Origin of the sequence: Brucella anthropi ATCC 49188, assembly GCF_000017405.1 — a bacterium.
Lineage (GTDB): Bacteria > Pseudomonadota > Alphaproteobacteria > Rhizobiales > Rhizobiaceae > Brucella > Brucella anthropi.
Map to the genome: position 1 here is coordinate 403,701 of NC_009668.1, position 51,300 is coordinate 455,000.

Sequence of the window (51,300 nt, forward strand, 5' to 3'; positions counted from 1 at the left end):
ACTGGCTGAATAATTGCATTTCGTGCCACGCGGGCTCGCGCGGCACCTTTCGAAAATGCTCAACCATAAAAGGGGATAATAATGCAAAAACAAAAGACAACCATCTTGCGCCGTACCACAGCACTCGCACTTGTCGCCGGTATGAGTGCTGCGACGTTCCCTGCTGAGGCCGCGTCGCCACCGAACGCGCTTGTCATGGCGTGGAACATCGACGCTATCAGCACTTTTGACCCAGCACAGATCGGTGAGGCGGCTACCAACGAGATCATCCAGAATATCTGCGACCCCATGGTTGATTTCGATCCGACTGACGAGACCAAGATCGTGCCGCAACTCGCCAAAAGCTGGGACGTCTCGCAGGACGGTCTGCAGATCACGTTCCACATGCGCGATGACCTGAAGTTTGACAATGGCGACAAGGCGACGGCGGGCGATATGGCCTGGTCGCTCCAGCGCGCAGTCAAGCTGGGTTTTGGCAATGCCGCGACGTTGACAGAATATGGTTTCACCAAGGACAATGTGGACCATACCATCTTGGCACCTGACGACGACACGGTCGTTTTCAAGCTGGACAAGCCTTATCCGGTCAACCTCATTCTGGCAGCGATCGCTGCCAACCGGGTTGCCAGCCTTCTTAATCAGAAGGTGTTGATGGAGAACCAGGTCGATAATGACATGGGCAACAAATATCTGGCCACTCGGTCAGAATGCGTCGGCCCCTACAAGTTGATGCGGTGGAACCCCGCCGAAGTGGTTATCCTTCAGGCGACCGACAATTACTGGGGAGAAGCGCCGAAGCTCAAACAGGTACTGATCCGCCATGTTTCAGAAGCGGGAACTCAACGGCTTCTGCTTGAAAAAGGTGACATAGACATTGCTCGCGATCTGACGTCGGAGGACCTGCGCGATCTCGAAGCCCAGGATAAGGTGACCGCTTCACGCTCGCTAAAGCCTTCGCTGTTCTATTGGAATTTCAACAATGCCGATCCGATCTTCGCCAATGAAAAGGTGCGCCTCGCAATGCGCTATCTCATTGATTACGAGGGCCTCGGCAAGACGGTCATCAACAATGTCGGCGTGCCGCGTGCGAGCTTCGTGCAGTTAGGTGCTTTCGGTGCACTGGATGAGAAGGAAGGGCAGCCCTTCAAACTCGATGTGGAAAAGGCTCGTGAACTGCTGAAGGAAGCCGGTTACGAGAAGGGCTTCGAGACGACGATGTTTATCAGTACTGCGCCTTATGCGGCTCCGATTGCCCAGAGCATTCAGGATGCCGCCGCCAAGGTCGGCGTGAAGATCAAGATCGAACGCATGGCCAACGCGCAATTGTTCAGCCGCATTCGCGGTCGTGAGTTCCAGACGTCGCTGATGGGCTGGCAGACCACCGTTCCGGACGCGCATGGCAATGCTTCGCGTCAGATTTTCAATCCTGATAACCGGGCTGAGGCCAAGCAGACCATGTATCCGAGCTGGCGCGCGAGCTATTTCAATGAAGCGGTCAACAAGGAGGTCGACACGGCTTTGTTCGAGAAGGACGAGGCCAAACGCAAACAGATGTATATCGATCTGCAGAAGGAGATGATGGAGAAGGGGCCGCACGCCTTCATTTTCCAGATCTATAATGTCGCTGGCGTTAACAAGGCTATGAAGAACTGGAGCTGGAACGGCTTCCGCGTCTACTACGATCTGGCCGCGAAATAGCGAGAATAGCGTTCCCGGTGGCTTCCTCACAGTCGCCGGGCGTTCTTCGCTTCGATGGATGACCGTGTGACCGCTTGTGGCTCGCAGTGCGATCCTGGCCCGGCATCCCGTTTTTCTCTTTCGGGAATTTGCAGATGACGACGCACGAAATCATGGACGACGTGGAGGAGGTGGACCGCGACAGGGAAGCCGGTCCGGTGCTTCAGTTTCTCGCCGCCACAGTGCGCCTGATCATTTCAGTGGCGATTACGCTTCTGGGATTGGTCACACTGACCTTTTTCATCAGCCGCCTTTTGCCGCTCGATCCGGTTATTGCCATGCTGGGGGACAATGTTTCCCAAGAAGCCTATGACACGATGTATCGTAAGTTGGGTCTCGACCAGCCGTTGATCGTGCAATACGGCCTATACCTCAAGAATGCGCTTATGTTCGATTTTGGCAACGCGCTGACTTCCGGTCGTCCGGTACTGGAAGATATTGCACGCGTCTTCCCAGCCACCATCGAACTGGCGACCGTGGCTATCGTCATCGGCACCACGCTTGGTATTCCGCTTGGTGTTTTCTCTGCCATGTATCGCAATTCGCCGCTGGACCATGTCGTGCGTATGGTCAGTTTGCTTGGCTATTCTACGCCGAACTTCTGGCTCGGTCTGATGGCACTGCTGATCTTCTATGCCACGTTGGGTTGGATCGGTGGGCCGGGGCGGATCGACTTCATCTACGAATATTCCGTCGAACCGACGACCGGCTTCTTGCTTCTCGACAGCGCAATGCAGGGGCAGTGGGATGCATTTTGGAACGCTATAAGCCATATCATCATGCCGGCCCTGATCCTCGCGTTTGGCTCAATGGCTTACATCAGCCGCATGACGCGTGGCTTCATGATCGAGCAGCTCAATCAGGAATATATTATCACTGCGCGCGTCAAGGGGTTGTCCTGGGCGCGTACCGTTTGGGGTCATGCATTCCGCAATGTTGCGGTTCAGGTCGTGACGGTGGTGGCGTTGTCCTATGCGTTCCTGCTGGAAGGTGCGGTGCTGACCGAAACGGTGTTCGCATGGCCGGGCTTTGGGCGCTATCTCACCAATGCGCTTCTGGCGGGTGACATGAACGCGGTGGTCGGCTGCACGCTGATTGTCGGCATCCTGTTTGTTGGTATCAACCTGATCAGCGATCTTCTGTATCGCGTTTTTGATCCTCGCACACGATAGGACACTGCCGATGAACACCCACACCAGCACATCGTCGGCCCAAACTTCCAATTCTCTGCGGGGTTGGCTGACTGCCCCCGTGCCTACTTCTGCCTTTCAGGCCAATATCCAGCAGTTACGCCGTTCCTGGTTCAAGCTGATGGCCAATACGTCCGCCGTGTTCGGTCTGGCCGTAATCGTGCTTTTGGTACTGGTAGCTATTTTTGCGCCTCTCATCGCGACGCACGACATTGGTGCCAACAATCTCGCTAACCGGCTTCAACCACCGTCATGGGGGCATTTCTTTGGTACGGACGAACTGGGGCGCGATATTTTCAGCCGCCTTGTCTATGGCTCGCGCATCACGCTTTACATCGTGACGCTGACTGCTGTCATCGCTGCGCCTATTGGTCTCGTCGTTGGCACCACCGCAGGCTATATGGGCGGCTGGGTTGATACGGCACTGATGCGTATTGTCGATATCTTTCTTGCTTTTCCTAGTCTCGTGCTCGCGCTGTCCTTTGCTGCAGCGCTTGGGCCAGGCATCGAAAATGCCGTTATCGCCATTTCGCTCGCCGCATGGCCACCGATAGCCCGTCTTGCACGTGCCGAAACACTGACCATCCGCTCGTCTGACTATGTGGCCGCCATTCGTCTGCAGGGGGCTTCCACGATGCGGGTAATTACGAAACATGTCGTGCCGATGTGCATTCCGTCGGTGGTGATCCGCATTACGCTCAACATGTCTTCGATCATTCTGACGGCCGCCGGCCTTGGCTTTCTCGGTCTTGGCGCACAGCCGCCAAGCCCGGAATGGGGCGCGATGCTTTCCAGTGGTCGCGAATTCATGATGACCTCGTGGTGGCTTGCTGCTGTACCCGGCACTGCAATCTTGATCGCGAGCCTCGCCTTCAACTTGTTCGGCGACGGTTTGCGCGACGTTCTCGACCCCAGAAACGGATAAGATCGATGACAAAACCATTGCTTGAAGTTGACGATCTGTGGGTGTCGTTTCCCGGCGTTGACCGCAATATCGATGTCGTTCGTGGTATCAGTTTTTCCATTGGTCGTGAAAAGGTTGGCATTGTAGGCGAATCCGGCTCCGGCAAATCGATGACTGGGCGCTCGATCCTCAAGCTGACACCAAAGGCGGCACAAATCCGCGCCAAGAGCCTGCGTTTCGGTGAGATAGACCTGCTGTCGGCCAGCGAACGTCAGATGCGCGGTGTACGTGGCAACCGCATTTCGATGATCCTTCAGGACCCGAAATATTCGCTCAACCCGCTGATCCGTATCGGTGATCAAATCATGGAGGCCTATCGGCTACACCATCGGGTGAAATCGGCGGCGGCACGACAGAAGACAATTGCCATGCTGGAGGCCGTGCATATACGCGATCCCGAGCGTGTCATGCGTCTGTTCCCGCATGAGATTTCCGGTGGCATGGGCCAGCGTGTGATGATCGCCATGATGCTGATCCCTGAACCGGACATGATTATTGCTGACGAACCGACCTCCGCGCTCGACGTGACTGTGCGGCGTCAGGTTTTGACTGTGCTCGATGAATTGGTCAGCCGTTCAGGCACTGGGTTGATGTTCATCAGCCATGACCTCAACCTGGTGGCGGACTTCTGCGACCGGGTACTGGTTATGTATGCGGGGCGCATCATGGAAGATCTGCCGGCCAAGGACCTGCACAAGGCGCGTCATCCCTACACTCAGGCGCTTCTGGCAAGTCTTCCTCGGCTGGATCAGCCGGTCGATATGCTGAAGGTGCCCGAACGCGACAAAAGCTGGCTCACCGAGCCGACGCTGGTGGGAGAAAACTCATGACACATGCCGCCAACTCTCCATTTGTGGATGTCTCGGACCTTTCCATCAGCTTCGGCAAAGGGCGCAAGCGCGCCACTGTCGTCAGGAAGGTAAAGTTTCATATCGAGCGCGGCGCGGCCTATGGCCTGATCGGTGAATCCGGTTGTGGCAAATCCACGATCCTGCGCGCTCTCGCAGGCCTCATCCCGCACCATCAAGGCAACTTCGTTTTTGATGAACAGAAGATGGGCGGCGAGCGCGACAAAGCGTTTTTCCGTCGTGTGCAGATGGTGTTTCAGGACCCCTATGCTTCGCTGCACCCGCGCAAGCAGGTGCACAAGGTGTTGGCGGAATCGCTTGCCATTCACGACATGGATCGCAAAGACGAGCGTATTCGTGACGTATTGCAAGCGGTCGGTCTCGGCCCAAGTTTCCTTTATCGCTATCCGCATGAATTGTCCGGTGGTCAGCGTCAGCGCGTCGCAATAGCGCGTGCGCTTATCATCGAGCCGGATGTGCTGCTTCTCGATGAACCGACATCCGCGCTTGATGTTTCCGTGCAGGCGGAAATTCTCAATCTGCTCAAGGTACTGCGCCGCGAGCGCAATCTCACCTATCTCATGGTTTCGCACGACCTCGCCGTAGTGGCGCATATCTGCGAGCGTGTCGGGGTCATGCACAAGGGCATCATTCTGGAAGAACTGACGGCAGACGATCTTCGTCATTTGCGTGCCAAGGCTGAATATACGCAGGAATTCCTGCAGGCCAGCGTGGAAGCCGTCGCACATAATCAGGCTGGGGAAATACGGGTATGAACTATCATTCGGCGGCTAATCCGGGACAGGAATGGGAACGTTTGAAGAGTCCTGCCGCGGCGGGTTGGTCGGAAGCTGGACTTCGTGCTGTTGATACTTGCGCGTACCAACAGGAAACCGATGCGTTGATAATCGTCCAAGGTAACAAGATCGTTCACACATATGGTGACATCACACACAAATATCTCTGCCATTCCATTCGCAAGAGCATCCTTGCCGCACTGATGGGGCAGGATGTGGTCGATGGCACCATTGATCTTAGCCTGACGCTGGAACAGCTAGGTATTGATGACAATGAAGGCTTGAGTGAAGTCGAGAAGCAGGCGACGGTTTATGATCTCCTGACCGCGCGTTCCGGCGTCTATCATCCCGCGGGCTACGAGACGCCATGGATGCGGATGATCAAGGAAAAGCGCCACTCCCATGCGCCGGGTACCTTCTGGTGTTACAACAACTGGGATTTCAATGTGCTCGGCACTATTTTCGAGCAGTTGACCAGCAAGACCGTACCCCAAGCTTTCGATGAGCGTATCGCAAAACCGCTCGGGCTTGAAGATTTCAGACTGGATGGTGACAAGCCGGATGGCTGGCATGATCGCTTTACGGAAAGCCGGCACGCCGCCTACCCGTTCCGTCTGTCCACACGTGATCTGGCCCGCTTCGGCCAGCTTTATCTGCGCAATGGCCGCTGGAATGGTGCATCCGTTCTACCTGATGGGTGGGCGCAGGAATGTGTGATGCCTTACTCTCATGCTGGTGCACGTGGCGCTTATGGCTATATGTGGTGGCTGGAGCGAGACGGTGTGTTCTTCCCCGGTGTGGTGACACCGAAAGGCAGCTATGCAGGCTTCGGTGCAGGTGGCCATTTCTGCGTTGTCTTGCCTGCCCTTGACATGGTGATCGTGCATCGCGTGGATACTGACATTGCTGGGCGCCAGCTCAATCGACACAAGTTCGGGCGTCTTTTGAAGCTCATTCTCGACGCATTTCAGGGGTGAAATCATGCCGCGGGAGGAAATGACGGTCGCACTCGCGATAGCTTCAGCATGCGCAAAGCCAGTGTTGAGCACCAATGCGCGGGAACTGGCGCGTGACGCCATTTTAGATACCTTGGCCTGTATGGTGGCAGGCCGCGACGACGTCAGCACGCAAAGCGTTGTGAAAGCCTTTGCAGAATTCAGCGCTGGTGGAACTGCTTTGTCGGTTGCGGGAGGAACAGGCAGCCCGATGTTCGCTGCGCTGGTCAATGGTACAGCAGCACATGCGCTCGATTTCGACGATAATTTTCTGCCCGGCATGAGCCATGCTTCGGCGGTGATCGTGCCTGCTATCCTGGCGTTGGCCGATCTAGATGAAACCGCAGGGGGGCGTCTGATCGACGCCTATCTGGCAGGACTGCAGGCGCAGGCGCTGGTAGGCAACGGCCTGGGACAGGCACATTACACAGCTGGCTGGCATGGCACCTCAACGGTGGGGAGTATTGGCACTGCTGTCGCCACGGCTCAAATGCTTGGTCTCGACATCCAGGCGACCGCACAGGCGATTACTATCGCTGCCAGTTTCGCATCCGGCACGAAAGGTCAGTTCGGCACGCTGATCAAGCCGTTTCATGCGGGCATGGCCGCGCGCAATGCTGTTGAGGCTGCATTGCTCGCAAAAGCTGGAATGGAGGCACGGCCCGATATTCTGGAAGGGGAGCAAGGTATTCGTGAGCTATTCGCTGGTGACCCACGTCTCAGCTGGAATATCGAAGATATCCTCATCGACAAGGCGCATGTGATTGAAACGGCCGGTGTCATGCCGAAACGGCACCCTTGCTGTGGGTCCACCCATATGATCGTCGACTCATTGCTTGATCTTAAGGAAGAGCACGGGTTTGATGCCGAGGATGTTGTGGCTGTAGACTCTTTGGTCGGGATCGCGAATTATCGCAATCTCGCATATACGCAGCCGACCGACCAGATGCAGGCACGCTTCTCAATGCAATATTGCGTCGCACGCGCCTTGCGGCAGGGCTATCTTGCACTTGCAGATTTCACCCCAGAGGCTGTGGTTGCTTTCCGGGACGATCCACTGCTCGATGTTATCGCCATGCGAAGTTATTCGATAGAGGAAGAACGGGTATCAGCGGAAAAGCTGCCGCATGTCGCAACCGTTACACTGAAAAACGGACGTGTTTTGCAGGCGTCGCGCAGCTTCGCTGTTGGTACTCTGCAGCAACCTTTCAATGCCGATGATCGGACGCGGAAATTTCTGGATTGTTGTGCGGCGATTCCGGTCGCAGATAAGATCTATTTGGATTTGCGCGGTCTTGACGATGCAGAGAACCTGAAAGCTGTTGCGGCACTTTTCACGCGGCCTTGATGTTTTAACTCGGCGCAAGACTTCCGGCGTTGTGGCCACTTTTCTGGGAAACCAGTTGTGAGGCGCGGCGCCAGAAGAGTTCCGCCTGTTTGTTCCTGAATTGGGGTGTTCGGTAAACACGGATTTCGATCAACAGATCGGTGTTTGTTTCACCGGCGCGGACCAGCACGCCGCGCTTCAATTCATCGTCGACAAGGCTTTCCGGTATCCATGCAACACCGTGTCCGGAGACCGCCATTGCCTTGAGCGCAACAGACATTCCGTTTTCGTAAACCGTGTTCAATTCGAAACCATGTTTCTCAAACAGCCAGGGCAGAGCGAGAGAAAAGAACGAGTTGCCACGATAGCTGAGGAAGTCGATCGGTAGCGACTTTTCCTTCAGGCTATGCAGGGCCTGTCCATTCGGCGCAGGAGCGGATACAGGGATGACCCTCTCGGTGCCCAGTGCCAAAAACGGATAACCGCCAAGATCGTCCATCTGCGGAACAGCCGGATGCGCATAAGTCAGGAAGAAGTCGCAATGCCCGCTGACGAGTGTGGAGATATTACCGACGAACGATGAATGCGGATCGGCAAAACGGGCGCGGAATGAAGCCCCAGAAGCTTCAATCTGTGCCATCCAATGCGGGAAGAATGTGAGCGACAGCGTGTTGAGTGTTGCGAAAGAAATGATTTCCCACGTTGCGCTGTAGCCGTCGCTGACACTCTTGCGAGCACTGAGCAGCATTTCGAGAGCATCTTGTGCCCGCGGAAGAAAGCATTCTCCTGCCTTTGTCAGGCATATCGGGTTGGATGAGCGATCGATTAGTGGCAGACCAACCCAGTCTTCCAGTTGCTTGATGCGCTTACTGAGAGCGGACTGCGTGATATTGCGGTCACCTGCAGCACGGGAGTAGCTCCTGTGTTCCGCGAGGCTGACGAAATCTTCCAGCCATTTTAGTTCCATAGTCTGTACCAATGCATCGGATAAGCGAAAATGATCCCGCCCTGATTTATAACGCGATCCGGCTCCATTGAGTTAGAACCCATCCGATGTTTTCGATCAAACGATAATCTGACTGATAGTGATAAACAGATAGAACTACCCACCTGATTGCCTTTACATCGAGTCGCGTACGCGCTCCCATGCCTTGGTCAAATGGCGTCCCAATACTTCAGACAGTCGGGTTGCGTCGCGGGCTTCCAGCGCCTCGATCATTTCTTGGTGCTCAGATACAGCCGCCGCCCATTTCTCGGCGCCTTCGTGGCCGACGAAACGGATCCGCTTCAATCTCGTCTGCAGCATCTGGTGAATGTCAGCCAGCGTGGGGTTCTTGGCAAGATGAACGATGGCAAGATGAATCTGCTGGTTCAGTTTGTAATATTGCAGTCGGTCAGCATGCTTGTAGCGTTCGATCATTTCATCGTGCAGCGAACGAACCTCGGCGATTTCCTTGTCGGTCGCAAGCTCGCAGGCGAGTTTCCCAGCAAGTTCTTCCAGAGTACGCAGGACGGTGAGCATGTCCCTGACATCAGCTGCACTGAACCGTTTCACAATAGCGCCGCGGCTTGGAACAAGCTCGACGAGTCCCTCGCTGGCCAGATACTTGATCGCCTCACGCAACGGTGTCCGGGACACACCGAGTTGTTCTCCGAGCTGGCCTTCATGCAGGCGCGTGCCGGGTTCCAGCTGCCCTTCGATAATCATGTCGCGCAGATGGTTGACGAGCATATCGTGCAAGGCCGTGCGGCGGAACGCTTGTGAGCCGTTGTCGGCTTGCCCGGTTTTCTGAATTTCGTCCATCGGCCTTTTTCTCAAAGAGTGGTTTCGAATCCTCATCGCACCAATTGAGGCGAAGATGGCTGGCCCGCTTTCAACCGTCAACATAAAATGCTGCATACAGAATACAAAATGCTTGCGCCGTACGGAAGACCATCTTATGAATGCTGCATACAGAATGCAGACGAGGAGGATGCTAATGTCCGTTACTGGCGCTGAACCGAGCGTGATCGCGCTTGCAATGGGGGATCCAGCTGGTGTCAGTCCAGAGCTGACAGCCCGTCTGCTCGCTTTGCCGGATGTCAGAAAAGAAGCGCATATCATCGTCTTCGGTGATCGCCGCATTCTGGACGAAGGTGCGTATATCGCAGGTGTTAAGCTTGATTTGCCGGATGCCAACCTCGAAAATGCGCCTAACATGCCGGTCGGCAAACACGTCTTCGTTGACTTGAAGAATCTCGATCCGAAGGATGTTGTGCGTAGCGAAGCCACGCTGGTTGGCGGAACTTTCGCAACCCAGAACTTTCGTACCGCACTGAAATTTGCCGATGCTGGACATGCGCAGGCTGTTTGTTTTACGCCGTTCAACAAGCAGGCGATGCGGTTTGCCTATCCGGGTTACGACGACGAAATCCGCTTTGTTGCCGATGTGCTGAGCTTCACAGGCAAGGTGCGTGAGTTCAACGTTCTGGAGAAAGTCTGGAACGCGCGCGTGACGTCGCATATTCCGCTCAAGGATGTAGCCTCGACCCTGACTGTTGAAGGAATTCTCGCCGAGCTGGAACTGGCTTGGGTGTGCCTGAAGAAAGCGGGATACGACAATCCGAAGATTGCAGTGGCCGGGCTCAACCCACATGCCGGTGATGGTGGCAGCTTTGGCATGGAAGAAATCGACATTATCGAGCCTGCAGTAAGGGCAGCGAAGGCCAAGGGTTTCGACGTCGATGGCCCGTTCCCGGCTGACACAGTGTTCCTGCGTGCGCTGAAAGATGATTTTCAGGCGGTGCTGACCATGTATCACGATCAGGGTCAGATCGCGATGAAGCTGATGGGCTTCGACAAAGGTGTGACAATGATGGGCGGATTGCCATTCCCGCTTTGCACGCCGGCCCATGGAACAGCCTACGATATTGCTGGAAAGGGCATCGCCGACGTGGGAGCCACGCGCGAAGCGATCCTGCTCGCGGCACGAATGGCGAAAAGAGCAGCAGCACTTTCAGACGCTGCCTGATTTTCGTCATTTTGACACTATCGGCATGGGGGGAGGCCCATGCCGCTTAACTGGGAGGATAGACCATGAAGAAGTCTTTGCACATTGCCTGCCTGGCAGCAGGAGTGGCAATAATCGCATCATCCGCTCTGGCATTCGAGCCGACACGGCCGGTGGAGTTTGTCGTGACTGCAGGACCGGGCGGCGGCACGGATATTTTCGCGCGTACGATCCAGTCGATCATCGGCAAGTATGACCTGATGAGTGCGCCAATCGTCGTCACAAACAAGGGCAGCGCGGGCGGAGCAGAAGGTTTTGTCTACACTGCCGGCTATAAGGGCGATCCATACAAGCTCGCTTTCGGCACGAACAACGCCTATCTTTTGCCGGTGCGCGCAAAGGTTCCTTATAAATCGGCAGATCTGGTCCCAGTTTCGGCACTGGCTTCGGATGAATTCATTCTTTGGGTCAACGGAAAGTCTGAATTCAAGACAGCCGCAGAGTTCATCGCCAAGGCGAAAGATGATGCGGGCCTGAAGGTTGGCGGCAGCCAGTCCAAGGACGTTGACCAGATTTTGACATCCATGATCAACGATGCCACGGGCTCGAAACTCGGCTACATCCCGTTCAAAAGCGGTGGCGAAGCTGCCGTCCAGCTCGCGGGCGAGCACATTGCTGCCAACGTCAACAATCCCAGCGAGAATCTTGGCCAATGGCAGGCAGGCATGGTGAAGCCGCTTTGCGTCTTCAAGGGCGAAAAGCTCAAAGGTGACGGCAAGATTGCTGGCGATATGGGGTGGAGCGACATCCCAACCTGCAAGGAAGCGGGGATTACAATCGAAAATTACGCCATGCCGCGTACTGTATGGCTTCCTGCGGGCGTTGATCAGGACGTCGTTGATTACTATGCAGGCGTACTCAAGAAGGTTGCCGAAACACCTGAATGGGCGAAGTATCTTGCCGATAGTTCGCAATCTGCCGCCTATATGAGCGGTAATGAACTCTCATCCTTTATCAAGAACGATGAAACAGCGGTAACGGCCGTGCTGAAGCGTGAAGGCTGGCTTGCCAACTGACGTTTCGTGCATTTGTGCAGACGCCGCCGGCGTCTGCACCATTCATTGAAGGAGCTTATCCAATGAGTGACAAAGGCGAGGCCGGAATTTCCCGCTTCATCGTCGAGGCGAGCGTAGCTCTTTTGACGGGTGGGTTGGGAGCGGTGGTCTGTTATGGCTCACTACAGGCTGGTATAGGCTGGACGGAAATGGGGCCGGATGCAGGTTATTTTCCGTTCTACATCGGGCTACTGATCATGTTCGGAAGCGCGGTCAATCTCGTTCTGGCATTTGTAAAACATCGTGGTAGTGGAGAAGTATTCGTTGAACTCTGTCGGTTGAAACCTGTTCTCGGTTTCGCCTTGCCGCTGGTTGCCTTCGCTGCCATATCGACGGTTCTCGGACTATATGTCGGTACCGCGCTCTATATCGCTGCAGCGATGATGTTTCAGGGGCGCTACAAGTGGAGGGCTTCATTGCCAGCGGGTATTGCCGTTTCCCTCTTCTTTTTCGTCATTTTTGAAATCGGCTTCAAGGTTCCGCTCCTTAAAGGTCCGGTGGAGGCTTTCTTCGGCATTTATTGATACCGGAAAGTCCGATGTCTTGGGAGGAAAGACATGGAAAACTTCAGTCTCCTGATGGATGGCTTTGCCCACATACTCAGTTTCAATCATGTTTTGCTGATGATGCTGGGTGTGACGCTTGGAATTCTGGTTGGTGTCCTGCCTGGATTGGGTGCGCCCAATGGTGTTTCCCTGCTTTTGCCACTGACTTTTACAATGGACCCCATCTCCGCGATCATTCTGTTGTCCTGTATGTATTGGGGGGCATTGTTCGGTGGATCAACCACGTCCATTCTTTTCAATATTCCGGGCGAGCCTTCGTCCGTTGCCACCACTTTCGATGGATATCCGATGGCGAAGGCCGGACATGCGAGCCGCGCCCTGACTCTGGCATTCGTTTCGGCTGGCATCGGCGCGCTGGCTGGTGTGGTGATGATTACACTGCTCTCTAGTTGGGTTGCCAATTTCGCCCTGCGATTTTCATCGCCAGAGTATTTCGCTGTTTATTTTCTGGCTTTTGCCAGCTTCATATCCATGGGCGCTCAATCGCCCTTCAAGACGCTCGTTTCCATGATGATCGGTTTTGCCTTTGCTTCGGTAGGCATGGACACGATCTCCGGCAATTTGCGCCTGACATTCGAAATACCGGAACTCATCAAGGGTATCTCCTTCCTGATTGCAGTGATGGGCCTGTTCGGGATCGGCGAACTGTTGCTGACGACGGAGGAGGGGCTGCGCTTTGATGGCATCAAGGCACGGGTGCGCCTCGGTGAGATCGGGCGCACGCTTCTTGAAATGCCACGCTACTGGTTCACGCTTGCACGCTCAACGCTGATCGGTATCTGGATGGGCATAACGCCCGCCGGGCCAACGGCTGCATCCTTTATGAGCTATGGCGTGGCTCGTCGTTCCGCCCGCGATAAATCGAAGTTCGGCAAGGGAGACCCGCGCGGTATCGTGGCTCCGGAAACCGCTGACCATTCTGCCGGTACATCTGCGCTTCTCCCCATGCTGGCACTTGGTGTTCCGGGTTCGGCTACCGCTGCCGTGATGATGGGTGGCCTGATGATCTGGGGTCTCACTCCTGGCCCGACATTGTTCACGGATCGCCCGGATTTTGTTTGGGGCCTGATTGCATCCATGTATCTCGGTAATATCGTCGCCGTTATTCTGGTCATTGCGACCGTGCCGCTCTACGCATCTATTCTGCGCGTGCCGTTCTCGATCATCGGACCGATCATTGTTGCGGTCATTTTCTCCGGCGCTTATCAGGTCGCCAACTCGATAACCGACGTCTGGCTGGTGATCGCATTTGGCGTGCTGGGCTATATCTTCAAGAAACTCGACTATCCGCTGGCACCGTTGGTTCTCGCCATGGTTCTCGGAGACAAGGCAGAAGATGCATTCCGCCAGTCGATGATGATGTCCAGCGGTCAGCTTTCGATATTCTGGTCGAATGGCCTGGTTGCATCGTTGATGACGCTCGGCGTCTTCCTGCTTGTTTCACCCGCCATCTTCTGGGGCATTGGCAAACTGCGGAACCGGAAACCCGAAATTCCCTCCGGTAACGGCAACGTGGCCTGATGTCGATGGATCACGCAAAAGAACAGGAATGTAAGTTGCAACAGACGACTTCCAAATGGACACGCGAAACCTGGCCAATTGCAGCAGCGATGATCCAGTATCCCAACATGCTGCCGGATGGCAGTTCGGTGCAGGATCAGTCGGCAGAAGATTGGGTTCGCACTTTGTCCGATGTTGCGGATGCAGGGTTTACCGAACTCGATCCAACTGACAGCTGGCTGCGACTGGCTGACTTGTCATCCGTCCGTCTCAGTGAATTTATGGCGGTCGTCAAATCGCTCGGCTTTACTATTCCTGCAATTTCGACGTCGCGACGCAGCGTGATCGACGCACAACACGGCGACGAATATCTGGCTTATGGTCACAGGGTTATCGACACCGCTAAGGAAATTGGCGCGAGCTGCGTTTCCTTCGGGCTTTTCGAACCGCTGACGGACGTTCAAAAACAGGCATTGTGGTTCTGGACGGTCGATGGTGCTAAGAACCCGGACGATCCGGTTGTGTGGAACAAGGCTGTTGAGCGAATTCGTGAACTCGGCCGCCATGCGGAGGAGCTTGATATAGAGCTGTCGCTTGAAATGTACGAGGATACCTATCTCGGCACTGCGGACAGCTCGGTCCGTTTTGTCGAGGACGTGGGGCTCGACAATGTCGGGATCAATGCCGATCTAGGTAATCTCATCCGTCTGCACCGTCCGGTCGAACATTGGCAGAAGATGATGGAGAAGGTAGCGCCTTACGCAAAGTTCTGGCACGTCAAGAATTACACCCGTACGGAAGACCCAGCATCCGGTGTGACCGTCACGCATCCAGCTCCCCTTGAAAGCGGGATCATCAACTATCGTACGGCTATCAGGATGGCGCTGGATCACGGTTTTGCCAGCCCCTTCTTATGCGAACATTATGGTGGCGACGGGCTCTCCGTTTCGGCTACAAATCGTGACTACCTGCGCCGCATCCTGCCACGCGGCTAATGACCCAGACCAAGGACTGTTTCAATGACGACGATTTTCGACGCGCCGGAGGAGTTTGCCTCGACCGCTCTTGCCGGGTTTGCCAATATCTATAACCGCTATGTTCGCCACGTGCGTGGCGGCGTTGTTCGTTCCACAAAGGTGCCTCAAGGCAAAGTTGCTGTGGTTGTCGGAGGTGGCTCGGGTCATTACCCGGCATTTGCTGGTTACGTCGGGCCGGGCTTCGCGGATGCAGCAGTTGCTGGTGACGTATTTGCTTCGCCTTCCACTGCGGCAGTGGCGCGCGTTTGCCGACAGGCGCACAAGGGCGGCGGTATTCTGCTGGGATTTGGCAATTACGCCGGAGACGTTCTTAATTTCGGTGTTGCCGCCGAACGTCTGCGTGCCGAAGGTATTGATGTCCGCATCGTACCCGTAACCGACGATGTGGCTAGCGCTCCGGCGGATATGCATGAAAAGCGACGCGGCATTGCTGGCGATCTGGTTGTGTTCAAGATTGCGGGTGCGGCTGCCGAAGCCGGTCTGTCACTGGACGAAGTCGAACGGCTGTCACGCCACGCGAACGCGAACACTGTCTCCTTCGGCGTTGCCTTCAAAGGCTGCACCTTGCCGGGCGCGTCGCACCCGCTCTTTACCGTACCGGAAGGCCAGATGGCGCTTGGTCTCGGCATTCACGGCGAACCGGGGATCAAGGAGGAGGCGATCCTGCCTGCCTCCGGTCTGGCAAGCCTGCTGGTGGAGAAACTTCTTGCGGAACGTCCAAAAGGAACGCAAAAAGTTGGCGTTATCCTGAATGGCCTCGGTGCGACCAAATACGAAGAACTGTTTGTCCTGTGGACGGCGATCGCGTCGCTGCTGGAAAAAGCTGGTCTTGACGTTGTCGCTCCGGAAGCGGGTGAATTTGTCACCAGCCTAGATATGCAAGGTTGTTCACTGACCCTTCTTTGGCTCGATGACGAACTCGAGCGCTACTGGACAGCAGCTTGCGATACTCCGGTTCTACGTCGCGGCGAAGCGATTGCAGTCGAGCCTGCAAACAATGTCATTGCCAACGAGGATGCAGCCCCCGATTTCGCTAAGGCGGATGAAGCCGGGCGTGCTGGTGGCGTTTGCATTCAGGGAATTTTGCACGCCGTCGCAGACGTGTTGGTCGAGGCTGAAGAAGAACTGGGCCGCATCGATGCCTTCGCCGGCGACGGTGATCACGGTCAGGGCATGCGACGCGGCTCTGCAGCTGCAAAAGATTCAGCTGATCAGGCCGTCAAGGCTGGGGCCGGGACCGCAAGCGTATTGGCTGTTGCAGGCGATGCCTGGGCAGATCGGGCGGGAGGAACATCCGGAGCACTGTGGGGACTTCTGTTGCGCTCGTGGAGTGCGGAGCTCTCCGATAATGGCAACATTGATGATGGTGCAGTCGTTCGCGGTGGCAGGCGCGCGCTTGATGCCGTAACAACCCTCGGCCGCGCGAAACCCGGCGACAAGACATTGGTGGATGCGTTTGTGCCTTTCGTGGAAACGCTCGAAAACGCATTTGCATCGGGCAAACCACTTGCTGATGCATGGAAACAAGCCGCTGAAGTCGCCAAGGTGGCTGCGGAAGCGACAGCTCCACTTACTCCGAAACTCGGTCGGGCAAGACCGTTGGCAGAAAAGAGCATTGGCCATCCCGACGCGGGCGCCATTTCACTGGCTCTGGTCGCAGAAATCGTCGGCAAGAAACTGAAAAGCTGAATTGTCAATCAGGCGGGCTGGTTCGAAGCCGGCCCACCTGACAGGCATTAAATGATTGTCTAAATAGCAATCAGGACGGGAGGATCTGGTAGAAATTATCAAGTTTTCCCGGCTTTGAGTGGGCTACCAGCATGACCAGTTTTTCCTGATCGAACACGCGAAACCAGTCTTCCCATTCCACGACCTCAAGACCGCCAGCATCCAAGGGTCGTTCGACATCGGCGACGAATTCCGGTTCGAAAACAATTCGCAAAACGGGCACTGCATCGGGGTCTATGGAAGTGCTGACAAAAGCCGGGTTTCCATTGCGAGCGGCCACCCAGTCCCGAATGGCTTCATGCGTATCAAGGGTGATCGTTTCACTCATCGGGAGCATTCCTCTGGTTGCTATCATTAAGGACATCTTTGGCTCGGCTGGCAGATGAGTCAAATGCAAGCTTTCGTAATGTGCCATGATATTCAGATAGGCCCGCTCAGGTTTCTGAAAAGACACTGCTCCGTTCACTTTCTTCATGAATCTGCAATCGGGGTAAAATCTTTCAGTCCATCCTGTTGACGACGGCTGTGCGTTCATTCATGTCGTAAACCGACTATCTGCTGTTACAGCCTGGAAATCCCCAAAATGACTGAACGTCTCTCTCTCGCACGCGACCGCATCAATGTTCTTCTACTGGAGGGCATCAATCAAACGGCCGTCGATTACTTCAAAGCCTCCGGTTACACCAATGTCACGCATCTGCCGAAGGCGCTGGATAAAGCCGATCTGATTGAAGCGATTTCGTCTGCACATATCGTCGGAATTCGTTCGCGGACGCAGCTGACTGAAGAGATTTTTGCTGCGGCTAACCGCCTGATCGCAGTCGGTTGCTTCTCGGTTGGGACTAATCAGGTTGAGCTGAAAGCTGCACGCAAGCGCGGCATTCCGGTCTTCAATGCACCATTTTCGAATACCCGTTCGGTCGCAGAACTGGTGATTGGCGAAATCATCATGCTGATGCGCCGGATTTTCCCACGCTCCGTCTCCGCACATGCAGGCGGTTGGGACAAAACGGCAAACGGCAGCCGCGAAGTGCGCGGCAAGACGCTTGGTATTATCGGTTATGGCAATATCGGTTCGCAGGTCGGCAATCTGGCCGAAAGCCTCGGCATGACTGTGCGCTACTTCGATACTTCCGACAAGCTGCAATATGGCAATGTCAAACCGGCTGCGAGCCTCGATGAGCTGCTGAAGATTTCGGATGTCGTCAGCCTGCACGTGCCGTCCAACAAGTCGACTTCGAAGCTGATTACCGAAGCGAAACTGCGCAAGATGAAGAAGGGAGCCTTTCTCATCAACAATGCGCGCGGTACGGTTGTCGATCTGGAGGCTCTGGCGAAGGTTCTGCAGGAAGGTCACCTTGCAGGCGCTGCCATTGACGTGTTCCCGGTTGAACCAGCCTCCAACAACGACAGGTTTGTCTCCCCGATTCAGGGGCTGGAGAACGTCATTCTCACACCGCACATCGGCGGATCGACAGAAGAAGCGCAGGAACGTATCGGTTTGGAAGTCACCAGAAAACTGGTCGAATATTCCGATGTCGGTTCCACGCTGGGCGCTGTCAACTTCCCGCAAGTCCAACTGCCGCCGCGTCCCACGGGTACGCGCTTCATGCACGTGCATGAAAACCGCCCGGGCATCCTCAACAGCCTCGTGAATGTTTTCTCGACGCATAACATCAACATCGCCAGTCAGTTTCTGCAAACCGATGGCGAAGTGGGTTATCTTGTGATGGAAGCAGACGGCGTCGGTGAGGCCAGCGAAACGGTTTTGCAAGCCATTCGCGAAATTCCCGGCACAATCCGGGCCCGTTTGCTCTATTGAGTGTATTTCGCAGCGCCAACTATCTCTGGCGCTGTGATTTCTCAAAACGTTTGATGAGGCGGTCTCGACGCAATCGCGAAAGGCGCTGAATCCAGAAAATACCATCGAGCTGGTCTATTTCGTGCTGATGGCAAACTGCGAGCAAGCCTTCCGATTCCTCGGTTTGCTCGGTGCCACTCAGGTCTTGATAGCGAATTTTGATGCGGGCGTGGCGCTCGACGTCGTCGACTACGCCCGGCATCGAAACGCTACCTTCCTGATGATGGATTTTTTCGTCCGAAGCCCAGACTATTTCCGGATTCACATAGAATTTCGGGGTTAGCTCGGTAGGTAGTTCTAAAACCACCAAACGTTTCGATATGCCGACATGTGGCGCGGTGATACCGATGCCCGGTGCTGCGCGCATTGTATCGAGAAGATCGGTGCCTAGTTCCTGCAAATCGCTGTCGAATTGGGTGACTGGCTCGGCAACAGCGCGCAGTCGTTTATCCGGATAGCTTACAATCGGGCGAACAGTCATCGGACCTCACATTCTGCATGCGGATAGACCTCGTATCCGCACGCGATCTTTTGGCCGATTTTCACCGTGACTTGCAAACACTATCGCAGGTGACCGTCACAATCCTCGCGCTATAACGAGACGCTGTACGTCGCTGGTGCCTTCGTAAATCTGGCACACGCGAACATCGCGATAAATGCGCTCAACCGGATAATCAGCAAGGTAACCGTAGCCGCCATGAATCTGAATCGCGGCGGAGCAGACCTGTTCGGCCATTTTGGAGGCGACGAGTTTGGCCATTGATGCTTCGGTCAAGCAAGGTTTGCCCGCCTCGCGCAGCGCAGCTGCATGGAGAACCATCTGACGGGCTGTCTCAATCTTCGTTGCCATGTCGGCGAGCCTGAAAGAGACAGCCTGATGTTCGATAATGGGCTTGCCGAATGTAATGCGCTCTTTGGCGTAAGCACATGCAGCTTCGAACGCTGCGCGAGCCATACCGACTGATTGCGCCGCAATGCCGATGCGTCCGCCTTCCAGATTGGCAAGCGCGATTTTGTAGCCCTGGCCCTCATCGCCCAGTCGGTTCTCTACTGGGATGCGCATGTTGGTGAAAGCGAGCGCACAGGTATCCGACGAATGCTGGCCGAGCTTGTGCTCGACGGAAACAACCTCGTAGCCCGGAGTATCGGTCGGCACGATGAAAGCCGAAATGCCTTTCTTGCCTGCCGATGGATCGGTAACGGCAAACACGATCACCACGCTGCCGTTCTTGCCTGATGTGATGAACTGCTTGGAGCCATCGATCACATAATGATCGCCGTCGCGGCGTGCACGGGTTTTGAGCGCAGACGCATCCGAGCCGGCCTGTGGTTCGGTCAACGCGAACCCGCCAATCCATTCGCCTGAAGCCATCTTGGGCAAAAAACGTTTTTTCTGTTCTTCGGTGCCGAAGCGCAGGATCGGAACGCAGCCGACGGATGAGTGGACTGAAACGATGGTCGAACATGCCCCATCGCCAGCAGCAATCTCTTCCAGCGCCAGAGCGTAGGCAACCGTACCGAGATTGGAACCACCCCATTCTTCCGGCACCAGCATTCCGAGAAAACCAAGCTCGCCCATTTCCGCGAGCTCGGCGCGTGGAAAAGCGTGCTCCCTGTCACGTGCGGCGGCGCCCGGCGCGAGCCGTTCCTGCGCGAACTGCCGGGCGGCGTCGCGAATCTGCTCCTGCGTATCGCTCAAGAGCATCAGACGATCCTCTCGATACCAACCGCAGTCGCTTCGCCGCCGCCCAGACATATGCCAGCAACACCGCGCTTCAGACCATGGGTTTCGAGGGCTGAAAGCAGGGTGACAAGTATGCGCGCCCCTGACGCGCCGATGGGGTGGCCAAGGGCGCAGGCGCCACCATGAATGTTGACTTTGTCGTGCGGTAGATCAAGATCACGCATGGCCGCCATGGTTACGACCGCAAAAGCTTCATTGATCTCAAAGAGATCGACATCTTTCAGGTTCCAGCCGATTTTCGCTGAAAGCTTGTTTATGGCGCCGATCGGGGCGGTCGGGTAGAGATTCGGCTTGTCGGCATGGGTCGCATGGCCGACCAGAACCGCACGTGGGGTGAGGCCGCGCTTTTCCGCTTCGGAAGCACGCATGAGAACAAGGGCTGCCGCCCCGTCCGAAATCGAGGAGGAATTGGCAGCCGTCACGGTGCCGCCATCACGAAATGCCGGGCGAAGGGTGGGAATTTTGTCCAGTTTCGCCTTGCCGGGCTGCTCATCAATGGAAATTTCAACTTCGTTACGTCCAGCTTTCACTGAAACGGGGGTAATTTCGGCAGCGAAAAGGCCGTTCGTGATAGCATTCTGCGCACGTGTCAGAGAGGCAATGGCGAACTCATCCTGAGCTTCGCGAGTAAACTGGTAGGCTTCCGCGCAGTCTTCGGCAAAGGTGCCCATCAGACGACCTTTGTCATAGGCATCTTCAAGCCCATCGAGGAACATATGGTCGATAATCTGGCCGTGTCCCATACGATACCCACCACGTGCCTTTGGCAGCAGATAGGGGGAGTTCGTCATGCTCTCCATGCCGCCGGACACGATGACATCGGCAGAACCTGCCAGCAGCAGATCGTGCGCCAGCATGGTTGCCTTCATGCCTGAGCCGCACATCTTGTTGACCGTCGTCGCGCCGGTTGAAACCGGCAATTCGGCTTTGATTGAGGCCTGACGTGCCGGAGCCTGCCCCTGACCGGCAGGCAGAACACAGCCCATATAGACATCTTCGACCGCTTCCGGTGCAAGACCCGCGCCCGCAAGTGCGCCGCGAATGGCGGCGGCACCAAGATCGGTCGCCTGGGCGTTGGCAAAATCGCCCTGAAAGCCGCCCATGGGAGTACGGGAAGCACCGACAATGACAATAGGATCGCTGTTGGACATGATTGTTCCTCGTTACTTTGCTGCCATGCGAAGTGCGCCATCCAGACGGATGACTTCACCGTTGAGCATCTGGTTTTCCACGATGTGGCGGGCAAGAGCCGCATATTCGTCCGGGCGACCGAGGCGAGGCGGGAAAGGCACGGAAGCGCCGAGGGCATCCTGCACTTCCTGCGGCATGCCTGCCATCATCGGCGTGGCGAAAACTCCGGGCGCAATGGTCATGACGCGGATGCCATGTCGCGCAAGCTCGCGCGCCACAGGCAAGGTCATGGCAGCAACGCCGCCCTTGGAAGCGGAATAAGCAGCTTGCCCAATCTGGCCGTCAAAGGCTGCAACCGACGCCGTGTTGATGATGACGCCACGTTCTCCGCCTTCACCGGGCTCGTTCTTTGCCATGGCTTCGGCAGCAAGGCGCAGCATGTTGAATGTGCCAATCAGATTGATCGAAATTGCGCGCGTGAAGCTTTCCAGCTTATGTGCGCCGTCGCGACCGAGAACTTTTTCGCCCGGTGCCACACCCGCACAATTGATGAGTATATCGACGTGCCCGAACGCCTCAAGCGCAGCCGCGATGGCAGCCTTGCCATCCGCATCGCTGGTGACGTCGGTGCGATGAAAGTTCGCCGCCGAACCAAGCGTCTTGGCCTGCGCTTCGCCAGCTTCCGCATTCACATCGAGAAGCATGACTTTGCCACCGGCATCGACGGCCATTTTCGCAACTGCTGCACCGAGGCCAGAGCTTGCGCCAGTAATCAGAAATACCCGATCCTTAATCTGCATAATCTTGTCCTCAGGCCTTCGTCTGTTGCTGTTTGTCGATTTCCGCCTTGCGTAGGAGGAAACGTTGGATTTTTCCACTTGGTGTCTTGGGGAGCTCGTTCACGAAATCGATTTCGCGCGGATAGGAATGGGCGGAGAGCCGCTTCTTCACGTGCAACGCCAGCTCATCCTTCAGTTCATGCGTACCTTCGAAACCGGGTGCAAGAATAACGAATGCCTTCACAATTTCCGTTCGTTGCGGGTCAGGTACGCCGACGACCGCTGCTTCGTTGACGGCTGCGTGTTCAAGAAGGGCGCTTTCGACATCGAAGGGTCCAATGCGATAACCTGATGATGTTATAACGTCATCGGCACGGCCTATGAAGCTGATCGAACCATCCGGCTCGAATTCCACTGTATCTCCGGTGCGATAGTAACCGTCCGCAATGGCTGGTGTTTCCTGCTTGTAATAGCCGGAAAACCAGAGAAGTGGCGATTTTGCAACATCGACAGCAAGAATGCCGGGCTGATTAGGACCGAGCTCATTGCTCTGTTCATCCAGAACGGCGATGCGATAGCCGGGCATTGCATAGCCAGCCGAACCGTGTCGAACGGAATGTTCAAGGCCGTGATGATTATTCACCACCATGCCGAGTTCGGTCTGGCCGTAATGATCGTAAATCGGTGCGCCAAGATATGCGTCGAACCAGCGAATGACTTCCGGGTTAAGCGGTTCTCCCGCACTCGACACCACACGCAGGCGACCTTTGACGCGTTTCGCAGCTTCCGGTCCCTCGGCCATTAACAGACGGAAGGCAGTCGGCGAACCGGCAAGGCTGGTGACGCCAAGACGCTCGATAATGTCGTAGGTGCTTTCGGCGGTGAAACCGCCTTCGTAAAGCGTGGTTGCCATGCCAAGCTGCAATGGCCCGGTCACGGCATAATAAAGGCCATAGGCCCATCCCGGATCGGCAATATTCCAGAAAATATCGTCGGAACGCAGGCCGATGGCTTCGCGCATATAGGCACCGAACGCCATTAGCGCATAAAGCGGGACCGGTACGCCTTTGGGCAGGCCAGCGGTGCCGGAAGTCGACATCATCATGAACAGATCGCTGCCCTTGCGAAGCACCGGCGCGCAGTCAACTGAAGCAGAAGCGGCCGCCGCGCAAAAATCGATGTCGCCGGCTGGCAAGTCTTCGCCGGGTGCCGGTACGATTGCGACTTTGGAGCAGTTTTCAACTTCTGTCAGCTTGGAGCGGTTGGCCGTGTTGGTGACGACCAGTTTTGCGCCGCTGGTTTTCAGGCGATGTTCGATTGCTTTTGGGCCGAAAGCGGTGAAAAGCGGCTGATAAATAGCGCCGATACGCCATGCGCCGAGAATGGTTGCAATGAGTTCTGGTGTGCGCGGCAACAGACCGGCGACCACGTCACCAACGCCGACACCTGCATCTTTCAGTACATTGCCGACACGAGCGGCCATATCGCGCAGGTTCTCGAAGGTAAATTCGGAAAGTTCGCCATTGGCTGTAATCGCGCGCAGGGCTACGCGATTATCACCCGTATGCCGGTCGCAGCATTCAATACAGGCATTAATGCCTGTTTCAGGATTGCCGTGAAGCTTTGCAATGGCATCTTCGATGCGAAATTGCGCGACGGCATCATCATAACGCATCAATCGCGCTGAAACGGACGTTTCAGTCATCCAGTATAACCTCCCTGACCGCCACCTCCTCGTGGCCAACCATGCCTAAAGGTTAACGCGTCACGCATTGCAAACAATGACATTAGATGCATTAATGTGTGATCGATTTTGCAATATAGAGAAACCATGGAACGCCATAATATTGCACCGGGCTTCGTCGAGGATGCGCTCGAAAGCGTGCGTGTCCGGGGGATGGATACGGCTGCCCTGATGGCAAAGATCGGCTTGCCGGAGACAGTGACAGAACCCGTCACTAATGTGGAATATGGTCGTTTGTGGTGGCTGATTGCCGAAACGATCAACGACGAATTCTTTGGGCTGGCTGCAAGGCCGATGCGCCCCGGCAGCTTCAATCTGCTTTGTCATGCTGTGCTGCATGCTGGCACGCTGGAACGGGCTTTGCGACGGGCTTTGCAGTTTCTCAATGTAGTGCTGGATGATCCGCGGGGCGAATTGCGGATCCGCGATGGCATGGCCCATGTCGTTCTGACCGATGCCGGGCACCCGAGACCTGCCTTTGCTTATCGTGCCTATTGGCTGATCCTGATGGGTGTGGTCTGCTGGCTGATCGGGCGACGTATTCCGTTGCGGACGCTCGACTTTGCTTGTCCGGCGCCGGTCCACCGTCAGGACTATCACAAGTTCTTCGGAGCGCCGGTCCTGTTCGACCAGCCGGTGACGCGACTGGTTTTTTCGTCGTCCTATCTATCACTGCCGATCATTCGCAGCGATGTAGCGCTGGACAGTTTTTTACGAGAGGCTCCCGCCAATATTCTGATCCGCTATCGTCATGATAATGATCTTTCCGCAAGGGTACGCGCGCAATTGAATGCTTTGCCAATCACAGACTGGCCTTCTTTTGAAGAACTCGCGAAGGGGCTTGGCATGTCCGTACCGACCTTGCGACGCAGGCTGCGCGGGGAGGGGCAGAGCTTTGGCACGATCAAGGATGAGTTGCGGTTCGTTATTGCTGAAAGGCTTTTGCAGGAAAGCAGGTTGAGCGTGGCGGAGGTGGCTGCCGAACTTGGCTACAGTGAGCCGAGCGCCTTTTATCGCGCCTTCCATAAATGGATGGGGCAAAGCCCTGGGCGGTTTCGGACAATACAACAGGAGGAATAAAAATGCCGGACGTTAAGTCCGGCATTTTGTCGCTTGGGAGGCAGTATCAGTCTTCCTTGATCATGCTGTCCTTGCTCGTATCCCGCATACGCAGATAAACGATGAGGGAAATGCCGATCATGATGGTGACGTACCAGTAGAAGCCGCGTTCCCAGCCACCATTCTTGAAGCTTAGTGCAACATATTCGGCAGTACCACCGAAGAGAGTGTTGGCCAGTGCGTAGGGCAGGGCTACGCCGAGTGCACGGATATGCGCCGGGAAAAGTTCCGCCTTCACCACAGCGTTGATGGAGGTGTAGCCGGTGACGATGATGAGCGCTCCCATGACCAGCAGACCAGCCGTGATCGGGTCGCGGGTCTGTTCCAGCGTCGTGAAAATCGGATAGGTGAAAAGAACACCTGCGGCACCGAACGCGATCATCAATGGCTTACGACCAATCCTGTCTGACAAAGCGCCAGCGATGGGCTGCAGGCACATGAAGATGAAAAGGGTCACGGCATTGATCTGGCTCGCTACTTCACGGCTGAAGCCGGATGTATTCACCAGAAATTTCTGCATATAGATCGAGTAAGCGTAGAATGCGAGCGTACCGCCGGCAGTCAGAAGCATGACGAGAGCGGTTTCCTTCGGATGATGCTTGATAAGCGTCCAGAAACCGGACTTTGGAGTGTCTTTGGTCTTGGCGTTCTTGAAGCTTTCGGTTTCCGCAAGGCCGCGACGCAGCCAGAATACTACAACGGCAAGCAGTGCGCCGATGAAGAACGGAATACGCCAGCCCCAGGCCTCCAGTGCCGGGGTTTCCATGGTCGACTGAAGCACAATCAAAAGCAAGATTGCGAGAAGCTGGCCTGAAATGAGCGTGACATACTGGAACGAGGAGAAGAAGCCGCGACGATCCTTGCCCGCCATTTCCGACAGATAGGTGGCGCTAGCGCCATATTCGCCGCCGACTGACAGGCCCTGCATCAAACGTGCGAGCACGAGAAGGGCCGGAGCTGCGAGGCCGATGGTCTGGTAATCGGGCGTCAGTGCGATGATGAGCGAACCTGCACACATCAGCGTCACGGACAGTGCAAGACCCGCCTTGCGACCCTTGCGGTCGGCGTAAATACCCATGATCCACGCACCGATGGGGCGCATGACAAAGCCGACTGCAAAGACTGCGGCAGCACTCATAAGCTGCGCGGTCTGGCTTTCAGACGGGAAGAAGTGCGGTGCAAAATAGAGCGCGAATGCTGCGTAAACATACCAGTCGAACCATTCGACCAGATTGCCGGTCGAGCCACCGATGATGGATTTCAGGCGGCTATTGGTGCTTTGCACTTCACTCCGTTCACTTGTAATTGAGACCATGGGTTGCTCCTTCCAATCTCTGGATTTTTGAATTTCACCCCTTGTTGTGGAACCGGATCAGCGAAACGGTTTCAGGGTGTTTTTCCGTCGCCATCAACTCGTCTCTCTGCACTTCCACTTGGGTTCGTGAGAGAAGGCTTGTTTGGCGCTGGTGAATAATCTCATTCCGCGCTCCGCTTCAGCTTCGAGCACGCAATATCAGTGACCCGGTCGATAAGAGCGGCTCTGGAAGTGATTGCGATGCGGGTGCTATATTGATGCGGTTCACGGTTAAGCTCCTCCCTTCGAAACTCCCTTTTCGAAGTAGCGCTAACATGCTGTAGCTGAACAATGATCACCAGAGAGCGAATTTAAAAAGATTAAAATATTGAAATTAAATGATTTTCTGCAGATTTCGATTTACTTTCGTGCGCGTCTTGTGCAAGATTCTGCGTGACTATTCGTTTGAATTTGCATAAATATGCACAAATGAAGGTGCCATCGAAGATTACAAAATTCCTTTTGGTTGCCCTCGCTTTCTTACTGGCAATCGGTGTGTGGTTTTCCGCCCGGCTGTGGGCGGAAAACGAGGCGCTTGATGGACTTCGGCAAAATGCCACGCTTGTAGCGCGTCAACAGACCCGCCTGATAGACAGTGAACTGGCAAAGTTCCGGTTGTTGCCTGTGGTTTTGAAGGAATATAGCGATCTGCGTGATGTGCTTGCTGGCAGATCAGAGGACGCGACCACTCGTCTGAACCAAAAGCTTGAACTTCTTGCACATCAGATCGGTTCGCCAATCATCTATGTGATCGCTCGTGACGGAACTGTTATTGCGTCATCGAATGCTAATACGCCGGAGAGCTTTGTCGGACGCAATTACGATTTCCGGCCTTATTTCAAGGGCGCGATGGCAGGAGGTTCGGCAGAATATTATGCCATAGGTGATTTGAGTGGGCGTTTCGGCCTTTTTTTGGCGCGGCGCATCGGTGATCAGGCTAATCCGGTTGGTGTGGTCGTCATCAAATTTGAATTCCACAGACTGGTGCAAACATGGGCAAATGACCCCGGCCAGACCTTCGTTGTTGATCCTCGCGGGATCATACTGGCCTCCACCGATAAGGCCGAAGACCTTCGCTCCTTTCAGCCGATATCAACTACAGAACGCACAAAGATTATCGAGAGTGGACAGTTCAATGCTGCGGATATGAAGCCGAGCAATTATCGTTTTGCGCCGGATGGGATGATGATCGGGCCGTCCGGCCAATATTCAGTTGCGGTTGACGAGCCGATTGCCGAAACGTCTCTGAAACTGGTTCATATGGAACCTATGGGGCGGGCTCTGCGCGCTGCCAACGACCTTGCGCGCCTGATAACGGTGGCAGTTATGCTCGTTTTTGTCATGATTGCCGGTGCCGTTTACTGGCGAGTGAGCCGCGCAGCGCGTGCGGCAGCCTATCGTGCCGAACTCGAGACTGCAGTTGACGAGCGCACTGCCGCATTGAGCGCGGAAATGGCGGAACGTGAACTGGCTGACAAACGCTTTCGTAATGCGCGGGAAGAGCTCGCCCAGGCGAACAGGCTCGCCTCCCTCGGATCGATAACCGCAGGGCTGGTGCATGAAATCAACCAACCCGTCGCGACCATTCGGACGCTCACCGAAAACGCACAGCATCATCTAGCACATGGCAAGCTCGATAAGGTCGCCCAAAACCTCAATACATCTGTGGAACTGACAGCGCGCATAGGCTCTATCACACAGGAAATGCGCCGGTTTGCGCGCCGTCGCAGCGGTGTCGTTCGCTCGCTCCCGCTGAATGAGCTTGTAGATGGCACAATGCTGCTGATGGGAGACCGGTTCCGCAACGCCAAGGTTCAACTGGATATACCGGAACGTTCCGACGTGGTGATACTTGCCTGCCGCGTCCGATCAGAGCAGGTGCTGGTGAATTTGCTGCAGAACGCATTGGATGCGGTCGTGAACATCGAGAATCCACGTGTTTCGTTCAGCGTCCGCGACGAGGGCGACCAGATTTCTCTTGTCGTGGACGATAACGGACCCGGCATTGATCCCCAATTGGCTGACGAGATTTTTAGCCCATTTGTTACAGGAAAAGCGGATGGCCTCGGTCTGGGGCTGGGCATCGCGAGAGACCTCATGACCGAATTGGAAGGAACGCTACGCGTCGTTCCATCGCAGCTTGGTGGTGCAGCTTTTGCGGCAACCTTGAAACGGGCGAAAGAGGAGGGTGGCCTTGACGGAAAGTGAGCCTTTGCGCGTGATGCTGGTCGATGACGATGCAGCATTTCGTACGGCCTTGGCCGATTCATTTGAAATCGCAGGTCTTGATATTGAAGTGCACGGTGACGGTCAGTCCGCTTTGACCAGTTTGACGCCTGACTATCCGGGCATCGTTGTGACCGACATCCGCATGCCGCGGGTTGATGGACATGCCGTGATGGAAACATTGTTGGCGCGTGACCCGGAGCTGCCGGTTATTTTGATGACTGGACATGGCGACATTGGAATGGCTGTGGCCTCACTCAAGAAAGGAGCTTTCGATTTCATAGCTAAACCATTTGCTGCTGATCATCTGATATCGAGCGTTCGCCGCGCCCTGGAAATGCGCCGGCTGGTGCTGGAAAATCGCCGCCTTCGCCGGGCTGCGGCAAATGCCGAGCAGGATTATCCCCTACTTGGCGAGACGCCGGTGATGGTGCGACTGCGTGACACGATCCGCCAGCTTGCCAGTGTCGATGTCGATGTTTTGATAGAAGGCGAAACCGGGACTGGAAAAGAATTGGTGGCTCGCCTTCTGCACCGCTGGAGCGCGCGTCACGCCCGCAGTTTTGTTGCCATCGATTGTGCCGCCTTGCCCGATGTCATTGCCGATGAAGTTCTGTTCGGCAGTCGCATCCAGCGCGGGAGAATAGCCGACGCGGATCGCGGCACATTGTTTCTCGATGAAGTCGATAGCATGTCACTGTCCGTTCAGGGCAAGCTGCTGCGTGTTGTCGAAGAGCGTGAGTTGCCTTCGCTTTCAGGAGAACCGCGCGCGGTCAATCTAAGGATCATAGCGGCTGCGAAAGGCAATCTGGAGGAAGCTGTGACTTCCGGTCGCTTTCGTTCCGATTTGTTTTATCGCCTTGAAACGGTCAGGCTCCGTGTTCCGCCTCTGCGCGAGCGGCGGAAGGATATCGGTCTGCTTTTCTCTTATTTCCTTGATGAAGCGGCAGCACAGTTCAGCCAACCGCGACCTGCAATTGATGCAGTCATGGAAGCGCGATTGAACTCGGACGAATGGTCGGGAAATGTCCGCGAACTACGCAATTATGCCAAGCAGGTCGTGTTGGGATTGCGCCACGATCCAATTACGGAGCCCAGTCCGCTTTCGCTGTCGGAACAGATGGACCGTTTTGAAGACGGCGTTATTCGCGCGACGTTGGATCGTTGCAACGGTGATGTAGGGGTTGCTGCAGTTCTGCTGCAATTGCCGCGGCGCAGTCTCTACGCCCGCCTGCAAAAGCTTGCAATTGACGCTTCGACCTTCAGAAAGCGTGATTGATGTTTTCATTACGGGGTTGGTTTGATAACGATGCCAGCGAACTCGCTGATATTGACGCCAAGTTTTTGCCAGACGACGGTCTGGCAATGAGGATGTGATGGCTACCCCCCTTGATAAAACACAGATCCGCTCCCTGTCGGTCTTTGCCGGTATGGATGATGCGGGTTTTGATCAGTTTCTTGGTCTGGCTACTCGGCGTGCTGTTCCGAAAGGAACCGCCGTCTTCAATCAAGGTGACGATGCAAGCCACTTTTTTGTGTTGTTGCATGGGCGCTTGAAAGTCATGCAAGTTACCGCCGACGGGCAGCAGATTATTGTGCGGGTCGTCAATCCCGGAGAACTTTTCGGCTTCGCGGTAGCGTTGGGGCGCAAAGACTATCCCGGTACGCCTCTGGCCGCGGTCGATAGTTCCGTCCTTGCCTGGCCGATGGAAATGATGACTGATTTCATGGCGCGCAGCCCCGCACTCGCTGTGAATACGATGCAGATGATTGGGCGCAGACTGGATGCCGCGCACAATCGCATCAGAGAGATATCAACGCAAGAAGTCGAACCGCGCGTGGCACATGCAGTGCTGAGACTTGTTCGTGAAGCTGGGGTAAAAGAAAGGGGCGGTGTGCGTATCGATTTTCCGGTTTCGCGACAGGATATCGCTGAACTGACCGGAACAACTTTGCACACGGTTTCGCGTATTATCAGCCAGTGGCAGACTAAGGGCTGGGTGGAAGGTGGCAGACAATCGTTGCTCGTTCGCGACCTCCGGCATCTGAAATCGATTGCCGAAGGCGAGAGCTAGAGTTCTTCCGATAGAAGTAAGAACGGTCTCGATCTAGTTTGCAGCCGCCGACCGCTGACGGCTGATCCATGCAGCCCCGATGTTCCCATGCAAGAACCCGTTGGAGAGCGGGACGCCCGGATAGACAGTTCTCAAGCGCGCAATGCCGTCTTCAGGGCTGATAGATCGGTTTAGCACCTCGTCATGGATATGGGCTACTTCCACCATATCGCAGTCCTGCGGTGACAGTCTAAAACGCCTGATCCCTGCTTCTTGCAGCTCAGGCAGGTCCTCAATCAGTGACTGACAGGTATGAGAGAGCGTCTGCACACCGTTCAGTGCCAGAAATGGTTGGCTATCCAGGGTCTTGACTGGCAGTCCGTCGGGCTCTTCGCCACATACAAATTGGCAGTTGTCCTTTATGTGGCCCTTGGATCGCGCATGCGCACAACGAGCTGAAATGGCGAGCGGCACTCGTCCGAACGTGAATACTTCAAACGCAATCTCAGGCGCGGCTTTGACGATTTCCCGGATTGAACTGATTGGTAACTCTGGCGGCAGGCAGATCGACTGTGCGCCACGGGCCGCAAGAACCTTCGCGGTCGCAGCATTATAAACATTGACCAGTGGACCGACTATATGCGGCACACCGGACAACAGCCCCAGTGCCGACAGATCGTTTGCCTCCACCGGTAGTGTCGCCTCCTTAATCGTGTGACGGACCTGTTTTGCTTCTCGCTCGAGCATGACGAGCGCCAGCGAACCGACGTTCACCGTTTTTCCTGCGCGCTGCAGCCGCTCGATCACAGCGTCCATATAAGGTGTCAAGAAATGGAACCGTTTGGAGCAGACGATTTCACCGACGGTGACATGGTCGATCGGGGCTTCGTCGGCGATACGAAAATAAAAATCCCGCCATTTTGGGCCGTCCCACAGGAAGAGAACGGGACCAAGGCTGAGGCTGGGTGCTGACATATCTATCTCCAGCGTTTGTCGTAAGCGCCCGAAGTCGTTTGCTGGCCTTCGCTCAGCAGACGGAGGCGGGACAGAAGGGCGGCGCGGCTTTCGGGACTTGCTGCGAGTGTCTGACGCAGTGTGGAGACGACTTCACCAACATAAGCCTTGCCGCGTTGGCGACCCTCAATCTTGAGCGCTGAGACGCCTGCCGCCCGCAACTCATCGATATGATTCATGACATCGAGGGAAACCGGATCTTCAAATGCATAACCTTGATCGTCTGCGATATCGAACCGGCCTTTACAGAGTGTCGGATAGCCGGTGGGCTCGCCCAAAGGGAAACGATTGATCGTGTAATCGCCGAGTTCGGAGACGAGTTCCTCTCCGTCTTGCCGGTAGCGGACGTGGCTGGCCGGTGAGCAAACGCCGTTCATGTTGGGCGATCTGCCAGTGGCGTAGGAAGACAGGGAGCATCGTCCTTCTGCCATCACGCATAGTCCACCGAACACGAATACTTCCATTTCGCAGCCGATCTTGCGGCCGAGTTTCGCAATATCGGCAATGGTCAGAACGCGTGGTAACACGACACGCTTAGCCTTGAATGCATCGACGAGAAACTGGATTGCGTCTGCATTGGAAGCGGAAGCCTGTACGGATACGTGGAGCCGCTGTGTTGGATGCTTCCCGGCAGTATAGGCCATGAGCCCGAAATCGGCGATGATGACTGCGTCTGCGCCAAGGGAGGACGCATCGTCTACAGCTTGATACCAAATGTGCTCATCGCCTGCGCGCATGAACGTATTGATGGCAACGAAAACTTGCGTTTTACGAGCATGGGCGAACTGGATTGCGTCGCGTAGTTCGTCACGGCTGAAGTTGAGGCCTGGAAAGTTGCGCGCATTCGTTTCGTCGCGAAAGCCGCAATAGACGGCATCCGCTCCAGCACCCACTGCTTCACGCAAGGCCGATGGCGTTCCTGCAGGACAAATCAGTTCCATCCGGTAGCTTCCTTGCCGAGGGCCTTGCTGCGTACGTAGTTTGCAATGCCGCGGACCATCGGGGCAAACGGTCCGGCACTTGTGCCGAGGTCGGATGGAAGGTCTATATTGCAGTCATCCAGCGCATTGCGAAGCGCCAGCATGGCCTCCATGTCGCCCGTCACGGTAATATCCCTGGAGAAGAACAGCGCATCTCCATCAAGCTTACCTTCGAGAAGCGCGAGCAGCATAACCAGCGGTCCTTCGATGCCTGCGTCGACCTCTGTCGCTTCGTCGTCGCGCACGATTGTGATGCGCGGCTTATCCGGCTCGATCACAAAAGCAAATGGTATGTCGGACGGGCGAAAACGGAACCGCTTCGTCGCATAGTCTCCGAGACGCTCGAAGAGGCCCGGATGCGCGCGCATCACTTGAAAGAAAATGCGCGAGACAAAAGGGGCGATCAAAAAGGGTGGAACAAGCCGGGCAGGAACAGCCACAGCTGGAGGTATCTTCATCATCACTCAGCTCCGGTGAGCTTTACAAGGTGAGTTCAGAACTAGGCGATTCAATACAATGACAGTTTGATTCAGATCAAAGACGGCGAAAGAATTCGATATTCAAAACTAAGGGCATGAAAACGGCTCGCTCTCTTCGGTCACATTACGACTGCCTGCAAAGCTTTTTGTCGGAGCTTGAACGGCGCAACGATCTCATTCGGATCAAACGTCCGGTCTCGCTCGTCCAGGAAATAACAGAAATCCACAAGCGTGTGCTCGAAATGGATGGTCCGGCATTACTCTTCGAACAACCGGTCGATGCAGACGGTCATCAACATTCAATTCCACTCGTGGCCAATCTTTTTGGTTCTAAGCGGCGTATTGCGTTGGGACTTGGCTGTGCCGTTGAGGGAATTCCCGACCTTGCCGAGATGCTTGCGGAACTGCGTGCACCAAAGCCGCCCCGTTCAGCAGGGGAAATATGGAGCAAGCTGCCTTTGGCAAAGGCAGCATTGAATATGCGTCCTCGGCAGGTCAGACGCGCATCGGTGCAGGCGACGATATTGGAAGGCGAAGCGGTCAACCTCGATCTACTGCCGATCCAGTGGTGTTGGCCGGGAGAGCCTGCGCCGCTTGTTACCTGGCCGCTGGTTATCACACGGGCACCAGACGATCCATCCGACGTAAATGTCGGAATTTACCGGATGCAGAAGCTTGGCCGGGATAAGTTGATCATGCGCTGGCTCGCCCATCGCGGCGGTGCGCGTCATCACCGCATGTGGCAAAAGCGAGGCGAGGATATGCCGGTTGCCGTTGCTATCGGGGCCGATCCGGCGACAATCCTTGCAGCCGTTATGCCCTTGCCTGAGGGGATGAGCGAACTTGCCTTTTCGGGCCTGCTTGCTGGACGAAGGCCTTCCGTCGTTGATGCGTACACTGTGCCGCTCTCCGTGCCCGCTAACGCTGAAATCATTCTGGAAGGGCGAGTTTCCGCATCAGTGACAGCGCCAGAGGGGCCTTATGGTGATCACACGGGCTATTACAATAGTGTCGAGGAATTTCCGGTCATGCAGGTGACAGCGATAACCATGCGGAAAAACCCAGTCTATCTTTCGACCTATACCGGTCGCCCGCCGGATGAACCCTCAAGACTTGGCGAAGTGATGAACGAGCTGTTCGTGCCAATTGTACGAAAGCAATTCCCGGAAATCGCCGATCTGTGGCTGCCTCCGGCGGCGTGTTCCTATCGGGCAATAGTCGTTTCGATTGACAAACGCTATCCCGGTCAGGCGCGGCGGGTGATGATGGGGCTTTGGTCGATGCTGCCACAGTTCAGTTACACGAAGCTCATAATCGCCGTCGATCCCGACATAAATGTTTGTAACTGGGATGACGTCATGTGGGCACTTGCCACACGCTTCGATGCTAGTCGCGATGTCATCACGCTTACCGACACACCAGTGGATTATCTCGATTTCGCGTCGCCGCGCTCAGGTCTGGGCGGGAAGCTTGGACTTGATGCGACCAACAAAATCGGTGCGGAAACTGACCGGGAATGGGGTGCGGTGCTGAAGATGAGCGACGATGTAATCGCCCGCGTGGATGCAATGTGGGGCGAGCTTGGGTTGATTAAGGAAAGCATGCGATGAAACGGGTTGTTGTTGGCATTTCCGGCGCATCGGGCGCTCTCATCCCGCTCAAACTGCTGGAACAGCTTTCCACTTTAAACGATGTCGAGAGCCACCTGGTCGTATCGGACGCAGCCCAGCAAACATTGCGCCACGAGCTGGGTCCTGACGGCTATGCGCTTCTGCACAGGCTGGTGCACAGAAGTTATTCCGTCAGCGATATAGGTGCACTGATTGCAAGCGGATCAGTCGCAACGGCCGGTATGATCGTTGCGCCGTGCTCCATGCGGACGCTCGCGGCGATCGCAACGGGGCACAGCGACAGTCTGTTAACCCGCGCTGCGGACGTTCATTTGAAGGAGCGGCGCAGGCTGGTCCTGATCGCGCGGGAAACGCCGCTGCATCTGGTCCACCTGCGCAACATGTGCACGGTGACAGAAATGGGCGCGATTGTGATGCCGCCGGTTCCGGCCTTTTACTTCAAACCCCAATCGGTCGATGAAGTAGCCGATCAGATCGCGGCGCGAGCCATTGATCTGATCGGTATTGGCGAAAAGCAATCGGAAAGCTGGGCGGGAATACCCGGCAATCGATAGCAGTAGTTACGGCATTATGTGAAAGGTTCGGTTGGGCCTTTTGCTGGTTGGGTGAACCATTTTGGTCCGGTCGCCGTCATATGGATATGATCTTCCAGACGAATACCGAACTGGTCCGAGACTACGATCATCGGCTCGTTGGAGAAGCACATGCCTTCAGCGAGCGGGAGCGAATTGCCGCGAACGATGTATGGGGCCTCGTGAATTTCCAGACCAAGGCCGTGACCGGCTCGATGCGGAAGGCCGGGTAGCGCATAGTCCGGTCCCAATCCATGCTTCACCAGCGTAGCGCGTGCCGCATCGTCAAGGGTTGAACAGGCCGCACCAAGCTTTGCCGCATCAAAAACGGCTTGCTGCGCTTCGCGTTCAATCGCCCATATGCGCGAAAATTCTGCGCTTGGCTCTTCCAGCATGTAAGTGCGCGTGAGATCGGAGTGATAGCCATCGATACGGCATCCGGTATCCACAAGGATAACGTCACCGGGCTGATAGAACTGTTCGCCATCTGCGCCATGTGGCAACGAAGTCGCCGTTCCGAACGAGACGATGCAGAATGTCGAGCCGCCTGCGGCGCCGAGGGCACGGTGCTGTTCATCGATAAAGCGCACCACTTCGCTTGCGGCAATGCCGGGCTTAATCAGCGCATGCGCCCGGCGATGAACTTCAAGCGTCAGATCCATCGCGTGCTGAATAATAGCGATTTCATTGGTTGACTTGCAGATGCGCTGTTCACGGATCAGTTCGCCGCCGTCAAGCAAGCGCTCCGGCGAGATTTCCTGTTTAAGGGCATTATAGACGAACAGCGGCATGGCATCGTCCACGGCAAGTGTAGCGCTTGCCGGAATGAGTGATGCTATCAGCGCTGCGCTACTTTCTTCCTCCTGCCAAACACGGATTTCTCCTGGCAGATGCGGCAGGCTTTCGACGCGGCTCTGTTCAAAGCCGGGAACGATATAAATGACTTCCGACGGTGTGACGAGGGCACCCAGAAAACGTTCGCTGATGTGCCAAACAAGCCCGGTATAATAACGCAAACTTGCCGTTGGCCCGAGCAGAAGGCCGCCAATCCCGCGCTCTCTCAACTTGCCTTGCAACAATGCCAGTCGTTCCAGGCGCTCTTCCTGTTCGATCCGCGGAGGAGATGACGGTGAAGTCATAATGTATACCTTTGTGATTTTGTTTGTGCGCAAGCCTGTGTCTGAAAGCGGCTCGCTTGTCGCCAGATATATCACGGCTTGCGCCGTCTGAAAGTAATCTCTCTGCTCTTGTGTTCAAAAGTGCAGGACTACAAGGTCGAACGGCGTAACACGATGTGGAGTTCGTTTTTCAGCATTTATTGCGACAGATGCGAGACCATTCCTGCAACTGCATGAGAGAGGCAAGCGATCACAAATTGATGATTACCGGACCAAACGTCCTATGGTACATTGCAGGCTTGAATGTGAAACATTAAGTGACATCACACTGTAGTAATAATGTTTTGATATAATTCGCGCAGTTTCAAAATGAGTTCAGTGTTTGTGAGGTTTCATGTCCGAGATATGGCAGTGGGTTTCCGCTTTCGGTTTTTCGATTGTCATCATCGTCGCTGCGCTGGTCTATCTCAACATGTCCAACCGTGAAACGCCTGGCGACACGTTCAATCTTTTCACAAAGGTCGGTGCTGTCGCAGTGGCGTTTGTTGCCGCTTTCGCGAGCCTCGCCGCCGCAGCTATTATCGATTGATCTTACTACTCATATTTTCAGCGAAGACACTGCCGCTTCGCTTTTATGTACATAATCATTGGCATCCTGCTGTCGTTGGAACAACAGGATAAAAAGCAAGTCGGTCAGAACCAGTTGTGCATCGCGTGCGGTGATCGATGATGAGCGAACGCGTTCTTCGTCTGCGACTGTGTACAGACGAATGTCGGCGATCTTATTGAGCGGGTTCTCGTTGAGGCCTGTGACGGCAATCACGGTCGCTCCCCATTTTTTAGCCTGTTCAGCAATGCGAAGAGTTTCAATGCTCGTTCCGGAATAGGAAAGGGCAAACAGAACATCGCCTTCGTGCAATGTGGAAACATTGGCCATCTGGATGTGACTATCGCTGTCGTGCATCACATTGCGACCGAGCTTCATCAGCTTGTAAGAAAAATCGCGTGCGACGAGTGACGATGCGCCAACGCCGGCGAGGTGGATACGCCGGGCGCTGATCAGGGCTTGCAAAGCGCCGTCGATACCTTGTTCATTGTTGGCGGAAATCGTCTGCTGCATGGATTGCAGTTTACTGCCGATAAGCTTCTGCAGAACCGTGATATAGCTGTCCCCGGTCTCAATGCTGCCATGGACCATGCCTGCCGGAACCTGCCATTCCTTGGCGCGTGCCTCACTGACGGCGAGTTTAAGTTCCTGATATCCGTCAAACCCGAACTTCTGACTGAACTTGACGACACTGGATTGGCTCCGACCGGTTGCGACCGCGAGCGCGGAAGAGGAAAGCTTCAATACCTGTTCTGGATGATCGACGATGAACTGGCCGATCTTTCGGTCTGCAACAGTCAATTCGTTCAGTTTGGCGTTGATCTTTTGCAGGATCGACATGCGCGATTATTCCCCATTCCGGCGCCGGAGGGCTCGATATTCGGTTGCCTTGCCTCATAAGACAACCGAAATTGATTTGGAATATAAAATTCCAATCTTTTAAAATTTACGGAATGAGCTAACAATCCGCAAGAGAGGACATGGTGGAGAGACATGGAACGATTGCGAATTGTCGGTGGACGACCATTGCAGGGAGCAGTCAATATCTCCGGTGCAAAAAACGCCGCGCTGCCTCAGATCGCGGCCTCCTTGTTAAGCCCTCACCCTGTTGAACTTACCAACCTCCCAGCGGTGAGTGATGTCGAAAACATGCTCAATGTCGTGCAGTCACATGGGGCACAGGTCTCCCGCGCGCCGCACTCGACGACAGTAACCGCCACGGATGTTGTCGGAGGAGAAACTCCTTATGACACTGTAAGGCGAATGCGTGCGACGGTTCTGGTGCTGGCACCCTTGTTGGCGAGACTGGGCAAGGTTCGTGTTTCCTTGCCGGGCGGGTGTGCCATTGGTGCGCGTCCCGTGGATATGCACTTGAAAGCGCTCGCAACACTTGGCGCAGATGTTTCCATTGATCGCGGCTGGATCGTGGCTTCGACTGATAACGGCCTGATCGGAAGCCGGATTGTTTTGCCAGCGCCTTCCGTTGGTGCGACGGCGACGGCGATGATGGCGGCAACTTCCGCTCGTGGCGAAACGGAAATATTGAATGCGGCTCGTGAGCCGGAAATTGGCGACCTCGCCGCATGTCTCGGGGGCATGGGTGCGCAGATTGAAGGAGCGGGTACGCATCGCATTCTGATCCAGGGCGATACATCTTGGCGGACTGCACGCCACCACGGCATACCGGATCGTATCGAGGCCGGAACATACGCTGTTGCTGCCGCCATTACAGGCGGCACGCTCGAACTCACGCATGCCCGTCTCGAACATCTCGCGTCTGTTGTGCAGGTGCTTGAAACGATGGGCGTCAGCGTTTGGCCAAGTGATCGCGGATTGGTTGTTTCACGTAGCGGTTCCTTGCGTGGAACTGATCTGACGACGGAGCCCTATCCTGGTTTTCCGACCGATCTGCAGGCCCAATTCATGGCACTGGCAGCTTGTGCCGAAGGAGCATCACTCATTCGCGAAACGGTGTTCGAAAGCCGGTTCATGCATGTGCCGGAACTGATGCGGCTTGGTGCCGACATCAAACTGCATGGGACAACTGCGCTGGTACGCGGCGGGCGCCCGCTGCATGGCGCACAGGTTATGGCAACGGATTTGCGGGCGTCCGTATCACTTGTTCTTGCAGCACTCGTGGCCGAGGGAGAAACTGTCGTTAATCGCATCTATCATCTGGATCGTGGATATGAACAGCTTGACCGCAAACTGAAGCTTTGCGGTGCAGATATAGAACGGCTGTCAGAATGATGTCGGACAGGGTTGGGAAAGATCAGTTCTATCTTGGTGTGGATGGCGGCGGTACGGGCTGTCGAGCCCGGCTGGAAAATGAGACCGGCAATGTGCTGGGACAAGGATTGTCTGGCCCGGCAACTACACGGCTCGGGATAGACAAGGCGTGGGAATCCATCGCACGTGCGTTTGACGCAGCAATCAGCGAGGCGGGCCTGGGTGCTGAAGAGTTGGCCAGAACACATGCAGGCGTTGGGCTGGCGGGCATAGGCAGGCAAGGTGCGCTCGAAGCACTTCAGGCTATACAGCATCCCTTTTCGAGTATTCATTTCATGAGTGACGGCAAAGGCGCGTGTCTCGGTGCACATTCGGGTAGTGATGGGGCTATCGTTATTGCCGGGACCGGCTCAATTGGTCTCGGCTTCGTGAATGGTATCGACATTCGCGTTGGAGGCTACGGCTTTCCAATTTCCGACGAGGGCAGCGGTGCTTTTCTGGGGCTGTCAGCGATTCAACAGGCCCTTCAGGCTTATGATGATCGGATCGAGCGTACGCCGCTTCTCTATGAGGTTATGGAGCGCTTTAATCAGACCCCGATGGACGCTGTGGCGTGGATGGACCGCGCAACCGCTACAGAATATGCGTCTCTGGCGCCTATGGTCATGCGTCATGCGGACCAGGGAGATGCAGCGGCACGCCGTATCGTTCAGGCGGCTGCGGGCCACATAGATACTATCGTGCGCGCGCTTTTCGAAAAGGGGGCGCCGCGCGTGACCTTGCTTGGAGGGCTTGCTACCCCACTTGAACCGTGGTTGGCGCCAGACGTCCGCAGACGGTTGAAACCTGCCGACGGTGATGCGGTTTCCGGTGCGATCATTCTTGCGCGAAACATGGCTTCTGCAAATAAGGAATAATTTATTCCTTATTTTGATTGACTGATGGAATTTATAATCCTAACATTTGTTAACCATAAGGCGGCGCGTTTTGAACGCTGCTCGATAAGCAGGCAGAGGCATGACGGAACAGGCGTTGTTATCTGAACTGGATAGGCTGGTTTCTGAAGAGCGAAACCCACGCACGATGGATATCGATCTCTTGTCGAGCCTTGCTATCGTACGCCGCATCAACGACGAGGATCATCTGGTTCCCGCCGCTGTTGAGCAAGTGCTGCCTCAGGTCGCCCAGGCCGTCGATAAGGTCGTCGACGCATTTCGGGTTGGCGGTCGGCTGATTTATTTGGGCGCAGGAACAAGCGGACGTCTTGGCGTTCTCGATGCATCGGAATGTCCGCCGACTTTCAGCGTACCGGAAGGCATGGTGATCGGGCTGATTGCAGGCGGCGTGGATGCATTGCAACATGCAATCGAAGGGGCAGAAGATGATCCGTCGCTCGGGGAATCTGATCTGCGCAACATAGGTCTGACTTCGCACGATGTTGTCGTGGGAATCGCCGTTAGCGGGCGAACGCCCTATGTAATAGGCGGGCTCGCCTACGCAGAATCGATCGGCGCTACGACCGTGGCGCTCTCCTGCAATCCCGATTCGACCATTGCGACCATGGCTGAAATCGCGATATCGCCAGTTGTTGGGCCTGAAATACTGACGGGCTCGACGCGGCTCAAGTCCGGTACGGCGCAGAAGCTCGTTCTTAATATGCTGACGACGGCGAGCATGATCCGAATAGGGAAGACATACGAGAATCTCATGGTGGACGTCAGTGCCACCAACAATAAGCTTGTCGCGCGGGCATCGCGAATTGTCATGCAGGCAACCGGTTGCGGGGCGGGGGAGGCAAAACGCGTTCTCGCTTTGACGGATAATGAGGTCAAGCTTGCAATCCTCATCACGATCACCGGAATGCCAGTGGATGAGGCAAGAAAGGCATTAAAGAATGCTGGGGGATTTCTTAGACAGGCAATAAATGCCAATAAAGCGTGAGCCGAAGCGGGGAAGCAGTCGGACATTAGCATTGCAGTCATTTGCGAGGGAAGAAAATGGGAGCGAGTTTCAAGAAAAGCCTTATTGCAGGCGCGGCCGCAATAGCGTTGAGCATTGGAAGCTTTGGTGGATTAGGTGTTTCGACGGCTTTTGCCGCGACGCTCCGAATGGCCTGGTCGCAGGATGCCACTGGTCTCGATCCGCATAAGCAGCCAGCATTTTCATCGATTCGTCTGCTCGAGCTCATCTATGAGCCGCTCGTCCGTCTTGGTTCCGACCTTCAGATCGCACCTGCCATTGCCAAAAGTTGGGAATTTTCCGAAGGCGGAAAGGTTCTCACATTCAAGCTCGACAAGAATGCGAAATTTCAGAACGGTCAGCCGGTAACGCCAGCCGATGTGAAGGCCTCCTTCGAGCGCATTCTGGATGAAAAGACAGGCGCCGTCGCGCGTGCGAATTTCGGTTCCATTTCTGCTATTGAAACGCCGGATGCTGAAACGGTCGTCTTCAAACTCTCCCAGCCTGACGTTCCGCTATTGGCTGCAATCGCCAGCATCAATGCGGCGGTCGTTCCAGAAAGCGAGATCAAGGCGGGAACTATAGGTACGAAAACTATTGGGTCGGGTCCATTCATCCTTGAGCGCTGGGAACCGAATTCCAAGGAAGTGCTGAAAGCCAATCCCGACTGGGCGGGCGGTAAAGTAGCGATCGACGGGATAGATATCAGTGTTCTGCCGGACGAAACAGCAATCCTTGCGGCGCTTCGCGCCAAGCAGATCGACTTTGCGCTCCTCAACGACCCTCTGGTTGCAACGATGGTGCCGAACGAAAGCGCTCTGGAACTGGTGCGCACTCCGGCTCTTGCTTATCATGTCTTGCAGTTGAACCCGTCGCGCAAGCCGATGACGGAACTGGCCGTGCGTCAGGCAATCTCCTGTGCCGTTGATCGTCAAGATGTGCTCGATACAGCCTTGCTCGGTGAAGGCAAGGTAACGGGCCCGCTGACAATGCCCGCCTATGCGAGCGATCCAAACACGCTCTTCTGCTACAAGCGCGATGTCGAAAAAGCGAAGAAGCTGATGGCGGATGCCGGTTATGCGGATGGTTTTTCGGCAACTATCATTGCTGCAAATGGAGAGCCTGCAACCGCTGCAGCCGAAGCCCAGGTTCTCCAGTCGCAACTCGCCGAAATCGGCATCAAGCTCGATATCCGCATGATGGAACTCAACGTCTATGTCGATACGTGGTTGAAGGGCGACTTCGATATGGCGGTGGCGCTTAACGGTGGTTCGGCTGATCCCTACACGATGTATGGCCGTTACTGGACAAAGGCGGGTAACCTGCAGAAAGTCGCACAGTATATTGACGATACGCTTGACGATCTGATGCAAAAGGGAAGAGCCGAGACTGATCCTGAAAAACGCAAGCTTATCTTCTCTGACTTCGAAAAGCACATAACGGAAGTTTCTCCGTGGATATGGCTTTATACGGCCAACAACTATGTCGCCTACCAGAAGAACGTTACCGGTTTTGAGCCTCGCGCTACCGGTTCGCTGTTCGGCGTAACCAAGCTGCAGATCGGGCAGTGACGTCATGAAATCCGCCACGTCTTCAATATGGAGGCGTGGCTTTCCAGTGCCTTCCTTGACGGCAGGCCGTGAGTAATCTGACATGAATTATCTGACACGTCGGCTGCTGACATTTCCCCTGGTTATGCTGGGGGTGTCGATCCTTGTCTTCGTCGCGATCCGTATGGTTCCAGGTGATTCCATTACGGCTATGCTTGGAACGGAAGCAGGGCTGCTGACGCCGGAACAGCGGCAGTCTCTGGCGCAATATTTTGGTATCGACCAAAGCTGGACCACGCAGTACTGGCGTTGGCTCGGTGACGTAGTGCAAGGTAATCTGGGTGTCTCGGTCACATTCGGGAAGCCAGTTCTGACAGTTATTCTGGAACGCTTCCCGCTGACACTGCAGCTGGCATTGATGTCGATGATTATTGCCTTGCTTATCGGCCTCCCGGCCGGGGTTTATGCAGCAACGCGCAACGAAAAAATGTCCGATCTGGTGGTCCGCATTTTTGCAATGATCGGGCAGTCGACTCCGAGCTTCGTTCTTGGTCTCCTCTTCATTTATATTCTTTCGGCAGGGTTCGGTGTGTTGCCGACTATGGGCGAATTCACGCCGCTATGGGTAAATCCGTGGCAGAATTTTCTACAGATGATTTTGCCCGCCATAACGCTCGGCTGTGCATTTGCGGCGTCGGTCACACGCATATCGCGTTCGGCTATGTTGGATGTTCTAAGTGACGATTATGTTCGCACTGCCCGCAGCAAGGGTGCCTCGGCCCGCTCTGTCATCTGGCGACACGCATTGCCGAACGCACTCATCCCTGTGGTGACGCTGAGTGGTGTAGAATTTGGTTACCTTCTGGGCGGAGCCGTGCTGGTCGAGCAGATCTATGCTCTGCCGGGGCTCGGACGCATGGTGCTGGATGCCATATTGCAGCGCGACTATGCGCTGGTACAGGGTAGTATTCTCTTCATCGCGTTCAACTTCATGATCGTCAATCTGCTTGTTGATCTTCTTTACGTTGCGCTCGATCCGCGCATTCGTCTGGGGGAAAACTAATGCGGATATTGCGTTCCGTTTTTGCTCATCCGAGTGGCCGTATCGGCGGGCTCATCGTATTGATCTATCTGATCGTCGCGTTTCTGGGGTATTTCGGTTTTACGCCGCATGACTCGTTGATGCAGTACCGGATAGACAGGCTGCGTCCTCCAAGTGCTGCCCACTGGATGGGAACTGACCTGTTCGGTCGTGACGTCATGAGCCGCCTGATGGCAGGCATCGCGCAATCCTTCATCGTTGGCTTTTCTGCGGTCGGAATTGCCGCCATCGCGGGCACCGTTCTGGGATTGACTGCGGCATGGTTTGGGCGCTGGTGGGATGGAACTGTCATGCGCGTCATGGACGTGCTTCTGGCATTTCCGGCAATCTTGCTTGCGCTTCTGATCATTGCCGTTGTCGGACCGGGAACAGGAACAAGTATCGCCGCCATCGCCATCGTCTACACCCCGATTTTTACGCGGGTTGTGCGTGGTCCGGCCTTGTCGATCAAAACACGTGAATTTGTTGATGCAGCGCGTACGTTCCACAGTAGCAACCGTTACATCCTTTCGCGCCATCTGCTGCTTAATCTGATCGCGCCTCTGACCGTCCAGATCACCTTGGCGCTTGCCTGGTCGCTGCTGACTGAAGCAGGCTTGAGCTTCCTCGGTCTCGGCACGCAGCCGCCGGCTTCGTCGCTTGGTCTCATGCTGGCAGATGCGCGCAATCTCATGGAAACCGCGCCATGGCTGCTGGCATTTCCGGGACTGGCGATCATGATCGGTATACTTGGCTTCAACCTTCTGGGTGATGCTCTGCGCGACATTCTCGATCCCAGAATGCGGAGGGTAGCGGCATGAACAAGCTTCTGTCCGTCTCAAACCTTCGTGTCGGTTTCGGGCGCAATCCTGAAGCTAATGAGATTGTGCGCGGTGTGAGTTTCGATCTTGCCGCCGGGGAAACGCTGGCGATTGTCGGGGAAAGCGGTTCCGGTAAATCTGTAACGGCCTTGTCGATCAATCGCCTTGTGGATTTTGGCGGCGGGCACATTATCGATGGAACGATCGAGCTGAATCGCGCGAACGGTACCACCATCGATCTTGCGACTGCGAATGAAGCTGAGCTGACGAAAGTCCGTGGCGCGGAAATCGGCATGATTTTTCAGGAGCCCATGACGTCACTCAATCCAGTGCTCACTATCGGGACACAGATTGAGGAATCGTTTCGCCTTCACCGTGGACTTACCGGCAAGCAGGCAGCTTCCGCTGCCAAGGACGCACTTGATCGCGTACGCATTCCGGATGCTGCACGGCGTCTCAAATACTGCCCGAACCAGCTTTCCGGCGGTATGCTGCAACGGGTGATGATTGCAACGGCGCTTGCCTGCAATCCGCGCCTCATGATTGCCGACGAGCCGACCACAGCGCTCGATGTTACGGTACAGGCACAGATCATGGCACTTCTGGCAGAGCTGAAGCGCGAAACCGGCATGGCGATGATCTTTATCACTCATGACATTGGTCTGGTCGCAGGTATGGCCGACAAGGTCATGGTGATGCAACACGGCGAGGCAGTGGAGCAAGGTGAACTGAATGTCGTTCTCGATCAGCCTCAGCATCCTTACACGCAGCATCTCCTGAAGGCTGTGCCACATTTTGAAAGCGGCAAGGCGGTACGAACGGATAACGTACGCGCAGCCAAACCCGGAACGAACCCAATTCTGGCTGTGGAAGGGCTCACAGTCCGGTTCCCCGTCAAGGGCGGCATTCTTGGCCGCAGACTTGGTGCAGTTCATGCCGTGGAGAGTGTCGATTTCGATCTTGTTCCGGGCGAAACACTGGCGGTCGTAGGGGAGAGTGGTTCGGGTAAGTCGACGACTGCGCGTGCGATTCTCGGGCTCGTCAAAGCGTCACGCGGCAAGCTTGAAGTCGGTGTGGCAGATACCGCCGATACTCGAAATTCATCTTCTGTGCAGATGGTTTTTCAAAACCCCTATGCATCGCTTAATCCTCGTCTGCGTATCGATAGCATTCTTGCTGAGCCGGTCATAGCTGCTGGCGGGCGCGACGGGCCGGAAACACGACAGAAGATGCTGCAGTTGCTTGACCGGGTGGGGCTGCCTGCAAACAGTCTGGAACGCTATCCGCACGAGTTCTCCGGCGGGCAGCGGCAGCGGCTTTGTATTGCCCGCGCCTTGATGCTGAATCCTTCAGTGTTGGTGCTCGACGAAGCCGTCTCAGCTCTCGACGTATCCGTACAGGCGAAAGTGCTGGAGCTGTTGATCGATCTCCAGAAGGAACGTGGTCTCGCCTATCTGTTCGTGTCGCATGATATGGCGGTGGTGGAGCGTATCGCGCATCGCATCGCCGTCGTTTATGCTGGGCAGATCGTGGAAATTGGCGATGCCGCTTCCATTCTTTCTGCACCGAAACACTCCTATACGAAGCGGCTGATCTCTGCCGTTCCAAGTATTGATCGGCGCAACGAGCATTTTACCCTCGATACGCGACAAGTGCCTTCACTCGTACGCCCGCTGGGATATGAGCCGGCACCGGCAAACTGGCAGACATATGGCCATGATCACATGGCCCGGGCCGAGGCATAACTATCATGGCAGAACCGAATGTCCGCCACTCCGTCGATACTGCTTTTACGGCTCGCTTTGAGAAAGCTTTCAGCCTTCTGACAGGTGCGTGCGACTCAGGCCGTATTCCGGGAGGGGTGCTCGGAATGGTCGATCTCTCCGGGAACCGGGCTGTCCGGGCGACTGGCTATGCGCAGATCATTCCGGCCCGGCGCGCGATGACAACCGATACGTGGTTCGATCTCGCCTCGCTGACCAAAGTGATTTTCACGACACCTCGCATCCTTACGCTGGCTGAGGAAGAGGTCATTGACCTCGATGCACCATTGATCACGTTGCTTCCGGATCTTCGGCAATATGATAATGATGCCTGGGAGCGCAAAGTCACCTTTCGTGAATGTCTCGGCCACCAGACGCCATTTCCGTCGGTCGAACCGATCTACACATATGGACGGGATCCGGAATTGTTGCGCGCGTTCGTATTGCAACGCGAATGGAGAGAATCCGCGCCGGTTTATTCAGACATCAATTTCATTCTGCTCGGTTTTGCGATGGAAAGATTATACGGCAAGACCATTCGCGAGATGGACCCCGGCGAAGGCTTTGCCTTTTCCGCGGAGCCGGAGATTAGTGCCGCTACCGAAAATTGCACCTGGCGCAATCGTGTACTCTGCGGTGAGGTGCACGACGACAATTGTTCAGCGTTGCAGGGTGCGGCGCATGCGGGTCTGTTCGGTACGGCTGCGTCCATACTTGATTTCGCGCTTGGCTTGCTTGACGGCACGGGTGCATCGCAAAACGTTATCGAACACATGCGCCAACCACTATCCGCCACCCGTACGCATGGCTGGGAACGGCCTTATGACGGTTGGTCGGGGGGCAATTTCAATTCGAAGGATACAATCGGGCATACCGGTTTCACGGGAACCGGCTTGTGGATTGATTTTGAAGCGGGCAGGGCATGGACCTTGCTCACCAATCGTATTCATCCGACACGTCACTTTGACAGCGGTATTCTGGCGCTGCGTCAGGGTGTCGGCGACGCAATTTCATTGGGATAGGAGACGTCTATGCAGCCAATATGGGCCGTTGGCCTGATGACCGGTACCGTTCTTGATGGAAACATCGATGTTGCTCTGTTGAAAACTGATGGCGAAACCATTGCAGAATTCGGCGCTTACGCGTTGAAACCTTATCCGCGTTGGATTCGTGATCTTCTCGAACAGGCGCAGGCCGAGGCTCGCGTCTGGAATTTTGAAGGTGCGGAACCTGCGATTTTTGCTGAGGCAGAGGAAGCGCTGACACGCGCGCAGTCTGCGGCAGTGCGCGAACTGGTCGAGGAAAGCGGGCTGTCGATGGCGGATATCGGCGTTGTCGGTTTCCACGGGCAGACGGTTTTACATCGCGCACCGCAGGCAGGCAGGCTTGGTGATACAAGGCAGCTTGGCGATGGAAGGCTTATGAGCCAACTGCTCGCTACTAAAGTGGCTTATGATTTCCGGACGGCAGATATTCGGGCTGGCGGGCAGGGTGCTCCGCTTGCGGCCGTCTATCATGCTGCCTTGCTGCGCAGTGCCGATGCGAGTGGTAATACTGCGATTCTCAATCTCGGTGGTGTCGGTAACATCACCTGGTGGGATGGTGATGATGCGCTTGTGGCATTCGATACCGGTCCAGCCAATGCGCCTATCAATGACTTTATGAAAAAGCGGGGATTGGGCGAAATGGACCGCGATGGGGCACTGGCAGCAAAAGGTAAGGTAGACGAAGACCGGCTCGCCGAACTGCTCAAGCACCCCTATTTGATTGCTCCGTATCCCAAGTCGTTGGATCGCTTCGACTTTACCGAGATGATGGCCGACGGCCTGAACGAGGAAAATGGCGCGGCGACATTGACCGCGTTCACGACCTCGGCGGTGGGGAAGGCTCTGGATATTTTGCCGCGTCGGCCGAAGCGGCTTGCAGTCAGTGGCGGTGGCCGTCGCAATCCAACCATGATGCATATGCTGGTCGAGCGCGCCGAGGTGGAACTCGTGCCTGTCGAAGCGCTCGGCTGGCGAGGCGATGCTGTAGAAGCTGAATGTTTTGCTTTCCTCGCAGTGCGAGTCTTGCGCGGTTTGCCTATCAGTTTTCCGAGCACAACCGGGGTTCCTGAGCCAATGACCGGCGGAGAACTAGTCGGTTGAAGAGACAATAACTATCCAATTTCTCCAAAGGGCAGCGTCAATCACGTTGTCCTTTTTGTTTTTGACAGCACGAATTGAGCCTGATTGACCTAGTGCTCAGCTGATACGGCATATTAAAAGCGTTACTATCCAATAAAAACGATCTAACATTAGGGTAATTCACTAACTGCGGTCGTTTGAAGTTACGTTGCGGCAAGCTTGACGCCGATATTCCATTTTTATTGCATAAGAACATGAAAAAATACAAGACTCATGCGATCTTCACGTTGATTTAGGCAATTCTCTTTATTGTTCTAATTTATCATGGAGAAATGCAATGAAACTAATTCGAGTCCTTGCCTGTCTGCTCTTGCCTTTCGTCTGGCTATCCGGGGCCGCTGCTGAACCGCTGGCCAAACCGACGGGTAAGCCGATCCTGGTCATATCCGGCAATATTTCGAATACAAATGTTGACGATACAGCGCAATTTGATCGGGATATGCTGGAGGCCCTGGGTTTGGTGACCGTAGAAACGGCAAATCCATGGTATGATGGTCGTGTGCGTTTTGACGGCGTGTCGATGGACAAGCTTATGACGCTTGTCGGCGCCAAGGGAACGAAAGTGACTGCGGTAGCGTTGAACGATTATGTTAGCTCGTTACCGATGGAAGACTTCAAGAAGTTCAATGTTATTCTTGCCATGAAACGAGATGGCAATTACATGCCGGTTCGCGATAAAGGACCATTGTTTATTATTTACCCGTATGACAGCGACCCACAGCTCCAAAGCCAGACCTATTACACACGTTCCGCGTGGCAGGTTGCCAAGCTGATAGTTGAATAGAGGCAAAGTGTGAGACGAATTCTAGGCGTCATTATCTGTTGTTTCGTGGTGGCAACGGCCTATATCGCCTATGTCATTGCCGAACGACAGACAGCGCTTCAGAAATTCTCCCGTTATAATGATTCCTGGGCTGTTGGTCAGACAGTATCGGAATATATGCGGCTTGAGCATGTTCTGGCTGGATACGTCCTGGATATGAACGAAGAAACGCGCGACGAAGTGCGGCTTCGCCTCGATATTATGCTCGGGCGACTTGAACTGTTGCAGCAAGGCAATCTGCGCTCCTTCATTCAAAACGATCAGCGGCGACGCGATCTCTTTTTGAAGTTAAGCGACGTTCTTCAGGCACTTGACGTCCAGCTGGATAAACTTGATGCAGACGAGGTCAAAACCCATCTGCAATTAATGAGTGCGCTTGATGGTCCGATGACAGCGCTTGCGTCATCTGCAGTTGAGTATGATGTCGGACTTATCGATGCTGCCCAGGCAGAAGTTCGCCAGTTGCATCTTATCTACACCGGATTGGCGGCGGGCCTCATTCTCTGCGGCGTCGTGCTCGTTATTCTTCTGCTGCGTCACAACAAGCTTCTTGATCGGGCGCATGGCAGCATGCAACGCCTGACAAGCGATCTTCGGCAAGCGACAGGTGAACTGCAGTCGCAGAATTTTCGGCTGGAGCACGATGCACATCACGATGCGCTGACCGGATTGCCCAATCGTGTCCTGTTCCGGCAGGATTTGGAGAAAAGGCTTGAGGCCGCACAGACGGGAAGCCAGTCGGCCATTATTCTTCTTCTGGATCTCGATGGGTTCAAGGACGTAAACGATACGCTTGGGCATGATGTTGGCGACGCACTGTTGCAGGCAGTTGCACGGCGTCTTACCAAGCTCGGCGAACGAGGTGACATGGTGTGTCGCCTGGGTGGGGACGAGTTTGCCGTGCTTTCCACGGGATTACGGGAAGAGGAAGCACTGGAACTTGCGGATCGCCTGATGGACGTGATCAGCCAGCCTTATCATGTCGGCGAGCTGGAAATCAAAATCGGAACCTGTGTCGGTGTCGCAATCTCCGAGGGTGAACCCGACACGGAGGAACTTTTCAAACATGCCGATTTGGCGCTTTATGAGGCAAAGGCTCTCGGGCCTGGTCATGCGAGCGTATTCAAATCGCAGATGCAGACGCGTTTGCGGGAGAAGAAGTCATTTGAGGCCGATCTTCAGAAGGCACTGGAGAATGGTGAAATGGAAGTTTACTATCAGCCGCAGGCCTGTACTATAACGCGTGAGATATGCGGTTATGAAGCTTTGCTCCGTTGGACCCACCCTATCCGGGGGGCAGTTTCACCGGTTGAATTTATTCCTGTGGCAGAGAAGATTGGCTTTATTCACGCACTAGGGGATTGGGTACTCAAGACGGCCTGTCTTGAAGCTGCTCATTGGAACAAACCGCTCAAGATCGCAGTCAACCTCTCTCCTGTTCAGTTTCGCAGCCTGAACCTCATTCAAAGCGTTATCGATGCCCTGGAGCAAAGCGGCCTCGAAGCGAATCGGTTGGAGCTTGAGATCACAGAATCAGTTCTGCTGGACAAAAATGAGCAGACCTTGAGCACTCTACGCCAGTTAAAAGCGTTGGGTATCCAGATCGCGATGGACGATTTCGGAACAGGCTATTCCTCGCTTGGCAGTCTCAGCGGGTTCCCCTTCGACAAGATCAAGATTG

47 protein-coding genes (2 of these 47 running past the window's edge) are annotated in these 51,300 nt (G+C 55.2%); 33 read left to right on the plus strand and 14 right to left on the minus strand.

Annotation, left to right across the window (positions count from 1 at the left end):
- From OANT_RS15970 to OANT_RS16005, 8 genes are all read left to right on the plus strand, one after another.
- A protein-coding gene (locus OANT_RS15970; RefSeq protein WP_012092532.1) for a M20 family metallopeptidase crosses the window boundary here: on the plus strand, window position 1 shows a 1-nt sliver of it. Its footprint begins 1,424 nt before the window's first position; only 1 of the gene's 1,425 nt is visible here; its start codon lies off the left edge, out of view; its stop codon straddles the left edge of the window (only 1 of its three bases is visible, at window position 1).
- A gap of 80 nt (window positions 2–81) precedes the next feature.
- On the plus strand, window positions 82–1,698 hold the full coding sequence (locus OANT_RS15975) for an ABC transporter substrate-binding protein (RefSeq protein ID WP_012092533.1): 1,617 nt from the start codon (window positions 82–84) through the stop codon (window positions 1,696–1,698).
- A 134-nt stretch (window positions 1,699–1,832) separates the two neighbouring features.
- Entirely contained in the window at window positions 1,833–2,909 is a 1,077-nt protein-coding gene (locus OANT_RS15980) for an ABC transporter permease (RefSeq protein WP_012092534.1), read from the plus strand.
- A gap of 10 nt (window positions 2,910–2,919) precedes the next feature.
- The gene (nikC, locus tag OANT_RS15985; protein WP_012092535.1) at window positions 2,920–3,852 is read left to right on the plus strand and encodes a nickel transporter permease; all 933 of its coding nucleotides are present in this window, start codon (window positions 2,920–2,922) and stop codon (window positions 3,850–3,852) included.
- A 5-nt stretch (window positions 3,853–3,857) separates the two neighbouring features.
- A complete protein-coding gene (locus OANT_RS15990; protein ID WP_012092536.1) occupies window positions 3,858–4,721 on the plus strand; it encodes an ABC transporter ATP-binding protein in 864 nt (287 codons plus the stop codon).
- Window positions 4,718–5,515, plus strand: coding sequence for an ABC transporter ATP-binding protein (locus OANT_RS15995; RefSeq protein WP_012092537.1), 798 nt, complete (start codon window positions 4,718–4,720; stop codon window positions 5,513–5,515). Before OANT_RS15990 ends, OANT_RS15995 begins: the two co-directional genes overlap by 4 nt.
- Window positions 5,512–6,513 (plus strand): serine hydrolase domain-containing protein, encoded by a 1,002-nt coding sequence (locus tag OANT_RS16000; RefSeq protein ID WP_012092538.1) that lies wholly within the window; start codon window positions 5,512–5,514, stop codon window positions 6,511–6,513. The genes OANT_RS15995 and OANT_RS16000 overlap by 4 nt, the downstream gene beginning before the upstream one ends.
- A 4-nt stretch (window positions 6,514–6,517) precedes the next feature.
- On the plus strand, window positions 6,518–7,879 hold the full coding sequence (locus OANT_RS16005) for an MmgE/PrpD family protein (protein ID WP_012092539.1): 1,362 nt from the start codon (window positions 6,518–6,520) through the stop codon (window positions 7,877–7,879).
- Between the two features lie 4 nt (window positions 7,880–7,883).
- Here the strand turns inward: OANT_RS16005 and OANT_RS16010 are convergent, their stop codons facing one another.
- Window positions 7,884–8,825, minus strand: coding sequence for a LysR family transcriptional regulator (locus OANT_RS16010; RefSeq protein ID WP_012092540.1), 942 nt, complete (start codon window positions 8,823–8,825; stop codon window positions 7,884–7,886).
- A gap of 153 nt (window positions 8,826–8,978) precedes the next feature.
- Entirely contained in the window at window positions 8,979–9,662 is a 684-nt protein-coding gene (locus OANT_RS16015; RefSeq protein ID WP_040128426.1) for a GntR family transcriptional regulator, read from the minus strand.
- Window positions 9,663–9,837: 175 nt separating this feature from the next.
- On the opposite strand from OANT_RS16015, the gene OANT_RS16020 reads away from it, so the two are divergent.
- From OANT_RS16020 to OANT_RS16045, 6 genes are all read left to right on the plus strand, one after another.
- Window positions 9,838–10,869 (plus strand): 4-hydroxythreonine-4-phosphate dehydrogenase PdxA, encoded by a 1,032-nt coding sequence (locus OANT_RS16020; protein WP_012092542.1) that lies wholly within the window; start codon window positions 9,838–9,840, stop codon window positions 10,867–10,869.
- A gap of 65 nt (window positions 10,870–10,934) precedes the next feature.
- Window positions 10,935–11,924: a Bug family tripartite tricarboxylate transporter substrate binding protein gene (locus OANT_RS16025; protein WP_010661730.1), complete on the plus strand. Its 990-nt coding sequence runs from the start codon at window positions 10,935–10,937 to the stop codon at window positions 11,922–11,924.
- Between the two features lie 62 nt (window positions 11,925–11,986).
- Window positions 11,987–12,487, plus strand: a complete 501-nt coding sequence (locus OANT_RS16030; RefSeq protein WP_012092543.1) for a tripartite tricarboxylate transporter TctB family protein — start codon at window positions 11,987–11,989, stop codon at window positions 12,485–12,487.
- Between the two features lie 33 nt (window positions 12,488–12,520).
- A complete protein-coding gene (locus OANT_RS16035; protein ID WP_012092544.1) occupies window positions 12,521–14,050 on the plus strand; it encodes a tripartite tricarboxylate transporter permease in 1,530 nt (509 codons plus the stop codon).
- Window positions 14,050–15,024: a sugar phosphate isomerase/epimerase family protein gene (locus tag OANT_RS16040; RefSeq protein WP_012092545.1), complete on the plus strand. Its 975-nt coding sequence runs from the start codon at window positions 14,050–14,052 to the stop codon at window positions 15,022–15,024. Before OANT_RS16035 ends, OANT_RS16040 begins: the two co-directional genes overlap by 1 nt.
- A gap of 24 nt (window positions 15,025–15,048) precedes the next feature.
- Entirely contained in the window at window positions 15,049–16,755 is a 1,707-nt protein-coding gene (locus OANT_RS16045; RefSeq protein ID WP_012092546.1) for a dihydroxyacetone kinase family protein, read from the plus strand.
- Between the two features lie 70 nt (window positions 16,756–16,825).
- Here the strand turns inward: OANT_RS16045 and OANT_RS16050 are convergent, their stop codons facing one another.
- Window positions 16,826–17,122, minus strand: a complete 297-nt coding sequence (locus OANT_RS16050; RefSeq protein ID WP_010661735.1) for a hypothetical protein — start codon at window positions 17,120–17,122, stop codon at window positions 16,826–16,828.
- Between the two features lie 255 nt (window positions 17,123–17,377).
- Here OANT_RS16050 and serA point away from each other — a divergent pair, with 255 nt between their 5' ends.
- A complete protein-coding gene (gene serA, locus OANT_RS16055; protein ID WP_012092547.1) occupies window positions 17,378–18,616 on the plus strand; it encodes a phosphoglycerate dehydrogenase in 1,239 nt (412 codons plus the stop codon).
- A 19-nt stretch (window positions 18,617–18,635) separates the two neighbouring features.
- Here the strand turns inward: serA and OANT_RS16060 are convergent, their stop codons facing one another.
- The 5 genes from OANT_RS16060 to OANT_RS16080 form a co-directional block, all read right to left on the minus strand.
- Window positions 18,636–19,136 (minus strand): peptide deformylase, encoded by a 501-nt coding sequence (locus OANT_RS16060; protein ID WP_012092548.1) that lies wholly within the window; start codon window positions 19,134–19,136, stop codon window positions 18,636–18,638.
- Window positions 19,137–19,232: 96 nt separating this feature from the next.
- Complete coding sequence (locus OANT_RS16065) at window positions 19,233–20,360, minus strand: acyl-CoA dehydrogenase family protein (RefSeq protein WP_012092549.1); 1,128 nt, start codon at window positions 20,358–20,360, stop codon at window positions 19,233–19,235.
- On the minus strand, window positions 20,360–21,550 hold the full coding sequence (locus OANT_RS16070; protein ID WP_012092550.1) for an acetyl-CoA C-acyltransferase: 1,191 nt from the start codon (window positions 21,548–21,550) through the stop codon (window positions 20,360–20,362). Before OANT_RS16070 ends, OANT_RS16065 begins: the two co-directional genes overlap by 1 nt.
- A gap of 12 nt (window positions 21,551–21,562) precedes the next feature.
- A complete protein-coding gene (locus OANT_RS16075; protein ID WP_012092551.1) occupies window positions 21,563–22,330 on the minus strand; it encodes a 3-hydroxyacyl-CoA dehydrogenase in 768 nt (255 codons plus the stop codon).
- A gap of 10 nt (window positions 22,331–22,340) precedes the next feature.
- Window positions 22,341–24,014, minus strand: coding sequence for an acyl-CoA synthetase (locus OANT_RS16080; protein WP_012092552.1), 1,674 nt, complete (start codon window positions 24,012–24,014; stop codon window positions 22,341–22,343).
- A gap of 126 nt (window positions 24,015–24,140) precedes the next feature.
- On the opposite strand from OANT_RS16080, the gene OANT_RS16085 reads away from it, so the two are divergent.
- Window positions 24,141–25,133: an AraC family transcriptional regulator gene (locus tag OANT_RS16085; protein ID WP_012092553.1), complete on the plus strand. Its 993-nt coding sequence runs from the start codon at window positions 24,141–24,143 to the stop codon at window positions 25,131–25,133.
- A gap of 46 nt (window positions 25,134–25,179) precedes the next feature.
- Here the strand turns inward: OANT_RS16085 and OANT_RS16090 are convergent, their stop codons facing one another.
- A complete protein-coding gene (locus OANT_RS16090; protein ID WP_012092554.1) occupies window positions 25,180–26,487 on the minus strand; it encodes an MFS transporter in 1,308 nt (435 codons plus the stop codon).
- 468 nt (window positions 26,488–26,955) lie between these two features.
- Here OANT_RS16090 and OANT_RS16095 point away from each other — a divergent pair, with 468 nt between their 5' ends.
- The 3 genes from OANT_RS16095 to OANT_RS16105 all read left to right on the plus strand — a co-directional run bounded on the left by OANT_RS16095 (window position 26,956) and on the right by OANT_RS16105 (window position 30,827).
- A complete protein-coding gene (locus tag OANT_RS16095; protein WP_012092555.1) occupies window positions 26,956–28,734 on the plus strand; it encodes a sensor histidine kinase in 1,779 nt (592 codons plus the stop codon).
- Complete coding sequence (locus OANT_RS16100; protein ID WP_012092556.1) at window positions 28,721–30,031, plus strand: sigma-54-dependent transcriptional regulator; 1,311 nt, start codon at window positions 28,721–28,723, stop codon at window positions 30,029–30,031. Before OANT_RS16095 ends, OANT_RS16100 begins: the two co-directional genes overlap by 14 nt.
- Before the next feature lie 97 nt (window positions 30,032–30,128).
- Window positions 30,129–30,827 carry a Crp/Fnr family transcriptional regulator gene (locus OANT_RS16105; RefSeq protein WP_012092557.1) on the plus strand — a complete coding sequence of 233 codons (699 nt, stop codon included), beginning with the start codon at window positions 30,129–30,131 and terminating at the stop codon, window positions 30,825–30,827.
- A gap of 33 nt (window positions 30,828–30,860) precedes the next feature.
- On the opposite strand, the gene OANT_RS16110 is transcribed toward OANT_RS16105, so the two are convergent.
- The 3 genes from OANT_RS16110 to ubiT are packed head-to-tail and all read right to left on the minus strand — an operon-like array spanning window position 30,861 to window position 33,261.
- The gene (locus OANT_RS16110; protein ID WP_012092558.1) at window positions 30,861–31,781 is read right to left on the minus strand and encodes a U32 family peptidase; all 921 of its coding nucleotides are present in this window, start codon (window positions 31,779–31,781) and stop codon (window positions 30,861–30,863) included.
- A 2-nt stretch (window positions 31,782–31,783) separates the two neighbouring features.
- A complete protein-coding gene (ubiU, locus tag OANT_RS16115; protein WP_012092559.1) occupies window positions 31,784–32,761 on the minus strand; it encodes a ubiquinone anaerobic biosynthesis protein UbiU in 978 nt (325 codons plus the stop codon).
- The gene (gene ubiT, locus OANT_RS16120) at window positions 32,752–33,261 is read right to left on the minus strand and encodes a ubiquinone anaerobic biosynthesis accessory factor UbiT (protein WP_012092560.1); all 510 of its coding nucleotides are present in this window, start codon (window positions 33,259–33,261) and stop codon (window positions 32,752–32,754) included. The genes ubiU and ubiT overlap by 10 nt, the downstream gene beginning before the upstream one ends.
- A 113-nt stretch (window positions 33,262–33,374) precedes the next feature.
- On the opposite strand from ubiT, the gene OANT_RS16125 reads away from it, so the two are divergent.
- Together OANT_RS16125 and OANT_RS16130 are read left to right on the plus strand one after the other, a co-directional pair.
- On the plus strand, window positions 33,375–34,889 hold the full coding sequence (locus OANT_RS16125) for a UbiD family decarboxylase (RefSeq protein ID WP_012092561.1): 1,515 nt from the start codon (window positions 33,375–33,377) through the stop codon (window positions 34,887–34,889).
- The gene (locus OANT_RS16130) at window positions 34,886–35,464 is read left to right on the plus strand and encodes a UbiX family flavin prenyltransferase (RefSeq protein ID WP_012092562.1); all 579 of its coding nucleotides are present in this window, start codon (window positions 34,886–34,888) and stop codon (window positions 35,462–35,464) included. The genes OANT_RS16125 and OANT_RS16130 overlap by 4 nt, the downstream gene beginning before the upstream one ends.
- Before the next feature lie 14 nt (window positions 35,465–35,478).
- Here OANT_RS16130 and OANT_RS16135 read toward each other — a convergent pair whose 3' ends face one another.
- Window positions 35,479–36,621: a M24 family metallopeptidase gene (locus OANT_RS16135; protein ID WP_012092563.1), complete on the minus strand. Its 1,143-nt coding sequence runs from the start codon at window positions 36,619–36,621 to the stop codon at window positions 35,479–35,481.
- Window positions 36,622–36,994: 373 nt separating this feature from the next.
- On the opposite strand from OANT_RS16135, the gene OANT_RS16140 reads away from it, so the two are divergent.
- A complete protein-coding gene (locus OANT_RS16140) occupies window positions 36,995–37,189 on the plus strand; it encodes a hypothetical protein (RefSeq protein ID WP_012092564.1) in 195 nt (64 codons plus the stop codon).
- Between the two features lie 9 nt (window positions 37,190–37,198).
- Here OANT_RS16140 and OANT_RS16145 read toward each other — a convergent pair whose 3' ends face one another.
- The gene (locus OANT_RS16145) at window positions 37,199–38,047 is read right to left on the minus strand and encodes a MurR/RpiR family transcriptional regulator (RefSeq protein ID WP_012092565.1); all 849 of its coding nucleotides are present in this window, start codon (window positions 38,045–38,047) and stop codon (window positions 37,199–37,201) included.
- 153 nt (window positions 38,048–38,200) lie between these two features.
- On the opposite strand from OANT_RS16145, the gene murA reads away from it, so the two are divergent.
- The 11 genes from murA to OANT_RS16200 form a co-directional block, all read left to right on the plus strand.
- Complete coding sequence (gene murA / locus OANT_RS16150; RefSeq protein WP_012092566.1) at window positions 38,201–39,457, plus strand: UDP-N-acetylglucosamine 1-carboxyvinyltransferase; 1,257 nt, start codon at window positions 38,201–38,203, stop codon at window positions 39,455–39,457.
- Entirely contained in the window at window positions 39,454–40,353 is a 900-nt protein-coding gene (locus OANT_RS16155) for a glucosamine kinase nucleotide-binding domain-containing protein (RefSeq protein WP_012092567.1), read from the plus strand. The genes murA and OANT_RS16155 overlap by 4 nt, the downstream gene beginning before the upstream one ends.
- A gap of 100 nt (window positions 40,354–40,453) precedes the next feature.
- Complete coding sequence (gene murQ / locus OANT_RS16160; RefSeq protein ID WP_012092568.1) at window positions 40,454–41,377, plus strand: N-acetylmuramic acid 6-phosphate etherase; 924 nt, start codon at window positions 40,454–40,456, stop codon at window positions 41,375–41,377.
- A gap of 56 nt (window positions 41,378–41,433) precedes the next feature.
- On the plus strand, window positions 41,434–42,966 hold the full coding sequence (locus tag OANT_RS16165; protein ID WP_012092569.1) for an ABC transporter substrate-binding protein: 1,533 nt from the start codon (window positions 41,434–41,436) through the stop codon (window positions 42,964–42,966).
- A gap of 82 nt (window positions 42,967–43,048) precedes the next feature.
- The gene (locus OANT_RS16170) at window positions 43,049–44,008 is read left to right on the plus strand and encodes an ABC transporter permease (protein WP_012092570.1); all 960 of its coding nucleotides are present in this window, start codon (window positions 43,049–43,051) and stop codon (window positions 44,006–44,008) included.
- Window positions 44,008–44,847 (plus strand): ABC transporter permease, encoded by an 840-nt coding sequence (locus OANT_RS16175; protein WP_012092571.1) that lies wholly within the window; start codon window positions 44,008–44,010, stop codon window positions 44,845–44,847. The genes OANT_RS16170 and OANT_RS16175 overlap by 1 nt, the downstream gene beginning before the upstream one ends.
- Window positions 44,844–46,592 carry an ABC transporter ATP-binding protein gene (locus tag OANT_RS16180; RefSeq protein ID WP_012092572.1) on the plus strand — a complete coding sequence of 583 codons (1,749 nt, stop codon included), beginning with the start codon at window positions 44,844–44,846 and terminating at the stop codon, window positions 46,590–46,592. Before OANT_RS16175 ends, OANT_RS16180 begins: the two co-directional genes overlap by 4 nt.
- 5 nt (window positions 46,593–46,597) lie before the next feature.
- Window positions 46,598–47,632 carry a serine hydrolase domain-containing protein gene (locus tag OANT_RS16185; RefSeq protein WP_040128414.1) on the plus strand — a complete coding sequence of 345 codons (1,035 nt, stop codon included), beginning with the start codon at window positions 46,598–46,600 and terminating at the stop codon, window positions 47,630–47,632.
- Window positions 47,633–47,641: 9 nt separating this feature from the next.
- Window positions 47,642–48,757: an anhydro-N-acetylmuramic acid kinase gene (locus OANT_RS16190; protein WP_012092574.1), complete on the plus strand. Its 1,116-nt coding sequence runs from the start codon at window positions 47,642–47,644 to the stop codon at window positions 48,755–48,757.
- A gap of 316 nt (window positions 48,758–49,073) precedes the next feature.
- Window positions 49,074–49,580, plus strand: a complete 507-nt coding sequence (locus tag OANT_RS16195) for a putative pterin-binding protein (RefSeq protein WP_012092575.1) — start codon at window positions 49,074–49,076, stop codon at window positions 49,578–49,580.
- 9 nt (window positions 49,581–49,589) lie between these two features.
- Window positions 49,590–51,300, plus strand: the 5' portion of a protein-coding gene (locus tag OANT_RS16200) for a putative bifunctional diguanylate cyclase/phosphodiesterase (RefSeq protein WP_012092576.1). 266 nt of this gene lie beyond the right edge of the window; 1,711 of the gene's 1,977 nt are visible here — the first part of the coding sequence; its start codon is at window positions 49,590–49,592; the stop codon falls past the right edge of the window.

Bases quoted from the DNA above. Each gene is read 5' to 3' on its own strand.
- ubiU (WP_012092559.1), bottom strand. From the start codon at position 32,761: ATGGAACTGATTTGTCCTGCAGGAACGCCATCGGCCTTGCGTGAAGCA.
- OANT_RS16085 (WP_012092553.1), top strand. From the start codon at position 24,141: ATGGAACGCCATAATATTGCACCGGGCTTCGTCGAGGATGCGCTCGAA.
- OANT_RS16015 (WP_040128426.1), bottom strand. From the start codon at position 9,662: ATGGACGAAATTCAGAAAACCGGGCAAGCCGACAACGGCTCACAAGCG.
- OANT_RS16190 (WP_012092574.1), top strand. From the start codon at position 47,642: ATGCAGCCAATATGGGCCGTTGGCCTGATGACCGGTACCGTTCTTGAT.
- OANT_RS16170 (WP_012092570.1), top strand. From the start codon at position 43,049: ATGAATTATCTGACACGTCGGCTGCTGACATTTCCCCTGGTTATGCTG.
- OANT_RS16195 (WP_012092575.1), top strand. From the start codon at position 49,074: ATGAAACTAATTCGAGTCCTTGCCTGTCTGCTCTTGCCTTTCGTCTGG.
- OANT_RS16045 (WP_012092546.1), top strand. From the start codon at position 15,049: ATGACGACGATTTTCGACGCGCCGGAGGAGTTTGCCTCGACCGCTCTT.
- nikC (WP_012092535.1), top strand. From the start codon at position 2,920: ATGAACACCCACACCAGCACATCGTCGGCCCAAACTTCCAATTCTCTG.
- OANT_RS16020 (WP_012092542.1), top strand. From the start codon at position 9,838: ATGTCCGTTACTGGCGCTGAACCGAGCGTGATCGCGCTTGCAATGGGG.
- OANT_RS15975 (WP_012092533.1), top strand. From the start codon at position 82: ATGCAAAAACAAAAGACAACCATCTTGCGCCGTACCACAGCACTCGCA.
- OANT_RS16125 (WP_012092561.1), top strand. From the start codon at position 33,375: ATGAAAACGGCTCGCTCTCTTCGGTCACATTACGACTGCCTGCAAAGC.
- OANT_RS16005 (WP_012092539.1), top strand. From the start codon at position 6,518: ATGCCGCGGGAGGAAATGACGGTCGCACTCGCGATAGCTTCAGCATGC.
- OANT_RS16025 (WP_010661730.1), top strand. From the start codon at position 10,935: ATGAAGAAGTCTTTGCACATTGCCTGCCTGGCAGCAGGAGTGGCAATA.
- OANT_RS16060 (WP_012092548.1), bottom strand. From the start codon at position 19,136: ATGACTGTTCGCCCGATTGTAAGCTATCCGGATAAACGACTGCGCGCT.
- OANT_RS16070 (WP_012092550.1), bottom strand. From the start codon at position 21,550: ATGTCCAACAGCGATCCTATTGTCATTGTCGGTGCTTCCCGTACTCCC.
- murA (WP_012092566.1), top strand. From the start codon at position 38,201: ATGGAACGATTGCGAATTGTCGGTGGACGACCATTGCAGGGAGCAGTC.
- OANT_RS16000 (WP_012092538.1), top strand. From the start codon at position 5,512: ATGAACTATCATTCGGCGGCTAATCCGGGACAGGAATGGGAACGTTTG.
- OANT_RS16090 (WP_012092554.1), bottom strand. From the start codon at position 26,487: ATGGTCTCAATTACAAGTGAACGGAGTGAAGTGCAAAGCACCAATAGC.
- OANT_RS16135 (WP_012092563.1), bottom strand. From the start codon at position 36,621: ATGACTTCACCGTCATCTCCTCCGCGGATCGAACAGGAAGAGCGCCTG.
- OANT_RS16075 (WP_012092551.1), bottom strand. From the start codon at position 22,330: ATGCAGATTAAGGATCGGGTATTTCTGATTACTGGCGCAAGCTCTGGC.
- OANT_RS15980 (WP_012092534.1), top strand. From the start codon at position 1,833: ATGACGACGCACGAAATCATGGACGACGTGGAGGAGGTGGACCGCGAC.
- OANT_RS16140 (WP_012092564.1), top strand. From the start codon at position 36,995: ATGTCCGAGATATGGCAGTGGGTTTCCGCTTTCGGTTTTTCGATTGTC.
- OANT_RS16050 (WP_010661735.1), bottom strand. From the start codon at position 17,122: ATGAGTGAAACGATCACCCTTGATACGCATGAAGCCATTCGGGACTGG.
- OANT_RS16030 (WP_012092543.1), top strand. From the start codon at position 11,987: ATGAGTGACAAAGGCGAGGCCGGAATTTCCCGCTTCATCGTCGAGGCG.
- OANT_RS16185 (WP_040128414.1), top strand. From the start codon at position 46,598: ATGGCAGAACCGAATGTCCGCCACTCCGTCGATACTGCTTTTACGGCT.
- OANT_RS16130 (WP_012092562.1), top strand. From the start codon at position 34,886: ATGAAACGGGTTGTTGTTGGCATTTCCGGCGCATCGGGCGCTCTCATC.
- murQ (WP_012092568.1), top strand. From the start codon at position 40,454: ATGACGGAACAGGCGTTGTTATCTGAACTGGATAGGCTGGTTTCTGAA.
- OANT_RS16165 (WP_012092569.1), top strand. From the start codon at position 41,434: ATGGGAGCGAGTTTCAAGAAAAGCCTTATTGCAGGCGCGGCCGCAATA.
- OANT_RS16095 (WP_012092555.1), top strand. From the start codon at position 26,956: ATGAAGGTGCCATCGAAGATTACAAAATTCCTTTTGGTTGCCCTCGCT.
- ubiT (WP_012092560.1), bottom strand. From the start codon at position 33,261: ATGATGAAGATACCTCCAGCTGTGGCTGTTCCTGCCCGGCTTGTTCCA.
- OANT_RS16105 (WP_012092557.1), top strand. From the start codon at position 30,129: ATGGCTACCCCCCTTGATAAAACACAGATCCGCTCCCTGTCGGTCTTT.
- OANT_RS16155 (WP_012092567.1), top strand. From the start codon at position 39,454: ATGATGTCGGACAGGGTTGGGAAAGATCAGTTCTATCTTGGTGTGGAT.
- OANT_RS16110 (WP_012092558.1), bottom strand. From the start codon at position 31,781: ATGTCAGCACCCAGCCTCAGCCTTGGTCCCGTTCTCTTCCTGTGGGAC.
- OANT_RS16035 (WP_012092544.1), top strand. From the start codon at position 12,521: ATGGAAAACTTCAGTCTCCTGATGGATGGCTTTGCCCACATACTCAGT.
- OANT_RS16145 (WP_012092565.1), bottom strand. From the start codon at position 38,047: ATGTCGATCCTGCAAAAGATCAACGCCAAACTGAACGAATTGACTGTT.
- OANT_RS16175 (WP_012092571.1), top strand. From the start codon at position 44,008: ATGCGGATATTGCGTTCCGTTTTTGCTCATCCGAGTGGCCGTATCGGC.
- OANT_RS16010 (WP_012092540.1), bottom strand. From the start codon at position 8,825: ATGGAACTAAAATGGCTGGAAGATTTCGTCAGCCTCGCGGAACACAGG.
- OANT_RS16040 (WP_012092545.1), top strand. From the start codon at position 14,050: ATGTCGATGGATCACGCAAAAGAACAGGAATGTAAGTTGCAACAGACG.
- OANT_RS15995 (WP_012092537.1), top strand. From the start codon at position 4,718: ATGACACATGCCGCCAACTCTCCATTTGTGGATGTCTCGGACCTTTCC.
- OANT_RS16080 (WP_012092552.1), bottom strand. From the start codon at position 24,014: ATGACTGAAACGTCCGTTTCAGCGCGATTGATGCGTTATGATGATGCC.
- OANT_RS16180 (WP_012092572.1), top strand. From the start codon at position 44,844: ATGAACAAGCTTCTGTCCGTCTCAAACCTTCGTGTCGGTTTCGGGCGC.
- OANT_RS16065 (WP_012092549.1), bottom strand. From the start codon at position 20,360: ATGCTCTTGAGCGATACGCAGGAGCAGATTCGCGACGCCGCCCGGCAG.
- serA (WP_012092547.1), top strand. From the start codon at position 17,378: ATGACTGAACGTCTCTCTCTCGCACGCGACCGCATCAATGTTCTTCTA.
- OANT_RS15990 (WP_012092536.1), top strand. From the start codon at position 3,858: ATGACAAAACCATTGCTTGAAGTTGACGATCTGTGGGTGTCGTTTCCC.